Genomic DNA, 57,671 nt, shown 5'->3' with positions numbered 1-57,671 from the left:
GTCGAACGCGCGATCCCCGCCAACCAGTGGACGTACCTGGAATGGACGCTCGGCGACGATGCGCAATGGAACGCCTGGGCCGGCGCCAGCAACGGCCGCATCGACGCTGCCGGCGTGCGCCTGGACGCGGTCTGGCTGCTGCGCGAGCAGACCGGCTTCGACGTCAACCTCTACCTCGACGATGTGCAGATCGTGCACTGACCTTCGCCACCACCGCGCCGCCCCTTCGGCGGCCGCCCAACCAGGAGCCGCACCCGTGAACGTCCGACGCAATCGCTTCCGTACCCGCAGCGCGCTGGCGCTGCTGGCCTTCGCCTCGCTGTTCGGCAGCGCCGCGCAGGCCGCACCGACCTTCCAGATGCCGTTCCCCTGCGGCCAGGTCTGGGAGGGCCAGACCCGCACCAACCACAGCCCGCAGAACTCTGTGGACTTCAACCGCGCCAACGACGAAGGCGACACCGTCGTCGCCGCCGCGGCCGGCACCGTCAGCGTGGTGCGCAACCTCGGCAGCACCAGTTACGGCAAGTACGTGGTGATCGACCACGGCGGCGGCTGGAGCACGCTGTACGCGCACTTGAACTCGTACTCGGTCTCGGTCGGCCAGAACGTGGCGATCGGCAAGTCCATCGGCACCGTCGGCAGCACCGGCGGCTCGACCGGCCCGCACCTGCACTTCGAAGAGCGCCTCAACGGCGCGGCGCAGAAGATCAAGTTCAACGGCGCGCAGATCGCCTACTGGGGCAGCGGCAGCTACACCAGCCGCAATTCCTGCGGCGGCAGCGGCGGCGCGACCGGAACGGTCGGCACCAACGGCACGCCGCTCAACGTGCGCTCCGGCCCCGGCACCACGTATTCCGTCGTCGGCAGCCTGGCCAATGGCGCCAAGGTCACGATCCAGTGCCAGACCACGGGTACCTCGGTCAGCGGCACCTACGGCACCAGCAACATCTGGAACCGGATCGGCAGCGGCCGCTTCATCCCCGACGCCTATACCTACACCGGCTCGGACGGTCGGGTGGCGCCGAACTGTTGACGGCGCGCCGCGCTGCTTGACCAGGCGCAGCACCGCGCCGGCGCCCGCTTGGTTCGCGAAGCGGGCGCCGGTTGCGTTCGGCGAAAGCCGGAAATCCTCGGGCCGTCCCGGCGGCGAGCGTCGGAATCCGCGATCCGGCGCATTGCCGCAAACGCTCGGATCGACGACCCCGTTACTACGGCGAACGCTGGAACCCGCGCCCCGTCGCAACGAGAGACGCCGGAACCGATGAGCCCGTCATTGCGGCGAAAGCCGGAATCCATGTCGATCGGGCGCCTGCGGGATCCCGCGAAACCCGACGCTTCCGCCGCCAGCCGCTATCCTGCCCCCATGCGCCCGCGCCGCCACTTCGCATGAACCTCAAGCAGGCCCTGCCGATCGCCCTGGTCTCCGCCGCGATCGGCGCGCTCGCCGGCGGCGCCTACGTGCACCACCGCGATCGCGCCGGCCCCGCGCCGCTCGCCGTGCGCGCGGACGCCGCGCCCGCCGCCGCAGCACGCGACGACTCCGGCGACCACGGCCGCGCCGAAGCCGGCTCGCCGTACCCGCGCTACCTCGCCCTCGGCAACGGCGCCCCGGCCAGCTTCGAAGCGCTGCGCAAGCGCGCGGCCTCCGATCCGGCGTTCCTGCAGGACCTGCTGCAGCGCCTGCGCAACGATCCCCAGCCCGACGCGCGCGGCGAACTGCTGGCGCTGCTGCAGGCGGTGGGCGGCGAGGACGTACTGCGCTACGCGCTGTCGCTGGCCGCCAGCACCCGCGCCCAGGACGAGCGCGCCGGGCTCGACCTGCTCGGCAGCTACTCGCTGGAGCGCGCCGAGGTGCGCGAGGCGTTGCTGGCGAAACTGCGCGCCGGCGGCGATGCCCAGCGCGAGGTCGAACTGATCCGGCTGCTGACCCCGGCCGCGGTCGCCGACGAGGACGCCGCGCCGGTGGCCGCGCAACTGGCGCTGCTGGCGCGCGATCCCGATCCGGAAGTGCGCGCCGAGGCGGTGTTCCAACTGGCGCAATGGGCCGAACCCGGCCAGGCCGAAGACGCGCTGCACCGCGCCCTGCTCGATCCGGCCGCGGCGGTGCGCAGCAAGGCGATCAACGCCGTGGCCGGCTCGCACGCGCGCAGCGAGCGGCTCAAGGACGCGTTGCTGGCGATCGCCGCCGACCCGGCCAGCGCGCCCGGCGACCGCGGCGCGGCCGCGCTGGCGCTGCAGGACTTCCGCCTCAGCCGCGCCGAGTACGCGATCTGGAAGCGCGCCCAGGCCCGCGCCGACGCCGAGAACGGCGAGGGCGGCTGAACCGCCCGGCGGGCGCGGATCGATCGGATTCGCAGCCGCGGCGTGACCGCCGGCAAAGAAAGGCACACGCCCGCGACTTTTTGGCTGAACGGGGCTTTCGAACCGTATACGCAGAAAAATCCATCAAAATCAACCGGCTAGCCGGATGGTCGGGGTCGCGAAGGCGAATTCAGCCAGGCGCGACCGACGAAAACCTGCTTCGGACCGATTGATTTTCGTTGCGCAGGCCACTACGGTGTGCGTGCTGAGTTAGTCAAGGGTCACCGTAGGTCGTGACCCGATGCCGTAGATCGTCGATCCATAGATCCACTCCATCGTCCCACGCTTCCTCCTTGCGACCAGCTCCAACGCCGCGAAAGCGGTACTTCAACATTATGTTTCAAGGAGTTAGCAAACATGGCTGATCGCGAGACCGGCACTGTCAAGTGGTTCAACGATGCCAAGGGCTTCGGCTTCATCTCCCGCGAGAGCGGCGACGATGTGTTCGTGCACTTCCGCGCCATCCTCGGCAACGGCTTCAAGAGCCTGCAGGAAGGTCAGAAGGTGTCCTTCATCGTGACCCAGGGCCAGAAGGGCCTGCAGGCCGATCAGGTGCAGCCGCTGTAAGCGGCCCGCCTGCCAAGGCACTGCTCTAAGCAGTTCGAAAAGCCCGGCGCAAGCCGGGCTTTTCTTTTGCGCGTCCGCCGGGCCCGCCGCCATCGCGCAGCCGGCCGGCCGCGTACTTTCCTTTGTCCGCCGCCGGCGCGACCATGGTGCGCCCGATCCTGCGAGCGCCTGCGATGCTGCCCGACAACGAGTCCGACTACGAAGACGACGGCCACGACTTCGCCAGCGACGACGGCGAGGAGCTCGACGACGAGGCCCTGGTCTGGCAGCTGTTGCTGCTGATCAACCCCGGCGACGAGGACACCGCGCTGCAGCAGTTCGCCCGCTACCGCGAAGCGCGCGAGGAAGGCGGCGACGAGGACGAGCCGGTCGACACCGTGCGCGAGGCGATCGACTGGGTGTCCGGGTTCTACGTCGACTGGAAGGACACGCCGAGCTTCGTCGATGTGATCGACCAGCTCGCCGCGCGCTGGAGCCTGCGCATCGACTGGGGCGTGGAAGACCCGTCCGACGAGGACTTCCTCGACGGCGTGGACGTGCCCGAACTGATGTCCATCGCCTACGACCGCCTGCGCGAGCACGGCTATACGCTGTGGAACTACGACACCGGCGGCGACGCGTACGCGGGCTGGATCGCGCTGCGGCGCGACGACGAGAACATGAAGGCGGTGGCGAGAGGGCTGGGGATCGACGTGCAGCCGGCCAACGAGGCGTTCTGAGATTCGCCTGGGCTGAGACGACAGCGTCGGGCCTGAAGGCCCTCCCACAAGTGCTCGCCGGCCTGCGCCGACGGGGCAGAACCCGCGCCAGCGCGAGGGCCCGCTTTTGTGGGAGGGCCTTCAGGCCCGACGCTCTCCTTTCGGACGCGGCGAACCCTCAATGCTTGCAGAACGCCGCCACCCGTGGATGCCGCTGCTCGAACGTGCCGAGCTTGCCGAACAATCCATCGACGTAACCCACCGCGATCGCCACCACCTTGCGCAGCTTGTGCTCCTCGCACACCAGCACGCAGGCGACCTGGTGCAGGGTCAGCAGTTCGATCAGCCAGTGGATCGACCAGCGCGAGGCGTTGGAGCGCAGCGCGTGCACTGCGTTGCGCGAGGCGTAATAGCGGCGCCAGGCGACGTGGTTGCTGGTCGAGAAGATTCCGCGTTTGACGTACTGGCCGACCTGCTGGCGCATCTCCACCGCGGCGTTGACCAGCACCGGCACGCCGTTGCGGGTCGCGCGCAGGCCGTATTCGATGTCGACGTACTCGATGAAGTAGTCCTCGCGGAATTCGCCGATGCGCGCGAACGCCGCTGCCGACATCGCCGAGCCGGAGGAGATCACGAACAGCGTCGGCACCAAGCCGTCGCGGCGGTCGTCGATGCGCTCGGGCTTGGGCATGCGCGGCTGCGGCGCGAACACCGGCAGGTAGCGGCCCAGGTTCACCTCGAACACTTTGGGCCCGACGATGAAGGCCTCGCCGTCTATGCGCGCGCGCGCGCAGGCGCGCATCATGCCGTCGAAGAAGTCCGCGCCCAGCTGCGAGTCCTGGTCGAGCAGGAACACCACCTCGCGCCCGGCCGCGTACAGCGCGGCGGCACCGCGGTTGTAGGCGCCGGAGATGCCGCCGCGGTTGCCGTTGTGCAGGACCTCGATGCCGCGCGCGCGCAGCCGCGCGTGCAGCGCCGCGTCGGCCTGCGGCGAGTTGTCGACCGCGATCAGATGGCGGCAGGCGGCGCGCACGCGTTCGAGGTGGTCGACGTGCTCGGGCTGGGGTTGCCACAGCACCACCACCGCGCCGTACGCGTCGGGGTCGGCCGGCGCGGTCGCACCGGACGGGCCGTCGGCGCGGTCGGCGGGTTCGTCGTCCACGCGCGGGAAACCGGCGTCGTTCATGCCGCTTCCTGCAACGGCGGGGCGTCCGCGGCCGGCGCATGCGAGCGCTCGCGCAGCAGGCCCATGGCGATCGCGCGCACGCGCTCGACCTGTTCGCGCGACAGCGATGCGGTGTCGCAGGTGAACACGAAGTCCAACTCGCCCGCGTACCCCGAACTCAGCACCGCGGTGGTGCTGCGCCACGGCAGGCGCGCGGTCGGGCTGTAGACGGTCTCGACGCGGAAGCCTGGGTAGTCCTGCGGGATGTCGATGCGGCCGATGTTGGAGATGGTGGTGTCGAACTTGTCCAGGTCCGAGCGGCGCTCGGCGACGAACTGGGCGAAGATCGAATGCATCATCTCCAGGCCGATGAAGTATTCGTGCACGTTGCGGCTCATGCGCTCGACCTTCTGGTTGAGCCGGCCCTTGAACGCGCGCGCCTGCTCCCAGAACGCGGCATCGTCCACGCGCTCGGGCGGCAGTTCCTTGTCGAGCGGGACGATCGCGCCGGGCGAGGCCGCGAACAGCTGGTCGGGCAGGATCAGCGGCAGGAACTTGCGCACGTCCACTGGCGCGAAGATCTTGCCGGTCGCAGCCGCGCCCTTGACCGTGCGGAAGGCCAGCGAGAACGCCACCGACATCGCCGCGAACACGGTCACGCCCTCGGCCTTGGCGCGCGCGGCCAGCGCGGCGGTGTCCTCGCGCGGGAGCTTCCAGTGCAGCACGAAGAACTCGCCCTGCGGTACCGGCGGTCGCCTGCGCCGCAGCGAGAAGAACAGGCGGAACGCCAGCGCCTTCCACGCGGCGCTGCGGCGCACGCGGCGGTCGTTCAGCACCTGCGGCGGCAGGATGTCGGCGAGCGCGTTGAAGCCGGTGTGGGTGCCGATGTCCAGTTGCGGATCGGCGCACAGCGCCAGGATCTCGCGCAGCAGGGTCAGCATCGACATGCCGTCGCAGATCACGTGGTGGCAGGCCAGCAGCAGCTCGCCGACCTCGCCCTGGGCGTCGCTGCCGCGCACCCAGGTCAGCCGGATCAGCGGCGCGCGCGCGCTGTCGAAGCGGGTCTCGCGCTCGATGTGCGACTGGCGCTGCCATTCCTCGGCGTCGATGCGCTCGGCGATGCGCAGCGGGATCGGCGCGGGATCGTCCTCGCGCACGATGGTCGGCGGGTCGCCGTCCTCGATCGAGCAGCGCAGCATCGGGTGCTTGCGCTGGACCCGGTCGAGCGCGGCGCGCAGCCGCTGCGGTTCGATCGCGCCGCGCACGCGCGCGGCCTGGACGATGGTGAAGGTGGAGTCGCGATCCACGTACATGACGCGTTCGCACAGCATCATCTTGCGTTTCATCGGGAGGGCTCGTGTGGGGAGATGGAAGCGTCTTGGGGTGGGGCCCTCACCCCAACCCCTCTCCCGTCGCCGGGAGAGGGGCGTTGCCGCGGTCAGCAGTCGGGAATGACGGCGCCGGCGTTGTCGCGGGCCTCGTCGTTGCCCCAGCGGCTGAGGTAGTAGGCCGAGACCCAGGCGCCGGCCGGGCCGACGTCGAGGTCGGTCTTGAGCCAGTAGTGGTTGTAGGACGCGCCGTTGCGCACTTCCTCGCCCCAGGCCTTGCAGTAGACGTAGTTGGTGCCCTGGTTGAGCGTGCCGACCGGGGTCAGCGTCGACGGCCACTTGTAGCCGGTGGCGTTGGCGAAGGTGTCGACCCAATACTTGCCCGGCGGGTTCGGGTTGCCGCCGCCGCCGTTGATCAGGTTGTAGTAGTTCGCCCACGGGAAGTACTTGCCCGGGTCGTAGCGGTTCTCGTTGCCCGAGAGCATGCCGTGGCCCTTGACCCGCACGCTGTCGGGAACCAGGTGGAAGGTGTCGTAGCCCGGCCCTTTCCAGGCGCTGGCGCAGTTGACGCCGCGGCGCGCGCAGATGCTCTTGGTCAGCCGCGCGGACGCGTTGACCATCGCCGCCGACCAGTTGCCGGCATCGGCGGCGCGGCCGTCGTGCTCGATGCCGACGGTGTAGTAGTTATGGTTCTTGGCGTGCCAGGCCTGGTGGTACTCGCGCACCATCTGGGTGATCTGGCCGTCCGACTTGCGGATCAGGTAATGCGCGGAGACCTGCGCGCTGGGGTTCTGGAACCACGAGATCGAGCCCGCGTACGAGCCCTCCATGGTGTGCATGATCACCGCGCTGGCCTGGTTGGAGGCGGTGCTGTAGTTGCTGGCGCTGGCCGGGTTCCAGATCGCCTCGCCGAAGTCGACCGCCTTGGCGCCGACGTCGGTGGCCGGCATCGCCGCGCGCGCGATGTCCTGGCTCAACGCGGGGTTCAGTCGCACGCTGTCGTCGGCGGCGTCGAGCAGCAGCGCCGGCGCGCGCAGCTTGCGCAGCTGCGCCGGGTCGAAGGCGCGCTCCAGCCGCAGCGGTTGCGGCGCGATCTTCACCCCTTGCGCATCCACGCCGTGTTGCAGCGTCTGCAGCACGCCGTAGGCGAAGCTCTGCCGTGCGTAGTCGGCGATGCCGCCGTTGCTGGCGCCGTAGCCGGCGTAGCGCGCGAGCGCGGCGGCCATGTCTTCGGGCTGGGCCAGCGCGCGGCTGCGCTTGTCGGCTTGGTTCGCGCCGAGCGCGCGGTCGAGCAGGGCGGCGGCGGCGAGGATGTTGCTTTCCGGATCGTCGATCACCTGTTGCGCGGTGCGGCCGGTGAGGCGCGCGCCTTCGCCGACCTGGTCGGCGAAACCGCCGCCGTGGTACAGGCCCATGACGCCGTAGGAGCGCGGCATGTGCAGGTCCTTGGGGTCCTGCGCCTGCGGGCGCGCGTGCACCCAGTTGGTCTCGCTGTAGGCGATGGCCTCCAGCGCGCCGGCGGGCAGGTTGGGGTAGCGCGCGTAGGCGCGGCGGAAGTATTCGGGATAGGCCGCGCGCGCGACCTGCGCGGCGACGGTGGCGTTGGCGCGATCCAGTTCCAGGCGCAGCGCGGCCGCATCGGGCGTGGCGGCGGCGTTCAGCGAACCCAGCAACAAGACGCCGCCGAGGGCTGCGGCGAGGGTGTGCGAATGCATCGGACGATCTCCTTCGGACGCGGCCGCAGGCGGACGCGTGTTGGCATGGCAAGCATGGATCCCGTGCGTTCATTGTCTTGAGCGGGCAGGCGCGTTACGTGATCGCCTGCCGGAAACCGTCGCGAGATGACACGGCGATCTGTGCCCGCGTTTCCATATCCGGCGTTTGATCGCGCGCACGCTTGTCGGTTCACGCTGGTGAACGCGCATGCGAGGGTGGAACGATGCGGTCGCGCCGCGCGCGACGCTGCGCACGCCTGCGGTGGCGCGCGCAATGCGATGTGTGTTGGATCGCGACGAAGACGCGTTCGCGCGAACGCGATGCCGCTCAGGACGATGCTGCGCAGGCGCCGCGCGCCAACGCGCGCGGCATCGGGCTTACCAGCTGTCTTCGAGGTAACGCGGCCGGCAGGCCAGGCGCCCGCCGACGATCAGCACCAGCAGGCAGCCGCCGAGCATCGCGAACGGCCACACCCAGCCGTGGCTGATCTCGTGCAGCCAGCCGAACATCAGCGGGCCCAGGCAGCTGAGCGTGTAGCCCAGGCCCTGCATGAAGCCCGACAGCGCGGCCGAGCCGGCCGGCGTGCGCGTGCGCAGGTTGATCAGGGTCAGCGCCAGCGGAAAGGTGCTCGGGCCCAGGCCGATCAGGGCGACCCACAGGAAGGTGCCGTGCATCGGCGCCAGCAACAGGCCGGCGAAGCCGCCGAGGTAGCACAGCACGCAGGCCAGCACGATCGGGAACGGATTGGCGATGCGCACCGCCAGCGCCGGCATGGTCAGCGCGCTGATCATGCCCAGGGTCGAGAACAGCGCCACCATCGCCCCGCCCAGCGCGGGGCTGCCGCCGGCTTCGACCAGCAGCTTGGGCAGCCAGGTGAACATCGAATAGGTCACCAGCGAGGTCATGCCGAACATCAACGTCATGCCCCAGGCCACCGGCGAGCGCCAGACCTTGCCGCGCGCGGCGGCGGCCGGCAGTTCCGGCGCCGCGTCGCCGCCGGCGACCGCGCGGTCGTGGGCCTGGGCGAGCGCGCGCGCCTGCGCCGAACGGCCGCGCGCTTCCATCCACAGCACGCTGATCCACGGCAGCGCCGCGGCTACGGCGACCAGCGACCACGAGGCCAGCGAGATCCGCCAGCCGGCCGCCTGCGCCAGCGGCACCGCGGCCAAGGCGGGCAGGATCGTGCCGAGTTGCAGCACGGTGATGTAGGCGGTGCTGACGGCGCCGACGCGGTCGCCGAAGTAGCGCTTCACCAGCGGCGGCAGCACCACGTTGCCGATGCCCATGCCGGCCAGCGCCACCGCGTTGGCGGCGAGCAGTTGCCAGGTGTCGCCGACGAAGCCGCGCGCGAGCAGGCCCAGCGCCGCCACCGCCATCGCCAGCAGCGCCGCGCGCTCCAGGCCGATGCGATGGGCCAGCGCGGGGGTGGCCACGCCGAACAGCGCGAACGCGGCGGTGGGGGCCATGCCGAACACGCCGGTCATGGTCGCGCCGAAGCCGAATTCGCGACCGAGCGCGTCCAGCAGCGGGGTCAGCGAGGTCACTGCGGTGCGCAGGGTGAACGCCGACAACACGATGCCGGCCAGGACCCAGGCGCGTCCCTGCCAGAGCGGGCGGACGGCGGAAGCGGAGACGGCGGTAGCGCTCATGGCGGGATCGAGGTCGGCGGATGGACGTGCGGATACGGCCGACGGCGCGGCCGCGAGGCTGCGCAGGGCGCGGGAAGCGTCGTTGGTTCGGCGCGCCGCTGGGCGCGCGCTCGGGGGAATGCGGGGCGATGCGGGAAAAACTCGGCTGACAGTGTGGCCACTGGGCGCGATGCGCGCCAGCACCGGTGCGGCAACGGTCAGTTGCGGCAAAGTCGCCAGCCCTGCGCTGGCGGCGCGGGCCACGGGCGTTGCGCTGTCGTTCGCGGCCGGTGGCCGCCATGGGTAGCCGGGTCGTCGTGCGCGGCGTGCGGCGGCGACGCGCGCGCTCGCACGCCGCGTCGGGGAGCGCGGGGCGCGGCCGCGACGGCCGCGCCCCGCGCGGTTCAGCCGAAGTACGGCCGCTCGGCCGAGAACAGCAGGCGCTTGGCGGCTTCGCGCCAGGCCTGCGGACACTCGCGGCCGAGCATCACCACCGCGGTGCTGTAGGCGATGCCGCGCGAGCGCGGATTGATCTTGCCCAGCGCGCGCTCGGCCTCGGCCGTGGCGCCGGCGCCGCCGCGGCGCACCGCGTCGAAGAACGCGGCGATCTTGGCCGAGTCCTCGGGATCGGCGCGCATCGCCTCCGCGCGCCGCTGCGAGGCGCCGGCATCGTGCTCGCGTTCGGCCAGCGCCGCCAGCGCCCAGGCGCTGGCCAGCTCCGGCTCGGCGGCGCCCGGTTGCTGCAGCGCCTGCGCCACCATCTGCGCCGGCGCGCCGTCGGAGGCGGCGGCCATGCGCAGCATGTGCGCGCGCTGCTCCGGCGAGGCCTTGGACGCGTCCAGCGCCGCGGCCAGGTCGCCGGACTTCAGCGCGACGTAGGCCCAGGTCGGCGATTGCCGCGGGATCGAGCCCTGCTCGATCGCCAGCAGCGTCTTGAGCTGGTTGGAGTCGTCGGCCGGCAACCGCGCCGACTCGCCTTCGATCGCGCGTTGCGCGCGCGCGGCCTCCAGGCCCATCCATTCCGCCATCTGCGGCAGCTTCGCCGCCTGCCGCAGCAACGGCAGCGCCTGCCGCCACTGCGCGCGTTCGTTGGCGTCGAAGCCGGCGGCCATCGAGAACCAGGCATGCTCGGGCCAGCGCGCATGGCCGTCGGCGAAGGCGCGGTCGCGGGCGTCGTCGTCGGGCGCGCAGCGCACCGCGATGTAGCGCAGGTCCGCCGACGCGGGCGTGCGTTCGGACAGCGCGCGATGGCGCGCGCAGACCTCGGCGTAGCCCGGCTGGCCCTTGGCCGCTTCCTGCTCGGCGCGCAGCGCCATCACCTCGGTCGGCGCACGGCGCAGGCGTTCGCCGATCAGCCGGGCGAAGTCCGGCGATTGCGCGGCACGCGCCAGCCACTCGCCCAGGTAGCGCGAATCGCTGGCGTCCCAGTGCGCGTGGGCGGCGATCAGCGCGCGCTTCTCGTCGTCGTCGCGGGCCAGTTCCAGTTGGTCCGACGGCGACAGATCGGCGAAGCCCTGCAGCACCCGGCGGGTGCCGCCGTTGCCCTTGCCGCTGATCCGCTCCGGCGGCGTCTCGAACACGTAGTCGGCGGTGGAGGCGGTCCAGCGCGGCGTGCCGAGCTTGTTCTCGGGCCGCTCGCCGGCGGAGCCGTAGACCGCGGTCCACTCCACCAGCGGCGTGGCCGAGGCGATGTTGTAGACGAAGTGCGAGGCGTGGCTGGGGCCGTCGCTGTCGAATTCCTCGATGGTCGCGCCGTCGGCGGTGCGCGCGACCACGTGGTGGCGGCCGCCGTCTTCCAGTTCGATGGTGGCGTGCTGCAGCGGCGCCAGTTCGAGGGTCTTGCCGTCGATCTCCACGCGCATGGCCTGGGCCAGGCCGTTGATCACGGTCAGCTTGGCCATGCCGACCGAGGCGCCGACGAACAGCACCGCGCCGACGATGCCGCCGGCCGCGGCCACGCGCGACAGCGACGGCACCAGGCCGTCGGCGGTCTGGAAGCGGTCCCACCAGCCGAGCTTGGTCTGGTGCTTGCGGCCGTTGCCGGGCTTGAGGCGGGTGTAGTCGCGCGGCGCCGCGGCGGCCGCGTCGTCGGCCGGCGGCGCGGGGTGCGCAGAGTCCGCGGCGCTGTCGGCGGCGACCCGCTCGGCGAGCGCGGCGTCGAACACCGCTTGCTCGGCGGCGTCGCGCGCGACCGCGGCGATCGTCGCCGGCGCGGCCGGGCGCGATGCGGTCGCGTCGTCGTCGGCGGCGGCGGTGGCCGCCGCGGGCGCGGCGGCGATCGCGGCCGGCGCCGGGGTGCCGTCGCGCGCGCCGGTGCGCAGGCTGTGCGCGACCTCGTCCTCGGTCGCCAGCAACGACTCCAGCGCCGCGCTGCGCAACGCGGCCAGCGGGCCCACGGTGCCGCGCACCCAGGTGTCGATCGCGCCGAGCCATTGCTGGATGTTGTCGCGGTCGGCCGCCGGCAGCTTGAATTCGCCCAGCGCCGTGGCCCAGTCGCTCGCGCCCAGGCGTTCGCCGATGCGGCGGTCCAGGCGCACCTGCGCGGCGTGCGCGTAGAGCGTGTCCAGGGTGCGGTGCAACTGGTTGGCCGAGGCCACCAGGCGGTTGAGTTCGTCGGAGGACACCCGGCGGTCGGCGGTCACCACCTCGTAGGTGTTGACCAGCAGGCTGTTGGCGTCCTGCAGGTCGGCGTGGCTGTGGTCGGCGTAGTGCAGCACCGCCAGTTGCCCGCGCAGCAGCGCCTCCCACGGCCCGCCGAGCGCGCGCGCGGCGGCCAGGTGCAGGCTGCGGCAGCGGCGATCGTGCTCGCGCACCTGCGTGCGCAGCGGCGCCAGTTCGGCGTCGAGTTCGGCCAGCACCTTGGGCAGTTGCTTGGCCGGCAGTTCCTCGCCGCGCCAGCGCACCACCCCGCCGGGCGCGCGCAGATGGCCGGCCTGCAGCGCTTCCAGGGTGGCGCGCTCGGCCTCGAGTTCGCGCAGGCGCTCCAGCGCCTGGCCGTGCTCGTGCGGGTACAGGCCGTCGAGCTTGGCGGCGAGCGCGGCGTCGCCGGCGATCGCGTCGTACAGCTCGTCGGGGCGGTCGTAGTCGCGCACGATCGAACGGCCCAGGTAGGTGCCGCGGAAGCGGCGGTCCAGGGTCAGGTCGTCGAACTCGCGGTCCAGCCGCTGCAGGCTGTCGGCGACCGGCACCGCCGGCAGCGGTTCGGCGGTGTCGATCATCTCGCGCGACATCCGCTCCTTCAGCGCCTGCGCGTCGCGCAGCAGGCCCATCGCCGGGCGCGGGTCGATCGGGCAGGCGACGTAGCTGCGCTTGATGTTGCGCTCGCGGTCGCTGTTGGCCGGATGGGTGGACCACATCTGCGGCGGCTGCGCCAGCTCGCTCTTGAACACGCGGTGCTGCTCGCGGCCGGCGCCCGGCAACTGCGGCGGCTCGCCGTATTCGGCGTCGGCGAACACCCGGCGCAGGAGTTCGATCGTGCGCGTCTGCACCGCGAACAGGTCGGCGACCGGGCGCTGGGCGGCGTATTCGCGGTTGGCGAAGTCCAGGGTGCGGGTCCAGGCGTCGTCGGCGGCGCCGAGGCGGTGCAGGGCGTGGACCAGCGCGTCGCTGCCGGTCAGCGAGCAGGCGACCAGGTCGGCCTGGTATTCCATCTCGCGCGACAGCGCGCGCTGCGCCAGCACCACCAGCCGGAACACCATCTCCACCAGCGAGCGGATCGACCACACCACCAGCGACAGCAGCCAGCCGACCCAGGCCACGCGCAGGTCGAAGCGCGACAGCCCGCGCAGGAAATCGTCGAAGGCATCGCGCTTGGCGATGATGTGCGCGGCGATCTGCTGGGCCACGTAGACCCAGCGGCCGACCGCCATGGTGCGTTGGGCGAAATGGCCGAACTCGTGCGCCAGCACCGCCTTGAGCTCGCCCAGGTTGAGCACGTTGACCAGGGCCAGGCCGATTTCCAGGTTCTTCTTCGACGGCACGATCAAGTTGAGCAGGGACAGGTCGTAGAACACCCCGGCGTTGACCCGCGGCGACACGAACACCCGGTGCGGGCGCGGCGCGCCGGCCTCGTCGGCGAGCCGGTGCAGGAACGCGAACAGCTCGGGCTGGTCGGCCGGCTTGAGCTCCATGTCCTCGCCGCCGGCGCCGCGGCGCTTGAACACCAGCGCCTTGGCCATGAACAGGCACAGGAACGCGGCGCAGGCGCCGGTGAGGCCGTTGCCGATCAGGTTGCCGCCGTCGCCCTGGACCAGCGCGGCGAACAGCCGCCAGGCGGTCCAGCCGAACCAGACCAGCAGGGCGAAGTAGATGGCGACGAAGCCGAGCAGGCCGAGCATGGCCAGCCAGGCGTGGCGGCGGTAGGCGGCGCTGGGCGCAGTCAGTTGCGCGGGCACGGACGCAGGTCCGGCCGGATACATCGAGTCCATGTGGTCCCCATCAGAACGTTGCGACGTTGAGCGTCGGCGCGGTGCGCGCCGCGATCGGCGTCCCGGCCCGCCCGTGCGGGCGCCCCGGCCGGTGCCGCGGCTATTTTGCGCAGATTTCTGTGACCGGGTCATCAGTGTGCGGCGGGCCGCGCGCGGCCGTCCGTCGCCGCCGGCCGGCGGCGCGGTGGAACGCACCGATCCGCCGATGGCCGCGCTGCGCGCTTGATGGCGGCGGGCCGCGGCCGCATGGTCTGGGGATTCCCGAATTGCGCGCAGCGCGGAGCCAGGCCATGAGTTCGTCCCCCTCGATCCCGAAGGTCAAGATCGATTTCGTTTCCGACGTGGTCTGCCCGTGGTGCGCGGTCGGCCTGAACGCGCTGGAGCAGGCCATCGCCCGGCTCGACGGCGAGGTCGAGGTCGAGCTGCGCTTCCAGCCGTTCGAGCTCAACCCGCAGATGGCCCCGGAGGGCGAGAGCATCGACGAGCACCTGGCGCACAAGTACGGCCTGGGCGCCGAGCAACTGGCGAGCAACCGCGAAGCGCTGCGCCAGCGCGGCGCGGCGCTCGGCTTCGCGTTCGGCGATCGCGACCGCATCTACAACACCTTCGACGCCCACCGCCTGCTGCACTGGGCCGGCACCCAGGGCGCGGACGCCGAGCGCGCGCTCAAGCATGCGTTGCTGAAGGCCTACTTCACCGACGGCCGCGACGTGTCCTCGCGCGAGGTGCTGGCGGCGGTCGCCGGCGAGACCGGCCTGGATGCGCAGCGCGCCCGCTCCGTGCTGGATTCGGACGAGTACGCGCAGGACGTGCGCCAGCAGGAGCGGTTCTACCAGGAAGCCGGGATCAGCGCGGTGCCGTCGGTGATCATCAACGACCGCCACCTGATCCAGGGCGGCCAGCCGGTGGAGCAGTTCGAAGCGGCGCTGCGGCAGATCGCGGCGCAGGGCGGCGCGCGGGGGTGATGCTTCGCGGCGGCGTCGCGTCGCGCTGATTCGCAACGGATACAGCGCGATAACGACGGCATCGCGGCGAGCGGTGCCGTCGTTTTTCTTTGTACGCGCCGTGCGTGGCAACGGGGCGTATCTCTTCGTCGCCCGTGCGGAGTGCGTGCACCGCCAGCCGTTGTCTTCGTGTCTCCTGCATCGCAGCACGCGTAACCCGCGCGCGGTGACCGCCGCCCGTTTATACCGAGACGTCCCGAGCGGATCGCGCACGCGACCGCCGTCGCGGCCGCCATTGCAACAACGCTGCCATCGCGCCCCAGGCAAGCTCCGGCGTTCGCCCAGACGCCAGGATCGCCGCCATGCTCCGACCCGCTTCCTCCCCGTTGCGCCGTGCCGTGCGCGCGGCCGTCGCCGGCCTCGGCCTGCTCGCCGCCTTCGGCGCCGATGCCGCCGCGCTGTCCGCGGCCAACGCCGCCGACCGCGCCGCGTTGGCCCTGCGCTGGGCGCCGGTGCACTACCAGGACGTCGACCAGACCGGCAGCCACGCCCTCGGCGGCGCCGCCGACTACCTCGCCCGCTACGATTTCGACGGCGACCTCGACGCGCGCAACAACTGGGACCGCGCCGGCCAGGCCGCCTATCCGCTGGCCGCGCACGCCTACTACTCGGTGGTCGAGACCGCGACCCACTGGTACATCACCTACCTGTTCTTCCACCCGCGCGACTGGACCGACTCGTTCTTCGACACCGAACACGAGAACGACGCCGAAGGCGTGATGTTCGCCATCGCCCGCGACGGCAGCGCCTACGGCACGCTCAAGGCCGCCGTCACCGTCGCCCACACCGACTTCTTCTCCTACGTGCCCGCCGGCAGCGACTGGACCGGCAACGCCGAGAACGTCGACGGCAGCCTGTCGTTCCTGACCTACCTCGGCGCCCCGCACCCGGTGACCGCGCAGGAAGCCAAGGGCCACGGCCTCAAGGCCTGGCCGGCGTACGACATCAAGGGCGACGGCGTCGTCTACTACCCGTCGCTGACCGTGGCCGAAGTCCCGTCCAACCCGGACGACCGCGACGTCAAATACAAACTCATCGACATCTTCGAAACCGGCGGCATGTGGGACCAGCGCAACAACCCGTCGCTGTTCGCAGGCTACGGCAGCTTCGCCGGCGACAAGAGCGGCGGCTGCGGCAGCGGCGCGATCGGCTGCAGCGTCAACGCGGCGAACGCGCCGTGGGGATGGGACGACAGCAACGACGGCCCGGGACGCGGGGCGCTGGCGACGGACCCGGTGGGGCTGACGATGAACTACTTCCGGATTCCGGAGGCGGTGAGCGGGGCGTATAGCTATAACCCGTATCGGTGAGTGCCTTTTGCGCAACGTTCGCGAACCGGATCGTCCTCTTCGCGCGGAGAAGCCGACTCATTGGCGGCCGGATGGTTGGACGAATGCCCAAGGGATCCGAGAATTCCCAAGCGTATAGTCGTCGGATTCGCCAGTAGCCGATCCGATAACATCGATGGATCTTGTGGCTGCTGTGGAGCAGGATCTGGAACGGCAGCCGCACCGCTGTGGAACTCGGTATCGGCGCGCCCTGCATCAATGTGAGGAATACCTACCCCGGTGAAGCAAGCAGACCGCTCATCAACGGGTAGGCCCACGCTCTCCAGGCATCGCCTGGGTCGTCTGGCCGTCGGCGCCTGCTTGGCTGTGGCTGCGATTTACGCGGTGAACGGCCTGATGGCGGGTAACGAACGTGCGAATGCTTCACCGGCGTGAGAGCTGGGACATCAGCTCTCGCAGTTTTCCGTGTTTGAGGAGGACCAGCAGGTGGGCCCGCTGGAACTGATCAACCACGGCGGGCCCGTTGGCGCCGCCAAGGATTTCAAGTCTCGCCGCCCTGCGGATGAGGTAGTGGCTGACCATACGAAGCGCCTGGAGCGAGAAGGCTGGAAGGTGGCTGAGTCGCATATGGACCCGCGGCATCCGCGGTTTGTTCGATTCTGCAAGGGCGTTACGGGTGCCGACCTGACCATATGGAAGGAAGCCGGCGGCGTTTCTTATCGGATTTCTTTTCTTATCGGATTGCTTTGCTTCGCAGCGGCAAGGGCTGCGATAGCGTTCAATGCCAGGTGGTGCGATGAATTCGCTCGGCGCTCTCTAAATTAGCTGTACTGCGCTCCTTCCTCTGTCCGCGAAGATCGATCCTTCAGCTGGATCGTGGCTACGGCTTTTCAGCGAGTTCGGGATTCCAATAGAAGTTTCGCTTTGTTGTTGCCTTCGGCTCGTTCGTGCTGAGTGTTAGTATTCTCATCGCCAATTTGTTGCCTCCGCGGCCACGTCGCCCGCGCGAATCGCATGATCTGCCCGGAAGTACACAAGGAAGTAGCGAGGCTCGACGGCTATCTCGACGGCATCGCCGCATCGGCGAATGGTTCCCGCCGCTACTCCGCCGGCGCTTTTCTGATCGAACTGGCCGAGCCGGACGCCTGCATCGAGCAAGCGATCAGGGATTGCAAAAGCTGGTACTCCCAACTCGCCTTTGCACAGACGGGGCGGCAGCGCCTGCCGCGCGGACTGGGCAGCCTGGAGTCCGAGATGCAACCGTTTCTGGTGCGCGAGGTTGCCAATCGGAGCGCGGCCGATTTGGAGAACTTGCGCGAATACTTGTCTTTTAGAGTGATGGATGCGCTGTGGTTCGCGCTGGAAGCACAAGGACGACTGCGGGTCGGCCCATCGAGGGCGGTGGATGTGTGGCGATTGGACAACGAACCCGCGCCCGATTCCTCCGATTGCACCTGGTTCTGCGTCCGCGTGGAGTGGGGGTTGGTCGTACTGCAGTTCAACGACGACCTCAAATGGCAGCAGGCAGTTGAGAGCGGCAGAGTCGATCCCTTGTGTCCTTGAGGAGAGACATCTTGGCGCGCGGCAATATTTGCCGATTCTGCTTTTTAGGTGCTGCTGCGCACAAAAAAACACAGCCTTCGGCTCTGAAACTGCCTGAACAGGGCAATCGGCACGCCGTTGTTGATGGACTATTCACGCAGAAAAAAAGAGAATGATCGTTCATTCTACGATCCGCCTGCAGTCCGTCCTGGCCGCACCCACACCTGAGGCTCCCCCAATGCCGTCGCGCAAGTCCATGTCCTATAAGGCAATTTTCACCGTTTCCGTACTTGCGTTGGCCCTCGCGGCCTGTGGCAAGGGCGGCGATCAACAAGGCGGCCCCGGCGGGCCGGGCGGCCAGAAGGGCCAGGTCACCGTGGTGACCCTGAAGCCCGAGACCATCACCCTGACCCGCGAACTGCCGGGCCGGACCAGCGCCTCGCTGGTGGCGCAGGTGCGGCCGCAGGTGAACGGCATCGTCGAGAAGCGCCTGTTCGCCGAGGGCGGGCTGGTCAAGGCGGGGCAGCCGCTGTACCAGCTCGACGACAAGACCTACGCGGCCGACGCCGAGAACGCCAAGGCGACCTTGGCGCGCGCCGAGGCGTCGCTGAATTCGGCGCAGCTCAATGCCCGCCGCTCGACCGAGCTGGTCAAGATCGACGCGGTCAGCAAGCAGGACGACGAGAACGCCACCGCGACGCTCAAGCAGGCCCGCGCCGACGTCGCCGCCGGCCGCGCCCAGGTCGCCAGCACCGGGGTGGTCCTCGGCCGCGCGCGCATCGTCTCGCCGATCAGCGGCCGCATCGGCAAGTCGGCGGTCACCGCCGGCGCGCTGGTCACCGCCAACCAGGCCGATGCGCTGGCGGTGGTGCAGCAGCTCGATCCGGTGTTCGTCGACATCAGCCAGTCCAGCGCCGAACTGCTGGCCCTGCGCAAGCAGATCGCCGCCGGCACGCTGAGCGAGGCGAGCACGCCGGTGCAGATCCTGCTCGAGGACGGCAGCCGCTACGAGCACGACGGCAAGCTGGCGTTCTCCGAGGTCACCGTCGACGAAGGCACCGGCAGCTTCCTGCTGCGCGTGGTGGTGCCCAACCCCGACAACATCCTGATGCCGGGCATGTACGTGCGCGCCCAGGTCGGTACCGGCGTGCGCCAGAACGCGCTGCTGGTGCCGCAACAGGGCGTGACCCGCGATCCCAAGGGCAACGCCACCGCGCTGGTGGTCAACGCCAAGAGCGAGGTCGAGCCGCGCGAGATCAAGGTCGGTCAGGCCATCGGCGACAAGTGGCTGGTCGAGGGCGGGCTGAAGGCCGGCGACAAGGTCATCGTCGAAGGCCTGCAGAAGATCGGCCCCGGCATGCCGGTGGACGCGACCGAGAAGGGCGCCGCGCCGGCCAAGCCGGCGGCCCCCGCCGCCGCGCCGAAGCAGTAATCGGAGACATTCATGGCACGGTTCTTCATCGATCGCCCCATCTTCGCGTGGGTCTTGGCGATCATCATCATGCTCGGTGGCGCGATCGCGATCACCCGGCTGCCCATTTCGCAATATCCCACCATCGCGCCGCCCACGGTCGCGGTGAACGCGTCGTATCCCGGCGCATCGGCTAAAGCCGTCGAGAACTCGGTGACCCAGATCATCGAGCAGAACATGAAGGGCATCGACGGCCTGATGTACATGTCGGCGACCAGCTCCTCCGACGGCCAGGCTTCGGTGACGCTGACCTTCGAGAGCGGCACCGACCCCGACATCGCCCAGGTGCAGGTGCAGAACAAGCTGCAGCTGGCCACCCCGTTGCTGCCGCAGATCGTGCAGCAGCAGGGCGTGAGCGTGTCCAAGGCGAACTCGTCGTTCCTGCAGGTCATCGGCTTCGTGTCCGAGGACGGCAGCATGAACGGCGCCGACATCGCCGACTACGTGGCCGCCAACCTGGTCGACCCGCTCGCCCGCGTCAACGGCGTCGGCAGCACCCAGCTGTTCGGCACCAAGTACGCGATGCGGATCTGGCTCGATCCCGACAAGCTCAACACCTACAAGCTGACCCCGACCGACGTCATCAACGCCCTGCGCGCGCAGAACGCCCAGGTCGCGGTCGGCCAGCTCGGCGGCACCCCGTCGGTGAAGGGCCAGCAGCTCAACGCCACCATCACCGCGCAGGACCGCCTGCAGACCGCCGAGCAGTTCAAGCAGATCGTGGTGCGCGCCAACAGCACCGGCGCGGTGCTGAAGCTGGCCGACGTCGCCCGCGTCGAGCTGGGCCAGGAGGACTACAGCACCATCGCCCGCTTCAACGGCAAGCCGGCCACCGGCATCGCCATCTCGCTGGCCACCGGCGCCAACGCGCTGGCCACCGCGCAGGCGGTGCAGGCCGAGCTGGAGCAGCTCAAGCCCTCGTTCCCGAAGGGCCTCAAGGCGGTGACGCCGTTCGACACCACGCCGTTCGTGCGCGTGGCGATCGAGGAAGTGGTCAAGACCCTGCTCGAAGCGATCGTGCTGGTGTTCCTGGTCATGTACCTGTTCCTGCAGAACTTCCGCGCCACCCTGATCCCGACGATCGCGGTGCCGGTGGTGTTGCTGGGCACGTTCGGCCTGCTCGCGCTGTTCGGCTACTCGGTCAACATGCTGACCATGTTCGCGGTAGTGCTCGCCATCGGCCTGCTGGTCGACGACGCCATCGTCGTGGTCGAGAACGTCGAGCGCGTGATGAGCGAGGAAGGCCTCTCGCCCAAGGAAGCCACGCGCAAGTCGATGGACCAGATCACCGGCGCGCTGGTCGGCATCGGCCTGGTGCTGTCGGCGGTGTTCGTGCCGATGGCCTTCCTCGGCGGCGCCACCGGCGTGATCTACCGCCAGTTCTCGGTGACCATCGTCTCGGCGATGTTCCTGTCGGTGCTGGTCGCGATCGTGCTGACCCCGGCGCTGTGCGCGACCATGCTCAAGCCGATCCAGAAGGGCCACCACGCGTCCGACAAGGGCTTCTTCGGCTGGTTCAACAACAAGTTCGACGCCGGCAACAAGAAGTACCAGGGCGTGGTCCACGGCATCGTCACCCGCGCCGGCCGCTTCATGATCGTGTTCGCGGCGATGGCGGCGCTGATGGGCGTGCTGTTCTTCCGCCTGCCGTCCTCGTTCCTGCCGCAGGAAGACCAGGGCTTCTTGTTCACCATCGTGCAGGCCCCGGTCGGCGCGACCCAGGAACGCACCGGCGAGGTGCTGAAGAAGGTCGAGGACCAGTTCCTCAACGACAAGGCCGTGGATTCGCTGTTCACCGTGCAGGGCTTCAGCTTCGCCGGCAACGGCCAGAACGCGGGCATGGCCTTCGCCCAGCTCAAGCCTTGGGAAGAGCGCGCGACCAGCTTCGGCGAGCGCATGAAGGCGTTCTTCAGCTTCGGCAAGAGCCCGGCGCCGGACAACAGCGTCAACGGCGTGGTCGGCCGCGCGATGGGCAGCTTCATGCAGATCAAGGACGCGTTCGTGTTCGCGCTGGCGCCGCCGGCGGTGTTCGAACTGGGCAACTCCAACGGCTTCGTGTTCTACATGAAGGACAACGGCGCGCTCGGCCACGATGCGCTGGTGGCCGCGCGCAACCAGTTCCTCGGCATGGCCGCGCAGAGCCAGTTCCTGCAGAACGTGCGTCCCAACGGCATGGAGGACACCCCGCAGTTCCGCGTCGACGTCGACAACCAGAAGGCCGCCGCGCTGGGCCTGAACATCGCCGACATCAACTCGACCCTGCAGGCGGCCTGGGGCGGCCAGTACATCGACGACTTCGTCGACCGCGGCCGGGTCAAGCGCGTCTACGTGCAGGCCGATGCGCCGTTCCGCATGGTGCCCAGCGACTTCAACCGCTGGTACGTGCGCAACGACAAGGGCGAGATGGTGCCGTTCTCGGCGTTCGCCTCGACCCGCTGGGAATACGGTTCGCCGCGGCTTGAGCGCTACAATGGCGTGTCCGCGCTGGAAATCAACGGCGAAGCCAAGCCGGGCGTCAGCTCGGGCCAGGCCATGGCCGAGGTCGAGAAGCTGGTGGCGCAGTTGCCGCAGGGCATCGGCCTGGAGTGGACCGGCCTGTCGTTCCAGGAACGTCAGGCGGGCGCGCAGACGCCGCTGCTGTACACGCTGTCGCTGCTGATCGTGTTCCTGTGTCTGGCCGCGATGTACGAAAGCTGGGCGATCCCGACCTCGGTGCTGCTGATCGCGCCGATGGGCATCCTCGGCACGGTGCTGGCGACCTGGGCGCGCGGCATGGAGCGCGACGTGTACTTCCAGGTGGCGATGCTCACCACAGTCGGTCTATCGAGCAAGAACGCGATCCTGATCGTGGAGTTCGCCAAGGAGAACCTGGAGAAGGGCATGGACCTGATCGAGGCCACCTTGGCGGCGGTGCGCGACCGCTTGCGCCCGATCATCATGACCTCGCTGGCGTTCGGCCTGGGCGTGCTGCCGCTGGCCCTGGCCTCGGGCGCGGGTTCCGGCGCGCAGCGCGCGATCGGCACCGGCGTGCTCGGCGGCATGATCGTGGGTACGTTCCTGGGCATCTTCTTCGTCCCGCTGTTCTTCGTCGTGGTCGAGAAGATCTTCGTCAGAAACAAACACGCGCCCGCTGAGCACAGCGCCCAAGGAGCGCAGAGCCATGAGTAAGTTTTCGACCCACGCCCTGGCCCTGGCGATCGCGCTGGCGGCGACCGGCTGCGTGAGCCTGGCGCCCAAGCTGCCGGCGCAGGACGCCGGCATCCCGGCGCAGTGGCCGCTGCCGCCGACCACCCAGTCCTTCGTCGGCGCGCAGCCGCTGACCTCCGACCCGGCGGCCTCGCAAGCCGCCGGCGCGGGCGAAGGCGCGGCGGTGGCCGACATCGGCTGGCGCGATTTCTTCGAAGATCCGAACCTGGAGCAGCTGATCGGCCGCGCGCTGGACAACAACCGCGACCTGCGCGTGGCCGTGCTCAACGTCGAGAAGGCGCGCGCGCAGTACCGCATCCAGCGCGCCGACCGGTTGCCCGCGCTGAACGCCACGGCGCAGCTGCGACGCACCGGCGGCGACAACCAGCAGGTCGTCGACGAGTACCAGGCCGGCGCGTCCATCGCCAACTTCGAGCTCGACCTGTTCGGCCGCGTGCGCAGCCTGAGCCAGTCCGCGCTGCAGCGTTACTTCGCCGAAGAAGAAGCGCGCCGCGCGGCCCAGCTGAGCCTGATCGCCGAGGTCGCCAACGCCTACCTGACCCTGGCCGCGGACCGCGAGCTGCTGTCGGTGTCGGAGGCGACGCTGAAGAACCAGCAGTCGGCCTACGACCTGACCCAGAAGCGCCGCGAACTCGGCGCGGTGTCGGGCCTGGAACTGAGCCAGGCGCGCACCCAGGTCGAACAGGCGCGCGCCGATGCGGCGCGTTACGCCGGGCAGGTGGCGCAGGACACCAACGCGCTGAACCTGCTGGTCGGCGAACCGGTCGATCCGGCGCTGCTGCCGAGCAAGCTCACCGCCGGCGTCGCCGGCCTGGCGGCGCTGCCGCAGGGCCTGCCGTCGGAGGTGCTGCTGCGCCGTCCGGACGTGCTCCAGGCCGAGCACCTGCTGCGCGCGCAGAACGCCAACATCGGCGCCGCGCGCGCCGCGTTCTTCCCGTCGATCAGCCTGACCGGCTTCCTGGGCAGCGCCAGCAACGAGCTGTCGGGGCTGTTCGATTCGAACACCCGCAGCTGGCTGGTCAATCCGGTGGTCAACATCCCGATCTTCCAGGGCGGCAAGCTGCGCGCCAACCTGGCCTCGGCCAAGGCCGACCAGAAGATCGCGCTGGCGCAGTACGAGAAGGCGATCCAGGCCGGCTTCCGCGACGTCTCCGACGCGCTGGCGCTGACCAAGACCCTGGCCGAGCAGCGCCAGGCGCAGGAAGCGCTGGTCGAGGCGGCCGCGCGCGCCGACCAGTTGTCGACCGCGCGTTACAAGGCCGGCCGCGACAGCTACCTCAACCAGCTCGACGCCCAGCGCACGCTGTACGGCGCGCAGCAGGGCCTGGTGACCACGCGCCTGGCCGAGCAGAGCAATCGGGTCGCGCTGTACAAAGTGCTCGGAGGTGGCTGGAACGAGCGCAGCCAATGAGCACCCCGGGCAACCCGACCGCCGCCAAGCCCAGCGCCAAGGCCGCCGCGCGCGCGCAGGCCCAGCGCGAGCGCATCCTGGTCGCGGCCCAGCAGTGTTTCGTCGTGCACGGCTTCCACGCCGCCAGCATGGCCAACATCGCCGAGACCGCGGGCATGAGCGCCGGGCTGATCTATCGCTACTTCAAGGGCAAGAACGACATCATCCTGGCCATCATCGAGCGCCAGCTCGAAGAGGCCCGGGCCGATGTGGCCAAGCTCAACACCAGCAGCGACCTGGTCGGCGGGATCGCCGAGGTCTTCCAGCAATGGCAGGCCAACGATCCCGGCATCACCAGCGCGGCCTTGTTCCTGGAGCTGACCGCCGAGGCCACGCGCGATCCGGAGATCGCCGCGGCCACGCACGCCTCCGACAAGGTGTTCCGCGCGGACCTGGCCTCGTGGTTCGCGCGCAGCGCCGCCGAGGGCGGCCTGGGCGTGCCGCAGGACCAGGTCGGCACGCGGGTGTTGATCCTGCAGTCGCTGATCGAAGGCCTGGCGATGCGCGCGATCAGCCAGCCCGACCTCACCGTCGACCAGGTCAAGACCGCGTTGAGCCAGTTCCTGCCGAGCCTGTTGACGGCCCAGGCCTGACGCGGGCCGGTCCGGCCCGAAGCGGTAACGAAACGAGCCGCGGTCGCAAGACTGCGGCTCGTTTCGTTTCGACTGCTGCCAATGCACGGTAGCCCCCTGTAGGAGCGGCGCGAGCCGCGACCGCGCCAACGCAACTACGCCGCAGTTTCGTCATGGTTGCGTTGTCGCGGTCGCGGCTTGCGCCGCTCCTACAGGAATGCTGCGCGGCTATCGCGCGAGCTGCTTGGCCAGCTGCCCCAGCGTCTTTAGCGCCGTCTCCATTTTGCGGTCCCACGGCTGCCCGCAGCTCAGCCGCACGTGGTGGGTGTAGTCGCCGCGGTTGGAGAACAGGTGCCCCGGCAGGATGCCGATGCCGCGCGCCAGCGCCGCTTCGAACAGCGCCTGGCCGTCGACGCTTTCCGGCAACTCCGCCCACAGCGTCATTCCGCCGGCCGGCTCGGCCACGCAGGTGCCGTCGGGCCAGTAGTCCAGCAGCGCCTGCCGGTACGCCTGGGCGTTGCCGGCCAGGGCGCGGCGCAGGCGGCGCAGGCCGCGTTCGATGTCGTGGCGGGCGAGGAAGTCGATCAGCGCCAGTTGCGGCAGGGTCGCGGTGGCGACCGTGGAAAAGCTCTTGGTGCGCAGCAGCTCCGAGCGCCGCCGCCCGCCGAGCATCCAACCCACGCGCAGGCCCGGCGCGAGGATCTTCGAATACGAGCCGCAGGTGACGACGTGTTCGCCGTCGTCGAAGCGGCGCAGCGGCGCCGGGCGTTCGCCCGAATAGGCCAGCTCGCCGTAGAGGTCGTCCTCGATCAGCACCGTGCCGTGCGCGGCGCAGGCGGCGACGATCTCGCGCTTGGCCGCCTCGCCGGTGAGGCTGCCGAGCGGGTTGTTGAAGTTCGGCACCAGCAGCGCCGCGCGCACGGCGTGGCGTTCGAGCAGTTCGCGCAGGTGCGCCGGGTCCAGGCCGCGGCCGGGATGGTTGGGGATCTCCAGCACGCGCAGCCCGTGCGCGGCCACCGCCTGCAGCAGGCCGTGGTAGGTGGGAGTTTCCAGGATCACGATGTCGCCGGGACGGGTCAGCGTGCGCAGGGTGAGGCTGATCGCCTCCATCGCACCGGCGGTGACGATGACCTCGTCGGGATCGATCTCCACGCCGCATTGCGCGTAGCGCTGGGCGATGCGCTCGCGCAAGGCCGGCAAGCCCTGCGGCACGGTGTAGCCGAGCGCGACGGCGGGATCGCGGCGCATCGCCCGCGTCACCGAGGCGGCCAGCGCGGCGCTGGGCAGCAGCGCCGCGGCCGGGGTGGCAGCGTGCAGCGGCACCAGGTCGCGGCGCGATTGCACGTCGAGCACGCCGAGCAGGGCGGGATTGCGCATCGGCGTCGGCGCGCGCGCGAGGTGGCGCGCGCGGTGGCTGCGCGGCGCCGCCGCCGGCGCCGCGCGCACGTAGTAGCCCGAGCGCGGCCGCGCTTCGATCAGGCCCTCGCGTTCGAGCTGCTGGTAGGCCTCCACCGCGGTGGCCAGGCTGATGCGCTGGTCGCGGCCGAGCCGGCGCAGCGACGGCAGGCGTTCGCCGGCGCGCAGCACGCCGCGCTGGATCTGCCGGCGCATGCGCTCGGCGAGGCGTTCGTAGAGCAGTTCCTGGGACATGACGAACCTCGCAACACGAAAGCTCTTGTTCCACTCGCGGGAGAGGGGTTGGGGCGAGGGCGCGCGTACCGCCGCGAACCGCCGGACCCTCGTCTCGATCCCGCCCAGTCCGCTAGACGGCAAGCACGACAGCAGGACGAAACTGTACCGGTCGAAATTCATCCTAACTGAATCTGTATCGGTCCACCGCCGGGACCTACCCTGAGCCTCCCGCTCCCCGCACGCCCCTCCCCATGAGCACCGTCTCCGCCGCCGCCCCGAGCGCCGATTCGCGCAACGCGCTGGTCCAGTTGCTGATCGCCGAGTTGCTGATCGGCTCGGTCGGCGTGTTCGTGCACGAAAGCGGCCAGGACGCGATCACCGCGGTGTTGTTCCGCTGCGTGTTCGGGGTCGCCTTCCTGCTCGCCTGGGGCTGGGCGCGCGGGCTGTTCCGCGGCCTGCTCGGCGAGCGCGCGCTGATCCGTTCGGCGGTCTTCAGCGGCGTGCTGCTGGTGCTGAACTGGGTCGCCCTGTTCGCCGGCATGGCGCGCTCTTCGATCGGCGTGGCGACGATGGTCTACCACTTCTTCCCGTTCGTGGTGCTGGGCCTGGCCGCAGCGTTCTACGGCGAGCGCAGCCGCGCCGCCGACCTCGGCTGGACCGCGATCGCCTTCGTCGGCGTGCTGTGCTCGGCCGATCCGTTCAAGCTCTGGCGCAGCGCCGACAGCGGCTACCTGATCGGCGTCGGCCTGACCTTCGTCGCGGCGGTGCTGTGCGGCGCGTCGTTGCTGCTGTCGCGGCGGATCAGCCGCGAGCGGCCGTTCGCGGTGGTGTTGATCCAGTGCCTGGTCGGCGTGGTCATGCTGGCGCCGTTCGCCGACTACGCCAAGGTCATGGCGCCGGGCCCGCACTGGTTCTGGCTGGCCGGCCTCGGCCTGATCCACAGCGGCGTGTGCTACGTGCTGTTCTATTCGTCCTACCCGCGCCTGCAGGTGGCGACGATCGCGGTGCTGGCCTTCATCTATCCGGTGGTCGCGCTGCTGCTGGACTACGCGGTCTACGGCCACACCCTGGCGCCGGTGCAGAGCGTGGGCGTGGCGTTGATCGTGCTCGGCACCCTCGGCGTCAACCTCAAGTGGCGGTGGCGCCTGCGCCCGCAGCCCGCGCGCGCCTGAGCGCGCGGCGCAACGGTATACGGTTGCGCACGCGAGTTTCTCGACCCCGCCCGCCCGATGGCGGATGCGCCCGACGCTCTCGTCCGGCGGCCGGCGCAGGGATGCGCCGGTGGGCCTTTCTCGCGCCGCGCCGCCGCTGTGAATGCGGTCACGTGCGTTCAGTCGCGAGCCGACTTCGTATACGGTCCGTCACGCCCGCTTGCATCTTCGACGAACGGACGAAGGCTATCCCCGATGCGCGTTTGCGACTTCGCTCGCGTTTTGCACGTGCGAAGTCGACTTTTGCCGGACTCCCGCGCGCGAAAAAACGTTATCTTCGAAATGCAAAAGGGATGCCAACGGATTCGTCCATGCCGCCTCGCAACGTCGATTGGTTCAGTTCCAGCAGCGCCGACGAGGCCGGCGGGGCCGACGCTTCGTCGGCCGCCGCGACCGCCACCGCCGCCGCCCTGATTCCCCACCGGACCCGCGAACTGGCCATCACCTACGGCCTGGGCGCGCGCCTGCACCACGGCGAGCGCCATTGGGACGACATCCGCGACGAACTCGCGCGCGGCTGGGAGCGGTTGCGCGGCGCCGAGCGCGCGTCGTGGTCGCAGGTCGAGGCCCACGTCGAAGGCGCCTGGCGGCTGGTGCTGGCCGACTGAGCGAAAAAACGCCGCCCTCGCGGGCGGCGCCAAGTACCGCAAACAAGCGACGCAGCGTCGGGGTCAGCCCTTGATGCAGACCACCTGGCGCAGCGTGTGCACCACCTCGACCAGGTCGGCCTGCGCCGCCATCACCGCCTCGATCGGCTTGTACGCCGCCGGCGATTCGTCGATGACCGCCGCGTCCTTGCGGCATTCCACGTGGGCGGTGGCTTCGCGGTGCTGCTTGAGGGTGATGCTGCGGCGCGCCTCGGTCCGGCTCATCACCCGGCCGGCGCCGTGGCTGCAGCTGTGGAAGCTGTCGGCGTTGCCCTTGCCGCGCACGATGTAGCTGCGCGCGCCCATGCTGCCGGGAATGATCCCGAGCTCGCCCTCGCGCGCGCTGACCGCGCCCTTGCGCGTCACCCACAACGGCTCGCCGAAGTGTTCCTCGCGCTGGACGTAGTTGTGGTGGCAGTTGACCGCGGTCTTGTCGAGCTGGAACTTCGGCAGCTGGATGCGCATGGCGTGCAGCACCCGGTCCATCATCGCCTCGCGGTTGTGGCGGGCGTAGTCCTGGGCCCAGCCGACGGCTTCGACGTAGTCGTCGAACAAGGGCTCGCCTTCGAGCAGGAAGGCCAGGTCCTTGTCCGGCAGATGGAAGCCGAGCGTGCGCTTCTCCAGCTTCATCCGTGCCAGCTCGATGAAGTAGCTGCCGATCAGGTTGCCGGTGCCGCGCGAGCCGGAATGCAGCATCACCCACACCGCGCCGGCCTCGTCCAGGCACAGCTCGATGAAGTGGTTGCCGCCGCCGAGCGTGCCGATCTGCTTGTCGAGCTTGTCGGTGCGCAGCTTGCGGTGCTTTGCGTGGATCGCGTCCAGCCGCGCCGCCAGCCCCGATTTCGCCAGCCGGGTGGCGTGGCTGTCGGGCAGGCGCCGGTGTTCGCCGCCGCGGCCGTTGCCGACCGGCACGCAATGCTCGATCGCCGCTCGCACGCGGGCCAGGCTGTCGGGCAGGTCCTTGGCCTGCAGGGTGGTGCGCACCGCGGCCATGCCGCAGCCGATGTCGACGCCGACCGCAGCGGGGATGATCGCGCCGCGCGTGGGCACCACCGAGCCGACCGTGGCGCCCTTGCCGAGGTGCACGTCGGGCATGGCCGCGACCCAGGGGCCGACATGGGGCAGGGCGGCGATGTTGCGCAGCTGTCGCTTGGCGCCCTCGTCGACCGGCACCCCGCGGATCCAGGCCTTGACTGGGGCCACGCCTTCGTCGGCGTGGAGCAGTTCGTAGTGGGAGGTACTCATGATTCAGTGTTCCTTGTGTTGGGCGCCGAAGTACAGCCGGCCGCGGAATTTGCGCGAGCGCTCGCCTCGCGCGACGGCCACGTGCGGTTCGAACGGGTCGGGCCCGTCGCCGTTGCGCAGCCGATGCGCGATCAGTTCGGCCTGGTTCAACTGCCGCTTGCTGCGCGCGTAGACATCGCAGCGGCCGAACAGGCCGCAGCGCTTGCCGGCGCACGAACCGACAGGGGTGTGCAGCAGCGCGTCGAACGCAGGCGCCGGCACGCAGGCGCCAGGCTTGCGCTTGCCGGGGCGCGGCGGCGGCACGGGCGCGAGTTCCACCCGGTACCAGATGCCGTCCACCCGGTGCAGCTGGGTGGTCTCGTCGATCCGGCGCACGCCTTCGCGCCACCCCGCTTCGCGCGCCCGCACCTTGAGCAGGCGCTCGCGGCGACGCAGGGCGCGGTCGGCGGCGGCGTCCTGGTTGCGCATCAGGCAGCCGTTGCGCGGATCCACATACAGATCGCAGCGGCTGTCGGCCAGGGCGACGACGCCGCCCCAGCCGCGCGCGACGCACAGCCGGCCGCCGATCTCGAGCACGTCGATGGCGACGAAATCGCGCAGGTGCACGTGGATGTGCTGCTGCACGCTGTTGCGCCGGTCCACGCTTTTGCACAGTTCCGAATAGACCGCGTCCCAGCGGCGTCCGGCCTGTCGTTCCAGCCAGCGCTGCAACGGGCGCAGGTTTTCGTTGAGCCATTTTCGGCTCCCGCCGCGCGGGCGCATGCCCTCGAAGGCGCGACGATCGTCCGGTTCGCGCGGTTCGCGCCCCGGCTTGGCCCAGCCGGCGCCGGTGCGCGGCCGTTCCACGATCACTTTGTACATATCGCTTCGCATATGGATTTCGCATCCGATAGTCGGCCGCGCGCGCGGCTTGCGCACCGCGCACGCGACCCTGCGCCGCCCCGCACGGGGCGGCGTTCGCGTTGGCGTGGGCTGTCGCGCTATCGGAACCCGGGCGGCGCGATGCCGCCCGGTCCTGCGTTTCAGCCGTGGCCCTTGAGGCTGACGAGCTGCTTCATGACTCCCTCCAGACCGCCGAAGACGGTCAGCTTGTCGATCTTCTCGGTGATCTTTTCCAGTGCTTCGAGTTCCTTCAGGCGCATCAGCACCGGAGAGTCCTCGATCAGCTTGGCGGTGTTGAGCAGGCTGCGGGTCGCGTTGGCCTCCTCGCGGCGGCGGATCGTGTTGGCCTGGGCGGTCTTCTCCGCCTGCACCACCGCATTGAGGATGTCCTTCATCTCGCCCGGCAGGATCACGTCCTTGACGCCGACGCCGAGCACGTCCACGCCGATCTCGGCGCAGGCGCCGCGCGCGCTGGCGAGGATGTCCGCGTCGAGCGAGGCCTTGTCGCCGAGCAGTTCGTCCAGGGTCTTGGACGAGACCGCCTTGCGCAGGCCGTACTGCAGCTCGCGATAGACGTGTTCGGCGTATTTGGCGACCTTGGTGCGCGCGGCCACCGGCGAGGCCACGCGCACGCTGGCGGCGAGGTTCACGCGCAGGGTGACCTTGTCGCGGGTCAGCAGTTCCTGGCCGGAGACTTCCATCGCCTGCACGCGCAACTCCACGGTCTCCACCGCGACGTTCTTGCGCAGGTTCCAGAACGCGTACGCGCCCGGCGCCAGCACGCGCACGAACTTGCCGTCGACGAACAGCAGGCCGGCCGACTCGGTCGGCACGGCGCCGTGCGCCGCGACGCGGTCGAGCTGGGCGATCTGGCGCAGGCCATCGGCGACCTCGCGCTCGATCTCCAGGCCCTCGGCCAGCGCCAGCGCGCGCACGTCGATCGTCGCCAGGCCCTTCCAGTACAGGCGGCGCATGCCGGGCGCCAGCACTTCGGCGTAGCGGCCGTTGCGCAGCACCAGGCCGACTTCGTCGTTGCCGATGTCGGCGAGGACGAAGTGCTCGGACAGGCGCTCGCCGAGGCCGGCGATCAGCGCTTCGCCGTCGTTGCCGGCGTAGGCGCTGTTGCCGATGTTGTGCTGGTCGAGGGTGAGCTCGTCGCGCAGGTCGCGCAGCATGTGCACGCCCGGGCCGAGCACGCGCTCGATGCGGCGGTTGCGATAGACCAGGACGCGCTCGGCATCGCCGACCACGACCTTCTTCGTCCAGAACATGATCGTCTCCTTGGGTTCCGGTGTGGTCCGATCCGTGTTGTGGGCCGCTGCGACCGAATCGGAATGTCGCAACGGCGCGGCGGATCGCGTCGGCGACGCGAATTCCGGGATTCCGCCGCACGAGCGCGGCGGAAGGCAATAGGGTGGGAACGCCCCTGGCGTCGTCGTCGCGGACCGCATGCGCGGCGGGCGTGGCGCGGTCGCCGCCGGCATCGCCACGTCCGTTGTGGTCGATGCCGTGCGTCGTGCGCCATCGCTCGCCGGGCATGAAGCCGGCGGCATCGCCGCTGCGACGTTCCTTCGCGCGTCCCGTGCCGGCGATGCGAAGAGGAACGCCGCGCGGGGCGTTTCCCGGATCGGAACTTTCGTTCCGCGTTCAACGACTGTCGTTTCAGGACAGTGGATAGCGGGAGTCGAACCCGCGACAACAGCATCATTTGCTGCGCTCTAACCGTCTGAGCTATATCCGGCAGAGAAGGTCGGAATCGAACCGACGGCCTGCGCACGAGGCGCCGCTCTAACCGCTGAGCTACTTCCCTAGGTTGGAGCCCCTCCACGCACCGCGGCATACGCCACGGCAGGGCCGCGCGCACCGGGCCGGTCGGAAACCGGCGCCGCTGCGGTGCGTTTCATCGGGTGCTGCCTATTGCCGCCCGTCTCCGGACGGCAATCCATTCGGGCGCAAGCGCCCTTGTGGGTTTCTTTCGCGCACGCGCCGCCCGTGCCGAAGCATCCAGGCACAGCGTCTTTCGACGCCTCTACGGTCGATCCCCTTCGTCTCGGATGCTCCGGGGGTATGCGGAAAGAGCGATTTTTAAGGTGATTCCTGCAGCAAATCCTTTGCCGACGCCCGAAACGAAAACGCCCCCGGAGTGTGGTCCGAGGGCGTGGCCTTCCTCGGAAGATCGGAGCGACCGATCTTCCTGGAATGGAAGATCAGTGCGGGGTGCGCGTATCCCGGCCGCGACCGCGCGGGATCGACGCGCACGCAAACACCGCGGGGCTATGCCCTTGCGCGTTGTGTTTGGCGATGGTCGATTCGATGCGCATGAGAAGGCGGTCGGAAGGTGTGGGGAAGATGGGCGCGAACTTTACGCGGGGAAAATTACCCTTGCAAGACCGTTCGTCGTTTTATGAGCGGATGTTTTTCGCCGGTGCGCTCGTCGTCCGCATCGACGATGCGCTGCGCGGGCCCGCGCTCGTTGTCGCGGACGACTTGCCCCGGGCCTCTCGCGCAAACGCGAGAGGCCCGGGGCGAATCAGAATGCGTCGAGCTTCGCCAGAAAATCTGCGGTGTCGAGCACCTGCGCGAACTCCGCGCGCAAAGTCGCCAGGTGCGCGGCACCGATCGCTTCGGCCGCGATGGTCGCGCCCGCACCGTCGTCGAGATCGAAGCAGAAGCAGGCATCGCCGATCACCACGGTGCGATAGCCGAGGTTGCTCGCCATGCGGGCGGTGGTGGACACGCACATGTCGGTGCTGACGCCGAACAGCGCCACGGTGTCGACGCCGAGCCGGCGCAGGCGCAGGTCGAGGTCGGTGCCGATGAAGGCGGCGTTGACCGACTTGCCGACCATCGCCTCGCCGGGCAGCGGTTCGAAACCATCGCGAAAGGCGTGGCCGGGATGGTCGGGACGCAGGCTCGATCCGGGTTGCAGCGAATCGTGGCGCACGTGGATCAACGGCCAGCCGCGCTCGCGCCAGGCCGCGAGCAGGCGACGGCCGTTGGCTTCCATGTCCGGGTTGTTGCGGCGGCCCCACGGCGGGTAGTCGAAGCCGCGTTGTACGTCGATGGGGATCAGGGCGATGGGTCGCGTCGCGGCGGCGGTGTCGGCGGTATCGGTCATGAGGAACGCTCGGACGAAGACGGATGCGCCATCCTCGCCGCTCGCCGCGGCCGGTCTCAACCCGGCAGAATGACGGCTCCCGCCGGCGCTGCGCCGGCGGCGCCGCTACGGACCGCATCGCCATGAAGACCCTCGACGAGATCGACCGCAAGCTGATCGCGTTGCTGCAGGACAATGCGCGCCTGTCCACCGTCGCCCTGGCCAAGGCGGTGGCGTTGTCGCGCAGCACCGTGCAGGAACGCCTGCAGCGCCTGGAAGCGAGCGGAACCATCGCCCAGTACACCGTGCGCCTGGGCAGCGGCGACGATCCGTTGCGGGCGTGGTTGCTGTTGCGCTACGCCGAGGGCTTCAGCTGCGACGACGTGGTGCCGCTGCTGGCGCCGCTGCCGCAGGTGCGGCTGGCGCACAGCGTGGTCGGCGACACCGACCTGATGGTGCTGGTGCAGACGCGCTCGCCGGGCGAACTGGCCGACCTGCGCGAACAGGTGATGGGGCTCAAGGGCGTGGACGATGTCACCACGGTGCCGGTGTTGCGCACGGTGCTGGATCGGCTGTGAGGCGAGGGGCTTGCGTCGGCGGTTGCGGTGTCGCGGTCGCGGCTCGCGCCGCTCCTACAGGTAGCTCATGTAGGAGCGGCGCGAGCCGCGACCGCGAAGTTTCGACATCCGGCGTTACTCGGAGTCGATCTGCGCCAGATTCAACACCCAGTCCGGCACGCCGGGTTCGCCGGCGAAGAAGCTCGCCGGCCGCTTCTCGCCGATCGCCCAACGATGCAGCCAGCTCGGGCCGGCCGGGCCGGTGTAGGCGTCGGCGCGCCGGTAGGCCGGGTCGCGCATGGCTTCGTCCAGGCCGATGAAGCGGTAGCCGCGTTTGCGCGCCATCGCGATCAGGTCGCCGTAGCTGTCGGCGTTGAGCGCGTTGGCGTGGATCAGCCACACCTGCGGCAGGTTGTAGCCGAGCAGCGCCACCGACTGGCGCTCGTAGTAGTCGAGCTTGCGGCCCATGTACTTGACGTAGTCGCGGCGCAGGCGCGCCTTGAGCCGTTGCGGGTCGTTCTTGGCGCTGGGCTTGGTGCCGGCCGGCAGCGGTTCGTCGGCGCGCAGGTAGGCGGCGGCCCAGATCCAGTCGGAATTGTCGACCGTGACCGGGGCGATGCGGTAGCCGTGCTGGTCGAGGAAGCGCGCGAGCGCGGCCTTGTCGGCGGCGCTGCGGCCGGCGCGCAGGTAGGGATGGCGGAACCAGCGCGGAGCCTGGCCGCGCGCCTGCAGCAACGGGCGCAGTTGCCGCTCGCCGCGCAGGATGTCGTCCTGGTAGGCGGCTAGGCCGACCGCGTGCAGGTCGGAGTGGCCGTAGGTGTGGTTGCCCAGCTCGGCGCCGGCGTCGAGCCAGTCGCGCAGCATCGCCAGCCGCGCCGGTTGCAGCTGGCCGTCGGCGTCGAGCTTGCCTTCGTTGACGAAGCCGATCACCGGCACGTCGGCGCGGCGGATCGCGGGGATCAGGCGGCGGTGGCCGTCGAGGATCGATTCGGTGGAGACCGAGGGCAGTTGCACCCAGGGCAGGTCGTCCACGGTCAGGGCGATGCGGCGGTCCGGCGGCGGCGCCTGGGGCTTGGAGGCGGCCGTCGCGGTGGTGGCGGCGGCCATCAGCAGGCAGGCGAGCAGACAACGCAGACGGGCGGACGGGCGCATGCGGGGCTCCGGTCGGGATTGCGCCGATGATGGCCGCGCCCGCCGCGCATGACCAGCGACTTATGACCCATCCCGGGCCGCGGCGGGCGCTGGCGCGCCCGCCGTTTAGCTCGCGCTGTGGGTGGTTAACCGGCCTTTCGCGCCGGCCGCACGCTCGTGCGCGAAGCGCATCGTCAATCGAGCTTGCGCACGATCACGTAGTAAGCCAGGTTGCCCAGGCCGACCGCGCCGAGCAGCACGGCGAAGGTGCCGGCGGTGGCGTCGCGCCAGCCGGCCGCCTCGATGATCGCGAAGGCGATGGCGAGCAGCACCAGCACGATGCCCCAGCGCAGTGCGCCGTGGCGGCGGCGCTGGTCTTCGTCGCGGGCCAGCGAGCGCAGCAGTTCTTCGCTGCCGGCGCTTTGCGCCAGCTTGCCGCGTACGCGCGCCTCGACCACGACCTTGATGGCGAAGGCGATGCAGACGAACAGGGTGATGGGAACCAGGATATCGGGCATGGCGGCGGTCTCTTGGGGTCGTGTCCGGTTATGGAGCGAAGGGTGCGGGCCGTGAAGCGGGTGGCCACGGGCGGTGCCGGGCTTCGGGGCAAGAGATACGCCCGGCCGCGCGGCGGTTGCAGCGGCCGCGACCGGGCCTGGGGTGACAGTCGTCACATCCGGGCGGACGCGCCGGGCACTGCAACCGCGCGCGCCTTGCCCGCATCCTGGCTGCGATGACCGGTACCCCCGCCCCGACCGACGACCGCGCCCTGGTCGATGCCGTCCTGTCCCGCCAGCCGGGCGCGTTCGAGCGCCTGGTCCGCGAGTACCAGGGGCTGTGCTGGCACATCATCCAGCGCATGGTCCGGCATCCCGACGACACCCGCGAGCTGTGCCAGGAAGCGTTCTTGCGCGTCCACCAGTGTTTGCACCAGTATCGCTACGAGAGCGCGCTGAAGTCGTGGATCGGCCAGGTCGCCTACTCGGTGGCCAAGCGCCACCTGGAACGCAAGCGCATCCCGATCGCGGACACCGCCGCCGACGAGGACGCGTTGTCGCCGCTGGAGACGGTCAGCGACGGCTTCGACCTGGAGGCGGCCTGCGCCGACGAGGAGATCGCCGCCGGCCTGCACGCCGAGATCGAGGCGCTGCCGCCGTTGCAGCGGACCCTGTTGACCCTGTACCACCTGGAAGAAGTGCCCATCGCCGAGATCGCGCAGATGACCGGCCTGGCCGAGGGCACCATCAAGAGCCACCTGTTCCGGACCCGGGCGCGGCTGCGCCAGCGGCTGGAAGCGCGGCTGGGAGAAATCGCATGAACCGCAACGACGAATCCGACGCGCGCCCGGACGGCCCGCATCCGCACGCTGCGGCCGCCGCGCGCGAGTGGGCGCTGCAGGAGCGCGCGCGCGAGGACGAGCGGCGCGGCGCGCCGATGAGCGAGGACGAGCCGCGCCTGGCCCAGTACCGCTTGCTGAGCCGGGCGCTGCGCGCGCCGCCGATGGAGCCGATCCCCTACGGTTTCGCCGAACAGGTCGCGCGTCGCGCGCAGGCCGCGGCCGAGGCCGGCGACGGCATCGAGCGCTGGCTGCAACGCCTGTTGTTGCTGGGCCTGGTCGTGGCCAGCGCGAGCCTGATCGTGGGCGGCGCGACCGACTGGCTGGCGGGCGTGGACGCAGCGGTGCGGCGCTTGCCGGCCGGCGTCGTCTCGTGGGGCGCGCTGGCCGGCGCGTGCTGCCTGCTGAGTTGGGGCTGCAGCGCGGCCGCGCGAGCCGCGGGACTGGAGCCCGCCGCATCGGCGCGCGCGGCGTGATCGTTCCGCACGTATAGCGCTAACGCCGCAGCGCGGCGAATGTGAGCCCGCGCAGGGTTTGAACACCGCCGGATGCCGGTCCGCGTGCATCGCCGACGCGCGCGCGCGGCCCGGACGCGGTCGGAACCGCAGCGAAAAAAGCGCGAAAAACCTCGGTATTTCGCTGTATCGCGACCGGGTGCGCAGTTCCCCCGCTGCGCGCACGGCGTGCGTGTCACCCAAGTAACAGCCATCGCCCGACCCCCTGTCCAGACTCGCCTGCACCGCAGACGACAGGAGGGGGACCGTGATGGATGCGAACGGACGCGGACGCGTCGATTCCAAGCATTTTCGCGCAGCGCCGGCCGGCGCTGCGCAGGACCGCAGCACAGCCGGCGTGGCGTGCGCGGACTTCAAGCTCGCCGACCAAATGTTCACCGAGGCCTGGCGCAGCAACCTTCCGGAGCTGGAAGCGCGCGCGCGCCGCTTCGCCGAGGGCCAGCGCGACCGCGCCGAGGAACTGCTCGGCAACACCGCGATCAAGGCCTTGCTGTTCATGCGCCGGGCGCCGCAGACCATCACCGATCCGGGCGGGTTCCTGTTCGTGGTGCTGCGCCACGTCTTCCTCGACAGCGTGCGCCAGCGCAGCCGCGACCGCGAAGTGTTCGACCGCCACCGCGAGGTCGACGGCGAAGGCGGCGGCTTCGCCCACGAGGGCCTGTCGGCGCTGCAGCGGCTGGAACTGGAGGAGCAGCTGGAGCGGGTGGTGGCGGCGGTGGCGCGGATGAGCCGCAAGCAGCGCCGGTTGTTCGCTTACCGCTTTGTCGAGGAATTGCCGTATCCGGTAATTGCCGAGCGCCTGGAAATGAACCAGCCGCTGGCGCGCAAGCACGTCGAACTGCTGCGCAACCGGCTCAGGGTGGCGGTGGGACGGGAGTGAGCGCGCACGCGGGGAGTTCACAAGGCCCCCGGGCCCGCGTTCCACCGAATCAGACGCAACCGACTCCGCAACGCACCTCTCACCAAGGACAGGCTCATGGCCGACCCCGTCAACTCGCAGATCACCGATGCCGTCACTCAGACCAACGTCAAGGTGGTCGCCGAGGCGCCCGCGCAAGCCATCGCCTCGCTGTACCAGGTATCCAGCCACTCCACCGGGCTCGCGCTGCAGAACGCGGTGCACAGCCAGCAGGTGCTCAACCAGATCTCCAGCGCGGTGGTGTCCAAGGCCGTGCAGATGATCATGGCCGTGGGCGACAAGTAAGTCGCGGCCGAGCGCACCGCGCCGACGGCGCAGGCGGATACGGGGCTGACGTGCGTCCGGGAGGACAGCGATGAAACTGCATTGGGACGAAAACCAGCATGCGGGCGCCGCGCCCGCCGCGCACACGGATGGCCCCGGCGCGGGGCCGGACGCGGAGGCGGGCGCGGCGCGGGGAGCGGCCGATGGCGCCGAGGCGGCCGCTGCGGCAGCGGCCGCGGCCAAGACCGCCGCCGGCGACGGCAGCGACGGCGCGCCGCCCGCGGCCGCGCAGATCCCGCCGGAGGGCGGCGCTGCGGGTTCCGGCGCCGATCCGGGCCAGGCCACGTCCGCCGCCGACGCGGCGGGCGACGGTGCGCCGGCCGGCGCAGCGCCGGCCGCGGGCACGCCCGGAAACGGCGATGCCGGCAGCGGCGCACCCGCGGACGGCGCCGGCCAGGGCGGCGCCGGCGCCGGCGGTGGCGGTGGCGGCGATGCCGGCAATGGCGCCGCCGGCAGCGGCGACGACAGCGGCAGCCGCCTTCCGCAATCGCCGCTGGCTGCCGCGCGCGGCCGCGCGCTCACCCGCAGCAAGGCGCTGATGAGCGGCAGCGCGGCGCCGCCCGACACCAGCGCGTTGAACACGCAGATCGTCCAGGCGGTGCAGTTCACCAACGCCGAGACCGCGTCCTACGCGCCGGCGCAGATCGCCACCAACGCCGACATGATGATCAGCCAGGCCGCCGGCCTGGTCGCGCAATCGGCGGCGGCCTATTTCGACGGCGTCACCAAGATCGCGCTGGCCAGCCAGGGCGTGCTGATGAAGCAGCTCACCCAGGACATCGTCGCCGGCAACGTCACCAACGCCGCCGAGGACGCGATCGGCATCCTCGCCACCGATGTGTTCATGGGCGTGGCCGCCGCGGTCGCGGCCGCGGCCGGGGCGATGGAGGCCGAATCGGCCAAGTTCGCCATCGACGCGATCGATTCGAGCATTTCCAAGTACACCTCGGTGCTGCAGAACAGCGGCGCCAAGTAGCCCGCGGCGGCGCCGGGCCGTTGCGGTCGAGGCCGCGCGGCGTCGGCACCGCCCGCCGCGGCGACCGGTCCGCCTTGCCGCCGGTCCGGGCGGCACGGCCGTGCCGGACCTGGGCGGACCCCAGTGCTGCGCCTGCCGCAGCGGCCGTTGCCGACGCCCGCGCGCGGCCGCCGCCGCCGCGCCGGGGTGTCGCCGGGGCCGCCCGCCACGCTCTTCCCGCCCGCCGAGTCGGCCTGATCGGCGCCCTCATTGCGTATCGCATGACGTGTAAGACGGAGTTCGCGATGGACGAGAATCTGCACTATCTGCTGCATCAGGAACTGGACGGGCTGTTCGATCCGCCGCCGGCCGCCGGCGCCGGGCCGGGCGATGGCGCGCTGTCGCCGCCCGCGTCGCAGGCCGAGCCGCCCGCGGCCTTCGCGGCGCGGCCCGAGCGCGACGACGACGACAGCGATGTCGCCGACGCCGACGCCGAGCCGGCGTCCGAGCCGACCCGGGCCGAGCGCCTGCGCGATCCGAAGCTGCTGCAAGCGCTGGTGCGCCTGCTGGGGCTGCGCGGATGAGCGCGCCGGCATCGGCGCCGCCGGCCGCAGCGGCCGGCGCGCGCGAGGAACTCGACCAGGTCGTGCGCGATTTCGCCCGCGCCCAGCTCGGCCGCGAACTGGGCCAGGACGAACAGCAAGTGCTGGCGGCCTACGTGGCGCTGGTCGACGCGCAGTCGCCGGCGCCCGCCACAATGGCGCGCGGCGAGGTCGGCAATCTGTTCGACAGCGAGCGCCGGCAGATCCAGGACGTGATCCAGCAAAGCCTGCAACGCGCCCAGTCGGCGGTGGCGAGCAACGCCCGCGCCGGCGAGGCGGCCGAGCGCGAAGTGCTCGGCGTGGTCGAACGCGCGCAATCGCTGCAGGACCTGATCCCGCCCAAGCCGGCGCCCGGCGCGCCGGCGCGGACCGCGCCGGCCACGCCGATGGAGCAGATCGCAGTGCGCCTGGGCGAGTTGGTCCGGCAGGAAGTGCAGGCGTGTTTCCAGCGCGAGATCGGCCCGCTCGCGCGGCAATTGCAGGACGTGATCGACGCCGCGCGCGCCAACGGGGTCTTGCCCCAGGCCGCGGCGCCGCCGCAAGACAACGACGGTTCCGCGTCCGCCGACGAGTCGCGCGCAACCGCCCAGGACAGCGCCGACGCTGTTCGCCCCGACCGCGACAACAACTCCGATTCCGCCGCGAAGGCGAACGGCGGGGCCGCTTCACAAGCCGATCCATGACTCGTTAATCAGCCATGTACGGCAGCGGCCGTACTTCACTTTCCAAGGAGCTCGATATGGCATTCCCGACCGCCGTCAACGACCAAATCACCGATGCCGTCACCCAGTCCAACGTCAAGGTCATCGGCGAAGCGCCGGCCTTCGCGATGGGTTCGATCTACCAGTCGATGGCCCACTCCACCGGCATCCTGTTCGAGAACGCCGTGGCGGCGCAGCAGCAGCAGAACTCGCTCTCGCAAGCGGCGGCCAACCAGGGCGTGATGCAGATCTACAGCGTCGACACCACCGCCGCCGCCGGCGCCACCGAGAAGGTCGCGCAGACCGGCGTGTCCGACAACCTCACCAGCCTGCTGACCGTGCTGCGGGCGTTCAAGTAAGGCCGGCTCGGCGCCCGATCCGCGCGATCGGGCCACGCGGCGGCCGGCCGGCATGAGGGCCGGCGCCGCGGCCTAGTCCCCACCCGATACCGAGGAGCGTTCCATGGCATATCCCACCGCAGTCAACAACCAGATCACCGACGCCGTCACTCAGTCCAACGTCAAGGTCATCGCCGAGGGCCCGGCCTTCGCGATGGGCTCGATGTACCAGGCGTCGGCCCACTCCACCGGCATCCTGTTCGAGAACGCGATCGCCTCGCAGCAGCAGCAGACCTCGTTGGCGCAGGCCGCGGCCAACCAGGGCGTGATGCAGATCTACACGGTCGACACCGCTGCGGCGGCCGGCGCGACCGAGAAGATCGCGCAGACCGGCGTGGCCGACAACCTGACCAGCCTGATGACCGTGCTGCAGTCGTTCAAGAGCAATCCGTACGGTCCGTAAGGCCCGCGCTGCGCGATGCCGGGCCGGATCACGGCTCCGGCATCGTCGCTGCCGCATCCCGGCCGCACCTGGCCGTGGCGCGCCGATCGGAAACGACTCGAGCCGCCGACGCTTGCGGCCGAGCCGCTTAGAATCGAGCCGCCTCGAACCGATCCGATCCGGACCGATTCGCCCCGAGTCGATCCGAATCGATCCGACCCGATCCGATCAGAACCCAGCCGAGCCGCATCGATCCGCTCGCCGCGTGCGCGGCGCGGATCGCCGGTCGCTTGCCGCGTCCGCGCCGTGCCGACGTCCACAGGGGGCGTTATGAATCCTGCCACCGGCCGCGCCCGCGGCCGTTCCGGAGCCGGCTGCCGCGGCGTCCGGGTCGTCTCCCGCTTTGCCCGCCGCAGCGCGCACCGATGCGCGGGCCGGCCGGCCGCCGCGCCGAGCGCGCGGCCGTGCGCATGGCCCTGAGCGCCGACGACGGCGCCGCGGTGCGCAGGCGCCGCTGGGGCCTGGACCGCTGCGCGCTGCTGCGCGGCCTGCCGGTCACGCTGCTGGAGCACATCGCCCGCCACAGCAGCGAGGCGCACCTGGAAGAAGGCGACGCGCTGTTCTTCAAGAACGATCCAAGCGACTGCCTCGCCTTCGTCGTGCACGGGCGCATCTACAAGCTGCTGTACGGCCCCGACGGACAGGAACTGATCGTGGACACGATCGAGAGCGGCGAGACCGTCGACGAGACGCCGCTGCTGGACACCCACGCGCATACCTTCACCGCGGTGGCCTACAGCCCGACCCGGGTGCTGCTGTTGCCGCGCCGGCACTTTCCCAGCCTGACCAACGACCCGGTGGTGATCGAGCGCGCCCACGCCTCGCTGTGCCTGCGCCTGCGCCAGGCGGTGGAGAGCCTGGAGACGATGTGCCTGCACCGGCTCGAGTCGCGCCTGGCGCGCTACCTGCTGTCGCTGATGCACAACCAGCCGCAGCCGCGCGGCGGCGATTTCGAAGTGGCCCTGCCGCCGACCCAGAGCATCCTGGCGGCGATGGTCAACGCCAGCCGGCCGAAGTTGAACGCGCAGCTGCAGACCTGGCACCGCAGCGGCCTGGTCAGCCGCAAGCGCAACATCCTGCGCATCAACGACATCGACCAGTTCCGCTGCAAGGCCTTCCTGGACCGCGATTTCGAGCGGCCGGCCGGGCGCGCGCGCGCCGCGTCCGCGTGGCGCAACGCCTGAGCGCGCGCCGGCGTCGCGCGCGACAACGCCGGCCGCGTGCGCAGCCGGCGTCGCGGGCCGGGCGCGCGAGGATCAGCCGTTGCGGCAGGCCTCGCGCGGCAGCGCGTGCAGCAGTTCGCTGGCGTCCTTGAGCAATCCGTCGAAGCCGTTGTTGTTGTCGGCCGGGCAGAAGTCCTGGACCCGGGTGCCGTTGGAACGGTACTCGACCTGGAACACGGCCTTGTTGCGCTTGACGAACTCCTTGTAGCCGGCGCATTCGCCGTGCTGGTTGCATTCTTCGTTGAGCGCCCAGTCGGCGAACACGGCCGCGTACGGCGCCATCTCCGGGCCGTTCTTGAGGCCCATCGACAAGCCGCGCGCGTGCGCGGCGTCGACCAGCAACTGCAGGTAGTACAGCGAGTCCTCCAGGGTCAGGTCGAAGCCGGTGTTCTCCTGGCCCTGGTTGAAGGAATCGTCCAGGTCCGGCTCGACCCCGTCGCAGCCTTTGGCCCGGGCCTTGTCCAGGCGTGCGGTCATGATCGGCATCAGCGCATCGGTCTTGCGCACGTCGATCCAGTATTCGTCCTCGAAGCCGTCCATCTGCTTGCCGATCAGGCCCGGCACCTTCCTGAATTCGGCGGCGTCGGCGCGCTGGGTGTTGTAGCTGCCGACTTCGGTGTAGCACACCACGTAGATGCCCTTGGCCTTGAGCCGGGCGACCTCGGCCGCGGAGGTCGCGTCCAGGTCGATGTCGAGCATCTTCTTCGGGTTGGCCAGGGCGTCGAGCATCGAGGCGTTGGCGGCGCGGCCGTCGAGCTGCCAGTTCCAGCTGGTGCCCGGGGTCAGCGGCTTCCAGGTCGGGGCGGCGGCCTCGGCGCGGGCGCCGCTGCCGTACAGCGCGGCGGCGAGGGCCAGGGCGATGAGCGCGAACTTGTTCATTGCATCTCCAGAATGAGGGGGAGGGGACTTGCGCGCGGACCGCGCCGCCCGCGGCCCCCTGCGCCGTCGCGCCGCGCGCCAGCGGCGGATCGCTCGCGGCCGGCCCGGGCGCGCGAGCGCCGGGCGGCGATGAGGAGGTGGAGCGGCGCCGAGGGCGCCGGCGGCGCGCAGCGGCTCCTGCCGTGCTTCCTGCGCCCGCGTGCGGTGGCGGCTGCACGGCCGGCGCGGCGGCCGCGAACGCCCGGGGCGTCGCGCGCCGTCGCGAACCCGGGCCGCCCGCGGCCGGCCCGCGACTGCGGCCCGACCGGGGACGCCAGCATCGCGGCGCGGGGCTGCAACGAAACCGGCCGGACTTCTCAGCTTGACCGACGCTTACAAATCCCGCGCGCCGCGGCGGCATCGGTGAACAGGCGGCCGCCGCGGCCGCGACCGGAATCCACGTCCCAATTCCGCGCTCGCCGCGCCGCCGTCGGTGCCGGCGCCGGCCGGCCGGCCGTATACCGTGGGCTATCCTCCACAGGCTGAAAACAACTTGCTGAGGAAATGGAACGATCCTGGCGCCTTCTCTGGCAGACCCTGCTGACCCTGCTGGGTCTGAGCGCAGCGGCGCTGGCCTGCGCGCAGCCGTTCGTGGTCGCGCGGCTCGGCCCGGGCGCCGACCCGCCGTTGGCGCAGGTGCTGGCCGGGCGCTACGACGCGCGCTTCGCGCCGGTGGCCGGCGAGCGCATCGCCTACCCCGACCGCCGCCCGCAGTGGCTGCGCCTGACCGCGACCGCCGACGTCGGCGAAGACCAGCTGCCGCAGCTGGTGATCGACCAGCCCTACCGCAAGTTCTTCGACATCTGGCGCCACCGCGACGCCGACCCGGTGCGGCGCGCGCTGCACGGCCGCGGCAGCGAGTTCCAGCATTCCTCGCGCTTCGTGGTCTATCCGCTGGAAGGCGGCCTGCGCAAGGGCGAGGTGATCTACCTGCGCACCTATGCGACCGAGTTCACGCCCTCGACCCTGCGCATCGAACCGCTGGCGCAGGTGCACCGCCAGGACATGGGCCACGTCGCCCTGCGCAGCGTGGTGCTGACCGCGCTGGGCGCGACCGCGATCCTCGCGTTCGGCTTCTGGGTCGGCCTGCGCGAACGCGGCTACGCGTATTTATGCCTGACCTTGCTGGTGCAGACCGTCAACCTGGCGGTGGAGGGCGGCGAGATCCGCATGATCCCGTGGCTGCAGGACGTGCTGCCCAACCGCCGCACCAACGTCGTGCTGAACACCGCCGCGACCATCGCCAGCGTGCGTTTCCTGATGTTCTACCTCGACCTGCGCACCACCCAGGCCGGGGTCGCCAAGGTGCTCAACGTCTGCAGCTGGGTGCTGGGCGCGCTGCTGGCGGTGTCGCTGGTGCAGACCTGGAAGCTCAGCGCCAGCTTCGGCAACCTGGTGCTGCTGGTGCTGATCGGCGCGGTGTTCTACGCCTGCGCGGTGGCGATCTCGCGGCGCCAGCACGAAGCCTATTTCCTCGCCGGCGCCTGGGTGCCGCTGCTGGCGGTGCTGGTGGTGCTGGTCGGCGGCTTCCAGAAATGGTGGCCGATGTTCGCCTGGCTGGAATACGCCTATCCGCTCGGCCTGGTGTTCGGCGGCCTGGGCCTGCTGCTGGGCCTGGCCGCCAAGCTGCAGAAGCTGCGCCACGACCACGACACCGCCAAGCACCGCGCGACCTACGACCGCCTGACCAGCGTGATGAACCGGCAGGCGATCGAACAGAGCCTGCGCGAGGCCATCCTCGACGCCCACCGCAACCGCCGGCCGCTGACCGTGGTGTTCTTCGACATCGACCACTTCAAGCGCATCAACGACGAACACGGCCACAGCGCCGGCGACGAGGCCCTGCGCACGGTCGCCGAGCGCACCCGCAACCGGCTGCGCGCGACCGACCTGTGCGGCCGCTACGGCGGCGACGAGATTCTGGTCGGCCTGCCCGGCACGCGCCTGGAACAGGGCCTGGTGGTGGCCGAACACCTGCGCCAGGCGGTCGGCGCCAACCCGCCGACCGTGCACGGCCGCGCGCTCAACCTGAGCCTGAGCATGGGCGTTGCCGAACTGCGCCCGGGCGAGAGCTTCGACCAACTGCTCGAACGCGCCGACGCGGCGCTGTACGCGAGCAAGGCCGGCGGCCGCGACCGGGTCACGGTGCAGCGTGCGGCGGTGGAGGAAGTGGCGATCTGAGCCATCGCCGCCGGCGCCGTAGCGCCAGGGCGGATGCTGGGCCGGCATCGTTCATGTCTTTCAGGGGCCGACTAAACTTTTTCCGCGATGTGCTGAGAAGTCCATTTGAGAGCCGCCCCTTGGCGGCACCAATGGAATGGGAAAGCACACATGGTCGCGATCGTCACAGGGAATGGGCTGGGTCTGCAGGCGTCCTCGGCGTTGGGCCTGGGCGGCCGCGGCCAGATCGGCACGGCCGGGTTCGGCAAGGCCGGCGAGCAGGTGTTCGTCAACGCCGCGACCGGCAACCTGATCCTGCGCGACCGCGACCAATGGCTGATGGGCCGCGGCGTGGATGCCGAGCTGTACCGGGCCTACAACAGCCAGGCGCAGCTGGTCGGCGAGACCTGGCGCGCCGGGGTCAGCAAGCAGGTCGGCGGCCTGACCGGCACGGCCAACGCCGCCAGCAGCGTGGTCTACCGCACCGACTGGGACGGCAGCCGCATCGCCTACGCCTGGGACGCGGCGCGCTCGTTGTACGTGGCCGGGGAAGGCGCGGGCACCCGCGACACCCTGGCCTGGGACGCCGGCAACCAGCGCTGGACCTGGACCCAGGGCGGCAGCCAGCTGATCGAGCGCTACGACGCCGGCAAGAACGGCCGCGTGTTCGAAAGCGTCGACCGCGACGGCAATGCGGTGAGTTATCGGTACGACCTGCTGGACCGGCTCAACGAAGTACATACCGCCAATGGCGAAGTCACGCACCTCGACTACGACCTGTTCGACCGCCTGACCGGAGTATGGACCCGCACCGGAAGCGGTGCGGATACCCGGATCTCGACCCAGGTTCGATACGTCTACGACGATGCCGGCCGCCTGAGCAAGGTATCGGTGGACCTGAGCCCTGAAGACAACGCCGTCGTCGACGGCAAGGTGTTCACCACCACCTACGGCTACGACGGCAGCAGCGGCCGGATCGCGTCGATCACCCAGTCCGACGGCGCCAAGGTCGCCTTCGGCTACCAGTTGATCGACGGCCAGTACCGCGTGGTCAGCATCGCCCAGACCAGCGAGGTCGGCGTGCTGCGCACGACCACGCTGGCCTACGACACCGCCAACCGCCGGACTACCATCACCGACCCGCTGGGCCAGGACACGATCCTGGCCTACGACGCCCAGGGCCGGCTGCTGCAGACCAGCAGCCCGGCGGTGAACGGCGCGCGCCAGACCCAGTTCTTCGGCTACGACGCGGCTGGCCAGGTGGCGACGATCCGCGACGGCCTGGGTAATGAGGTGAAATACACCTACGACGCGGCCGGCAACCTGATCAAGCAGGAAGACGCGGTCGGCACGCTCGTGGAGCGCACGTTCGGCAGCGACAACCAGCTGCTGAGCGATACGGTATCGGGGCCGAACACGGCCGCGGCGACGACGCGCTACGTGTACGACGCCGAGCAGCATCTGCGCTTCAGGATCAGCGCGGAAGGGCGGGTGAGCGAACTGCGCTACAACGCCGCCGGGCAGCAGGTCGCCAAGCTGAGTTATTCGGAAGGCCGCTACGCCGGCAGCGACTACAGCGAAACCGCGCTGGCCGCATGGGCCGGCGCCAACGCGCGCATCGGCGAGCGCACCGACAGCGAATACGACTTCCGCGGCAATCTCAGCAAGCTGACCCAGTACGGCACGCTGGCCGCCGACGGCAGCGGCGCGATCGACGCCAAGACGATCCAGACCCGCTACGTCTACGACGCCCAGGGCCGCCTGCTGCAGCGCTACGCCGGCACCATCGCCGCGCCGGAGGTCGAGCAGTTCGTCTACGACGGCCTGGGCCGCACGATCCGCACCACCGGCTTCAACGACGCGGTGACGATCACCCAGTACGACGACGCGCAGCGCCGCACCGTCGTCAGCTTCGCCAACGGCCTGGTGCGCACTTCCAGCTACAACCACGCCGGCGAACTGATCGCGCTGGCCGAATCCGGCAGCGGCGGCACCGTGCTGTCGCAAGTGCGCTACCACTACGACGCCGACGGCCGCCTGCGCATGAGCGAGGACGCGCTCGGCGCCAAGACGCACGTGCTGTACGACGAGGCCGGGCGTCGCGTGGCCGAGATCGACGCGGCCGGCGCGCTGACCGAGTACGTCTACGACGCCAACAACCAGGTCGTGAAGACGCTGGCCTACGCCACTGCGGTGAATGCGGCGGCGCTGGCGGCGCTGATCGACGCCAACGGCAAGCCGAAGCAGACGGCGAGCGTGAATGGACAGACGGTGGCGCTGACCTTGTCCAACTCGGGTTTGCGGCCCGCTGCGGACGCCGCAGCGGACCGGCCGCAGTGGCGGTTCTACGACGCAGCCGGTCGCCCGATCAAGACGGTCGCCGGCGACGGCGCGTTGACCGAATACGCGTACGACGCCGGCTCGCGCCTGATCCGCAAGCAGGTGCACGGCGCGGCGGTAAAGATGTCGGCGTTCCTGGCGGCGCCGACGCTCGCCAATGCCGTACCCGAACGCGTGATCGACTCCAGAAGCGTGACCACGCGTTACTTCTACAGCGCGGATGGTCTGCTGGTCGGCGTTCAGGAAGGCGCCAACGGCATGAACGGGGGCGGCGGCCTCACCGAGACGATTTACGACGGGGCCGGGCGCAAGATCAAGACGGTCGCCTACGCGACGCCGACCAACCAAAGCCTGCGCATGACCGGAACGCTGGAACAATTGCGTCCGGGACCGAACTTCAAGGACATCCACAACTACTACAACTACGACAGTCGCGGACTGTTGGTCTCGCAGATCGACGGCGAGGGGTATCTCACCCGTTACGAGTACGACGCGGCCGGCAATGTCTCGCGCCGCATCCGCGGCGAGAAGATCCCGCCGACGGCGTTGGGCCTGCCGCAGACGATCAGCGGCAGTTTCACGGCCCGTGCGGGCGCCAATGCGGGCGGACCGGCGCCGGTCGTCGAAGTCTGGGTCGATGGCATCAAGGTCAAGGACGTCCAGCTGTCGGCGACCGATACCGTCTATACCTTCAACGCCCAGGTCGTGGCCAACGCCAACCACCAGGTATCGCTGGTCTACCGAGGCTCCGGCGCCGACCTGTGGCTGAGCGCGGCCACGTTCGCCGGCGTTGCCTTCGACGCCAACGGTTTGTCGATGTGGGATGCCGGCGGCACCGGCGCGCAAGCGGGCACGGCGACCCGGCAGCCCGCCGGCGAAGCGCATGTGGCCGGCGACGGCGCGTTCCGCTGGGCGGTGTCCGCGACGCAGGCGCTGGCCGCGCTGGCGACCACGCCCGGCTTGATCGAGCGCACCGACTACAGTTACGACGTGGAAGGCCGGCTGTTGTACCAGACCGAGTACTCCAGCAGCGGCAACGTCGACTCGCAGCGCAGCTACGACAGCCTCGGCCGAGTGGCAGCGGAACGCCGCGGCGACCGCAAATCGAACTACCGCTACGACCTGCAAGGGCGCGTTGTCGCCGAGCTCAGCGGTGAGGGCGTCAAGGCCTTGGAAGCGCTCGGGGCCAACCCCTCGCAGGCCGCGATCGATGCGGTATGGGCGGATCGTGCGGTGCGCTACCAGTACGATGCCGGCGGCCGGCGCACTGCGATGATCGATGCTTTGGACCGTTCGACGCTCTACTACTACGACAGCCTCGGCCGCCTAACCCATACGGTCAATCCGTTCGGCGAAGTGACCGAGCAGCGCTACAACGCGTTCGGCGACGTCGCCCAGGCCATCGTCTACGCCAAGCGACTGACGTCGCTGTCGCTCGGGCAGATGCACGGCGGCGCGCTCACCCAAAGCGCGGGCGACGCCATCGCGGCCCTGGACGATGCGCAGGCCAGCCGCACGACCCTGAGCTACGCGATCACCGGCGCGCTGGCGCGGTCGGTGGATGCGCTGGGCGCTTATACGGAATGGACGTATACGACCTCCGGCACGGTCGAAAAAGTCAACCGCTGGAGCGACTACGCGCGGACGTACGCCAACTGGATTCAAACCGTCTACAGCTACGACGGCGCCGGCCGGCAGAATACCGAGACCGTCGATGCGCTCGGTGCCGCGCCCCTGGGACTGATCAACTGGCAGATTCGCGATGCGTTCGGACGGGTGACCAACACCCAGACCAGCGACATCAAGGGCGTAGTCCGCCGCGCCGTTTCGGTCGCCTACGACCGCAACGGCCGGGCGACCATGGGCTTCGATCGTTCCTATTCGTTGCCCAGCTATATGTTGAGCTACGACGCGTTCGGCAACGTACTGACCCGCACCGAGTACACGGCCACCGGCATCGCCGGCAACACGAGCTACGCCTATACCGCGTTCAACCGCGAAATCCAGGTGACCACGGCCGAGGGCGTGGTCACCAAGAGCCGCTACAACGAGCACGGCCAGATCGTCGAGTTGATCGACGGCCGCGGCAACGCCACCGTGTACGAATACGATCTCGACGGCCGCCTGATCCGCACGACGTCGCCGGCCGGCACGGTGTCCACGGTCTACGACCAGGCCGGACAGGCGATCGAGACCGTCGATGCGCGCGGCGTCAAGACCGTGTTCGAATACGACCCGGCCGGGCGCGTGCTGACCCGCACGCTCGACCCGAACGGTTTGGCGATCAAGACCGCGTACGCGTACGACGCCAAGGGCCAGTTGGTCCGCACGACCGATCCGAACGGCAGCGTGACCGAGACCCGCTACGACCTCAGGGGACAGAAGGTCGCGGTCGTGGTCGATGCCGGCGAGGGCCGGCTCAATCTGGCCACGACTTTCGAATACGATGCCTTGGGCCGAACCGTGCGCACGACCGCGGGCTCGGGCACCAGTGCGGCCCAAGTCGCCGAGCATCAGTACGACAAGGCCGGCCGTCTCATCGCGACCATCGCCGATCCGGGCGGCCTGGCCCTGACGACGCGCTATGCGTACGACGCGGGCGGCAATGTGGTCGCGCGCACCGACGCGAACGGCCATGTCACCCGTTACGTGTACGACCGCGCCGATCAATTGTTGCTCACGGTCGGTGCGGACGGTGCGGTGGAGCGGCGCGACTACGACACGTACTCGGGCGCTTTCGTCGGCATCACCCGCTTCGCAAGGGCGATCGACTTGGCCGGGCTCGACCCGGCCGTCACCGTCGAGCAGATCCAGGCGCGTCTGCAGCCCAATGCGAGCGAGGACCGAACGCTGCGCCAGGTGTTCGATCGCGATGGCCGCCTGCGCTACACGATCGACTCGCTGGGCTATGTGACCGAATCGGTCTACGACGCGAGCGGCAACGTGGTGCGCAGCGTGGCCTATGCCACGGCCGTGGTCCTGACCGCCCTGGCGACGCCGGCCAACGTCGCCGCCGCGCTGACTGCGCAGTCCGGCGCCGCGCATGCGGCGGACAGGGTCGAGCGCAACGTCTACGATGCCGCCGGGCGCCTGGCGTTCCGTATCGATGCCGGCGGGTATCTCACCCGCAATCGCTATGACGCCGGAGGCAATCTGGTCGCCAGCGCGAAGTTCGCCGCTCCCTATCCTTCTGCAGGGGGCATCGATACGGCCAGCCTGGAGGCTTGGGCGGCGGCGCAGCCCGGCGAGCAGACCGCAGAAAACCGCTGGGTGTTCGACGCGGCCGGGCGCGCGGTCTGGCAAATCGATGCCGGCGGCCGCGCCACCCGCAACACGTACGATGCGGCCGGGCTGTTGCGGGCCAGCGTCAGAATGCGGCCGTCGGTCGATGGGCCCTATCCGCGTCCCAGCGCTTACACGGTGGAGGCGATGGAGGCGTGGGTTGCGCTGATGGGCGGCGCCAACCGGCTGTCCAACCCGACCACGATGTGGTTTTACGACGGCGCCGGCCGAGCGATCTTCAGCTACGACGCCGAGGACTATTTCAACCGCACCGAGTACGACGCGGCGGGCAATCGGATCGCCGCCACGCGCTACGAGCGCAAGTGGGGCCGTCCCGGCGACCGCGCCATCGCGCTCGCCGACACGGTCGCCAGCCTGCGCACGCTGGTCGATGCGATGGGCGAAGGCGAGCGCACCACCCGGTTCGGCTACGACGCGGCCGGCCGCATGTCCGAGACCGTGGACGCCGCCGGCGCGGTGCGCCGTTACCAGCGCGACGGGCTGGGCCAGGTGCTGGTCGAATACGCGGCCTGGGGCACCGCCGCGCAGGTCGCGACCCGGCGCAGCTACGACGCGGCCGGGCGGATGATCGTAGAAATCCGCGCCGCCGACACCGCTGCCGCGGCGATATCGCGGACCGCCTACGACGCGTTCGGCCAGGCCGTGGCCGCCGTCGACCCGCGCGGGGTCGAACTGGCCGAATCCGATTCGGCCTGGGCGCTGGACATGCGCAAGAGCCTGGGCTACGTCAACGAGACCGGCGCGGCCCTGCGCGCCGCCGACCTCGGTCAGGCGCGGCAGGACGAGCTGCGTGCGCGCTACACCAGCCGCACCGTCTACGACCGCATGGGGCGCGCGGTCGAAAGCGTCGATGCGCTGGGCGCGAGCGTGACGCGGACCTACAACGCCTTCGGCAACGCCGTCGCCGTGACCGATGCGCTGGGGAACACGGGCTACTTCTACTTCGATGCGTTGGGCCGGACAACCCACCAGGTGGATCCCGAGGGCTACCTGACCCGCACCGAGTACGGATTCCTCGGCCAGCCGGTCAGCGTGACCCGCTTCTATGCGCGGGTTGGGGCGGTTGCCGCCGGTGCCGAACCGCCGCTGGATCCGTCCGGAGCGGCGGCGGTCACCCGGATGGCGTACGACCTGCTCGGACGCTTGGTCAGCGCCACCGATGCGGCCCAGGCGGTGGAAACGTATCGCTATGACGCATTCGGCAACCGCAGCGAGTACACCAACAAGCTCGGCGGCACGTCCTCGTATTCCTACGACAGGCTCGGCCGGATGGTGACCGAGCGCCTGCCGATCGACGCGCCGTCGCGGTGGGGCGGCAGCCCGACCGCGGTCGCCAACTACTTCAACTACGACGCCCACGGCAACGTCGTCTACAAGAAGGAATCGGGCGACAGCGCGGACCCGCGCATCACCACCTACAACTACGATGCGTTGAACCGGATCAAGGTGACCGGCGTCTACGCCATCAACGACGACGGCACCGCCGGCGGAAGTTACGACGAGTTCTTCTACGACGCGCGCGGCAACGTGGTGGAGAAGTACAGCGGCAACAACGCCCGCACCGTCTACTACTACGACGCCGCCGACCGCCTGGCCGGCCAGGTCGATGCCAACGGCAGGCTGACGCTCAACGAGTACGACAAGGCCGGCAACCTGATCCGCACGCGCGCGTTCGCGAGTCCGGTCAGCCTGCCGGCGGGCGCGACGTTGCCGGCCATTCCGGTCGATCCGGCCACCGGCCAGCCCAGCCCCGCGCGCGAGCAGCGCTTCGCGTACGACGCCAACGGCCGCCGCATCCAGGCCACCACCGTGGGCGTGGTGCATGGAACGCTGCGCGACGGCGTCGACGCGAACGGAAACCCGCAGCGCAGCTATGCGATCGACGGCAGCGACATCGTCGAGCGCTGGACGTACGACGGCAACGGCCGTGCGGTCTCGCATCGCGACGGCGCCGGCAACCAGACCCGCACCTACTACGACGCTCTCGGCCAGAAGCGCCTGGAAATCGACGGCGAAGGATTCGGCATTTCCTGGCAGCGCGACGCCGAAGGCAACGTGCTCGAGGAAATCCGCTACGCGGGCCGCCAACTGCCCCCTGCGCAGAGCTTGTCGGCCGCTGGGGCGTCGGCCAACGGCGAGGCGGAGCAGCTGATCCTCGACTGGCCGCGCAGCATCGACGACCGCATTACCGTCTACACCTACGACAAGATGGGGCGGCGGCTGAGCGATTCCCGGCTGGGCGTGGCTTATGGCAGCGTCGATCCGCTCACCGGCCGCCTGACCGAGGCGGTCGCCACCGCGACCGCCTCCTACGCCTACGACGCCGCCGGCAACCTGCTGCGCCGCACCGACGCCAACGGCAGCGTGTTCGGCTGGGAATACGACAAGGCCGGCCGCAACACCGCGGTGAGCCTGCCGGATTTCGTCGATTACGCCGGGCGCAGCGTGGTCGCGCGCACCGAATACAGCTACAACGGGCTCAACCAGGTGGTGAAGGAGCTGCGCCGCGGCACCGGCAGCGACCAGGACCAAACCACCACCTACGTCTACGGCAACGGCGGGCGCCTGCTGTCCAAGACCAATGCGCTGAACTTCACCACCCGCTTCGGCTACGACGCGATCGGCAACATGATCTCGATGAGCTACCAGCGGACCGATTCCGCCGGCGGCCAGCGCACCGAGACCATCCAGATCGCCTACGACCTGGACAACCGCGAGACCGGTCGCATCACCGTCGCCAGCGACGGCAGCCGCAGCGTCGAGCGGCGCACGCGCTACAACCTGTTCGGCGACGTCACCGGCCGCGGCACCGGGCCGAGCGGGTGGCAGGAGGTCGCCGAGTACGACTATGCCGGCCGCGTGCTCAAGAGCAACATGGACGGCGGCGTGACCCGCCTGAACATCTACGACGGCGCCGGCAACGCGGCGGTGCGGATCGAGTCGCAGACGATCAACCTCGCCTCCGCGGCGTGGACGCTGGAGCGCGTGCTCGGCGCTTCGGCCGAGGAATCGGCGCAGTTGGCGACGACGCTGACCCTGTACGACCGCCGCAACCAGGCCATCGACGTGATCCAGGCGGCGATGACCACCGCCGGCGAACGCCTCGGGCTGAAGACGGTGACGGTGCAGCCGGTGCGGCCGGGCCAGATCCAGGCTTCGGTGGGCGGGCGCCTGGGCGCGCAGGCGCGCAATCCCGCGTTGGGCGGCGTCGACGGTTCGATCGCGATCACGCCGTTCTCGGGTTCGCTGGGCCAGGTCTCCGGCGTCTACAGCGATCGCGGCTGGGCCCAGCAGAACGGCGGCAGCACGTCCGACAACTGGCCACCGGACCTGATGAAGTACGGCGTATTCGTTCCCGACATGACCGCGGCGTTCGGCGAATACGACGTGCGCGTGGTCATCGAGGGCACCCAGACCGCGTATTCGGTGGATCTGCAACGGATCGTCACCGAGCCGCTGTCGGGGCAGGGCTATCTGTACAGCCCCAACGGCGGCACCAACCTGACCATCGATGTGCCCGTCGGTCTGTTCAATCTGCGCAACGGCGACAATCGCGAAGTCCATGTGAACTTCGCGCTCAAGGTGTTCGTGACGCCGAAGGGCAGCGGCGGCGGCCGCGAACTGGAACTGGGCAGCAAGACGGTCGGCGCCAGGCTGACCTGGGATCGCGACTGGAACTGGAACACCGAGATCCGGATCGACTACACCCTCGGTCGCACCGACCTCAACGCCACCGTCGACCTCGGCACGCCGAGCGAATTCTCGCCGGACGTTCTGCAACTGCCGATCGACGGCTACCGCGCCGACGTCTCGCCGCAGGTGTACGTGCGCGCGAAGGGCTCGACCGGGCCGTACCAGGCCTTGGCGGTGCAGCGCGACTTCCAGCAAGGCAAGGCCACGGCCGATATCGCCGCGCTGGCCGACGGCCAGTATGAAGTCCTGTACCTCGCCACCCGCACCGACGGCGCGCTGATGCGTCGCGAGGAATACGACCTCACCGTCGGTCCGAGCCAGTCCGTCGTCCGGGTCGCCGAGACCGCCGACAACGCCTTCCAGAGCAACGGCCTGGGCACGTTCGTGTGGACCGCCGGCGGCCTGGACATGAGCAATCTGCTGACCCGCCGCAGCGAAGCGCCGGACAAGGTCGTGGTCGAGTACCGGCGCAAGGGCAGCCAGGACGCCTGGACCGGCACCGCCGCGCTCGGCGGCCTGCCGCCGATGGCGACGCCGGGCAGCGTGCGTTGGGACACCGCCGGCCTGAGCGGCGATTACGAAGTCGTGCTCAAGTTGCTCAACGGCCAGAACGCGGTGATCGAGAGCGTGGCCGGCGAAGTGAGCGTCGGCGCCGCGCCGCGGGTGGCGATCGACTTCGCCCACGACGCCGACGTCGTGCGCCTGGGCAACCTGCCGCCGAACGCGTCCTCGGTCGATCTGAAGCTGTTGAACGACGACGGCAGCGTGGCCTGGTCCGCGCCGGGACTGGCCGTCGCCAATGGCCAGCTCATCTGGCCGATTCCGGCCGAGATCCTCGCCGCGGCCGGCGGCGGCGTGCGCCGCTATCGCCTGGCGCTGACCTTCACCGACAACCTGGTGGTGCCGCCGAGCAGCTACACCGCTGCGGGCGTCATCGAAGTCGGCCCGCAGCGCCAGCCCGGCGCGACGATCCAGGTCGACGGGCATCTGTACACGCTCAACCTCGATCCGCAGCAGCCCGAAGGGCAGGTGCTGGTGCTGCACTACCGCCCCGAGGGCGACGTCAACGCGGCGTTCCAGCAGGTGACGATCCTGCGCGGCGGCGACGGCAAGTTCCGCTGGGACAGCCTGGGCCTCAACAAGGAAGCGACCTACGAGTACTTCTACGACGTCTTCCGCACCCTGGCCGACGCGCAGAATCCGGCCGGCGGCCAGAGCCTGGTGCGCAACAGCGGCTATTTCTGGGCCGACAACGACCGCCCGGCCACCGAGGCCAGCTGGGAGCTGCGCAACTTCGAGCCGTCGTCGCTGACCATCCACCGCCGCCAGGACTACAACGCCTTCGGCGAGATCGCGCGCGAGATCGACGGCCGCGGCAACGCGACGGCGCTGGTCTACAACACCCTGGGCAAGCTGGTGCGCAAGACCGATCCGACGGTCTGGATCACCCACGCCAACGGTTTCCGCGAACAGCTCAATCCCAGCGTCGACTACGTCTACGACCTCGCCGGCAGCGTGGTCGCCTATCGCGACGCCAACGGCAACCTGACCACCCAGGCCTGGAACTACGGTAGCGCCCAGCCGACCCTGGTCGGCGAGTGGCATGCCGACGGCGGGTTCAAGCGGTTCCAGTACGACGTGTTCGGCAACCAGCGCGTGGTGGTCGATGAGATCGGCCGCCGCACCCGCTACGGCTACGACCTCGGCAACCGCCTGATCTGGATCGAGCGGCCCAAGGACGCGGCCGAGAGCGGCAGCATCGTCGACAGCTACGCCTACGACGAACTCGACCGCCGCACCCGCCACACCAGCAGCCTGCTCGGCGCGACCACGACCGACTTCACCATCGACGGCGACGTCGGCCGCGTGGTCAGCGCCGCGGGGCGCACCACCACCTACACCGCGACCTGGGACGCGCAAGCCGACAACGGCAACGGCGCCTGGCGCCGGGTCATGACCGACGCCAACGGCCGCAGCACGACCGACCTGGTCGATGCGCTGGGCCGCAAGCTCAGCCACATCGACCTGGGCGGCCACGCGTTCGGCTACGAGTACAACTACGCCGGCCTGCTCCGGAAATCCGGCAGCACCGTGTACGAGTACTACGCCAACGCCCTGATCAAGCGCATGAGCGACAGCGCCAGCGGGATCAAGGGCTATTACGAGTACGACGAGAACGGCAACCGCACCTTCGAGGGCTTCACCGGCAAGGACGGCAACTGGGCGTTCCAGCAGTCCAAGGGCACCTACGACGCGCTCAACCGCCTGATCAAGGTCGAGGACCCGCGCTACGAGATCACCTACGAGTTCGACGCGCAGGGCAACCGCATCCGCATGCACTCGCTGTATCGCGACGGACTCAACGGCGCGACCCGCGAGCAGGAGTACTGGTACCGCTACGACAACATGAACCGGTTCGTGGTGACCATGGGCCAGCTCGGGACCGACAACAAGACCCGCGGCAGCAGCGCCGCCGACACCGGCGTCGGCGTGTGGGAGGGCAGCGGCGGCGACGGCGTGACGATCTCGTACGATGCCGCCAACCAGCGCCGCTCGGCCCATTACGGACGCGACGGGCATCTGGAGCGCTACGACTACGACGCCCGCGGCTACCTCACCGACACCACCATCGACGGCGTGCTGCGCGCGCGCCGGGTCAACGACCAGGCCGGCCGGGTCGGCGACTACTACGAGTACGACGCCGGCGGCGCGCTCAAGAGCAGCAGCACGCGCTACTGGGACAACGACAGCCTGCTGATGCAGGAGCACGACAACCAGGCCAACACCGGCACCATCACCTATCGTCTGAACGACGGCACGGTCGACTTCACCGAGACCTACGGCGAGGCGACCACGGTCAAGACCAGCTACGACTACGTCTGGTTCGACGGCGCCAAGCAGACCCAGATCATGGTCCAGGCCAGCAACCAGAGCGTGAAGAACTGGGCGCCCGGATTCTCGCGCTACGTCTACGACGAACAGGGCCGGATCAAGCTCGCCTACGACCAGGCCGGC

At 70.0% G+C, this 57,671-nt stretch carries 40 protein-coding genes and 2 tRNA genes (1 of these 42 running past the window's edge); 27 read left to right on the top strand and 15 right to left on the bottom strand.

What is annotated here, in order from left to right:
• From BLV01_RS22020 to BLV01_RS22000, 5 genes are all read left to right on the top strand, one after another.
• Positions 1-201, top strand: the 3' end of a protein-coding gene (locus BLV01_RS22020) for a SpoIID/LytB domain-containing protein (protein ID WP_091805196.1). The gene continues 1,920 nt to the left of window position 1, outside the view; 201 of the gene's 2,121 nt are visible here — the last part of the coding sequence; its start codon lies beyond the left edge, outside the window; it ends in the stop codon at positions 199-201.
• Between the two features lie 55 nt (positions 202-256).
• Entirely contained in the window at positions 257-1,033 is a 777-nt protein-coding gene (locus BLV01_RS22015; RefSeq protein ID WP_217633568.1) for a M23 family metallopeptidase, read from the top strand.
• A gap of 353 nt (positions 1,034-1,386) precedes the next feature.
• Positions 1,387-2,322 (top strand): HEAT repeat domain-containing protein, encoded by a 936-nt coding sequence (locus BLV01_RS22010; RefSeq protein WP_091805190.1) that lies wholly within the window; start codon positions 1,387-1,389, stop codon positions 2,320-2,322.
• 396 nt (positions 2,323-2,718) lie between these two features.
• Positions 2,719-2,928, top strand: coding sequence for a cold-shock protein (locus BLV01_RS22005; protein ID WP_057949247.1), 210 nt, complete (start codon positions 2,719-2,721; stop codon positions 2,926-2,928).
• A 176-nt stretch (positions 2,929-3,104) separates the two neighbouring features.
• Positions 3,105-3,647: a DUF6630 family protein gene (locus BLV01_RS22000; RefSeq protein ID WP_091805221.1), complete on the top strand. Its 543-nt coding sequence runs from the start codon at positions 3,105-3,107 to the stop codon at positions 3,645-3,647.
• 157 nt (positions 3,648-3,804) lie between these two features.
• Here BLV01_RS22000 and BLV01_RS21995 read toward each other — a convergent pair whose 3' ends face one another.
• From BLV01_RS21995 to BLV01_RS21975, 5 genes are all read right to left on the bottom strand, one after another.
• The gene (locus BLV01_RS21995; protein ID WP_091805187.1) at positions 3,805-4,812 is read right to left on the bottom strand and encodes a glycosyltransferase; all 1,008 of its coding nucleotides are present in this window, start codon (positions 4,810-4,812) and stop codon (positions 3,805-3,807) included.
• A complete protein-coding gene (locus BLV01_RS21990) occupies positions 4,809-6,137 on the bottom strand; it encodes a condensation domain-containing protein (RefSeq protein WP_091805184.1) in 1,329 nt (442 codons plus the stop codon). Before BLV01_RS21990 ends, BLV01_RS21995 begins: the two co-directional genes overlap by 4 nt.
• 92 nt (positions 6,138-6,229) lie before the next feature.
• Positions 6,230-7,834, bottom strand: coding sequence for an N-acetylmuramoyl-L-alanine amidase (locus BLV01_RS21985; protein WP_091805181.1), 1,605 nt, complete (start codon positions 7,832-7,834; stop codon positions 6,230-6,232).
• Between the two features lie 378 nt (positions 7,835-8,212).
• Positions 8,213-9,484: an MFS transporter gene (locus BLV01_RS21980; protein WP_091805178.1), complete on the bottom strand. Its 1,272-nt coding sequence runs from the start codon at positions 9,482-9,484 to the stop codon at positions 8,213-8,215.
• Positions 9,485-9,867: 383 nt separating this feature from the next.
• Positions 9,868-13,800, bottom strand: a complete 3,933-nt coding sequence (locus BLV01_RS21975) for a M48 family metallopeptidase (RefSeq protein ID WP_091805218.1) — start codon at positions 13,798-13,800, stop codon at positions 9,868-9,870.
• Positions 13,801-14,180: 380 nt separating this feature from the next.
• On the opposite strand from BLV01_RS21975, the gene BLV01_RS21970 reads away from it, so the two are divergent.
• The 7 genes from BLV01_RS21970 to BLV01_RS21935 all read left to right on the top strand — a co-directional run bounded on the left by BLV01_RS21970 (position 14,181) and on the right by BLV01_RS21935 (position 24,446).
• On the top strand, positions 14,181-14,855 hold the full coding sequence (locus tag BLV01_RS21970; RefSeq protein ID WP_091805175.1) for a DsbA family oxidoreductase: 675 nt from the start codon (positions 14,181-14,183) through the stop codon (positions 14,853-14,855).
• 341 nt (positions 14,856-15,196) lie between these two features.
• Positions 15,197-16,204, top strand: coding sequence for a hypothetical protein (locus BLV01_RS21965; protein ID WP_091805171.1), 1,008 nt, complete (start codon positions 15,197-15,199; stop codon positions 16,202-16,204).
• 993 nt (positions 16,205-17,197) lie between these two features.
• Entirely contained in the window at positions 17,198-17,746 is a 549-nt protein-coding gene (locus tag BLV01_RS21955; protein WP_091805165.1) for a hypothetical protein, read from the top strand.
• Between the two features lie 235 nt (positions 17,747-17,981).
• The gene (locus tag BLV01_RS21950; RefSeq protein WP_139179065.1) at positions 17,982-19,157 is read left to right on the top strand and encodes an efflux RND transporter periplasmic adaptor subunit; all 1,176 of its coding nucleotides are present in this window, start codon (positions 17,982-17,984) and stop codon (positions 19,155-19,157) included.
• Between the two features lie 12 nt (positions 19,158-19,169).
• Positions 19,170-22,364 carry an efflux RND transporter permease subunit gene (locus tag BLV01_RS21945; protein ID WP_091805160.1) on the top strand — a complete coding sequence of 1,065 codons (3,195 nt, stop codon included), beginning with the start codon at positions 19,170-19,172 and terminating at the stop codon, positions 22,362-22,364.
• Positions 22,357-23,814 (top strand): efflux transporter outer membrane subunit, encoded by a 1,458-nt coding sequence (locus BLV01_RS21940; protein WP_091805157.1) that lies wholly within the window; start codon positions 22,357-22,359, stop codon positions 23,812-23,814. Before BLV01_RS21945 ends, BLV01_RS21940 begins: the two co-directional genes overlap by 8 nt.
• The gene (locus BLV01_RS21935) at positions 23,811-24,446 is read left to right on the top strand and encodes a TetR/AcrR family transcriptional regulator (protein ID WP_091805154.1); all 636 of its coding nucleotides are present in this window, start codon (positions 23,811-23,813) and stop codon (positions 24,444-24,446) included. The genes BLV01_RS21940 and BLV01_RS21935 overlap by 4 nt, the downstream gene beginning before the upstream one ends.
• A gap of 207 nt (positions 24,447-24,653) precedes the next feature.
• On the opposite strand, the gene BLV01_RS21930 is transcribed toward BLV01_RS21935, so the two are convergent.
• Complete coding sequence (locus BLV01_RS21930) at positions 24,654-26,075, bottom strand: aminotransferase-like domain-containing protein (RefSeq protein WP_091805151.1); 1,422 nt, start codon at positions 26,073-26,075, stop codon at positions 24,654-24,656.
• A gap of 233 nt (positions 26,076-26,308) precedes the next feature.
• On the opposite strand from BLV01_RS21930, the gene BLV01_RS21925 reads away from it, so the two are divergent.
• The gene (locus BLV01_RS21925) at positions 26,309-27,229 is read left to right on the top strand and encodes a DMT family transporter (RefSeq protein WP_091805148.1); all 921 of its coding nucleotides are present in this window, start codon (positions 26,309-26,311) and stop codon (positions 27,227-27,229) included.
• 350 nt (positions 27,230-27,579) lie between these two features.
• Positions 27,580-27,876: a hypothetical protein gene (locus BLV01_RS21920; protein ID WP_091805145.1), complete on the top strand. Its 297-nt coding sequence runs from the start codon at positions 27,580-27,582 to the stop codon at positions 27,874-27,876.
• 63 nt (positions 27,877-27,939) lie between these two features.
• Here the strand turns inward: BLV01_RS21920 and BLV01_RS21915 are convergent, their stop codons facing one another.
• From BLV01_RS21915 to BLV01_RS21890, 6 genes are all read right to left on the bottom strand, one after another.
• Positions 27,940-29,160: an RtcB family protein gene (locus BLV01_RS21915; protein WP_091805143.1), complete on the bottom strand. Its 1,221-nt coding sequence runs from the start codon at positions 29,158-29,160 to the stop codon at positions 27,940-27,942.
• A 3-nt stretch (positions 29,161-29,163) separates the two neighbouring features.
• A complete protein-coding gene (locus tag BLV01_RS21910) occupies positions 29,164-30,021 on the bottom strand; it encodes a hypothetical protein (protein ID WP_091805139.1) in 858 nt (285 codons plus the stop codon).
• Between the two features lie 161 nt (positions 30,022-30,182).
• Positions 30,183-31,313, bottom strand: coding sequence for a slipin family protein (locus BLV01_RS21905; protein WP_091805137.1), 1,131 nt, complete (start codon positions 31,311-31,313; stop codon positions 30,183-30,185).
• Between the two features lie 400 nt (positions 31,314-31,713).
• Positions 31,714-31,781, bottom strand: a tRNA-His gene (locus tag BLV01_RS21900).
• A 2-nt stretch (positions 31,782-31,783) separates the two neighbouring features.
• Positions 31,784-31,852 (bottom strand) — tRNA-Thr (locus tag BLV01_RS21895).
• A 720-nt stretch (positions 31,853-32,572) separates the two neighbouring features.
• Entirely contained in the window at positions 32,573-33,160 is a 588-nt protein-coding gene (locus tag BLV01_RS21890) for a cysteine hydrolase family protein (RefSeq protein ID WP_091805134.1), read from the bottom strand.
• A 122-nt stretch (positions 33,161-33,282) separates the two neighbouring features.
• On the opposite strand from BLV01_RS21890, the gene BLV01_RS21885 reads away from it, so the two are divergent.
• The gene (locus BLV01_RS21885) at positions 33,283-33,717 is read left to right on the top strand and encodes an Lrp/AsnC family transcriptional regulator (protein ID WP_175486195.1); all 435 of its coding nucleotides are present in this window, start codon (positions 33,283-33,285) and stop codon (positions 33,715-33,717) included.
• A 114-nt stretch (positions 33,718-33,831) separates the two neighbouring features.
• On the opposite strand, the gene BLV01_RS21880 is transcribed toward BLV01_RS21885, so the two are convergent.
• Positions 33,832-34,803, bottom strand: coding sequence for a polysaccharide deacetylase family protein (locus tag BLV01_RS21880; RefSeq protein ID WP_254782730.1), 972 nt, complete (start codon positions 34,801-34,803; stop codon positions 33,832-33,834).
• 218 nt (positions 34,804-35,021) lie between these two features.
• The gene (locus tag BLV01_RS21875; RefSeq protein ID WP_091805125.1) at positions 35,022-35,345 is read right to left on the bottom strand and encodes a DUF6249 domain-containing protein; all 324 of its coding nucleotides are present in this window, start codon (positions 35,343-35,345) and stop codon (positions 35,022-35,024) included.
• Positions 35,346-35,560: 215 nt separating this feature from the next.
• On the opposite strand from BLV01_RS21875, the gene BLV01_RS21870 reads away from it, so the two are divergent.
• The 10 genes from BLV01_RS21870 to BLV01_RS21825 all read left to right on the top strand — a co-directional run bounded on the left by BLV01_RS21870 (position 35,561) and on the right by BLV01_RS21825 (position 42,203).
• Positions 35,561-36,145, top strand: coding sequence for an RNA polymerase sigma factor (locus tag BLV01_RS21870; protein WP_091805122.1), 585 nt, complete (start codon positions 35,561-35,563; stop codon positions 36,143-36,145).
• Positions 36,142-36,639, top strand: coding sequence for a hypothetical protein (locus tag BLV01_RS21865; protein WP_091805119.1), 498 nt, complete (start codon positions 36,142-36,144; stop codon positions 36,637-36,639). The genes BLV01_RS21870 and BLV01_RS21865 overlap by 4 nt, the downstream gene beginning before the upstream one ends.
• Positions 36,640-36,928: 289 nt before the next feature.
• Positions 36,929-37,558 carry an RNA polymerase sigma factor gene (locus tag BLV01_RS21860; protein WP_091805116.1) on the top strand — a complete coding sequence of 210 codons (630 nt, stop codon included), beginning with the start codon at positions 36,929-36,931 and terminating at the stop codon, positions 37,556-37,558.
• 96 nt (positions 37,559-37,654) lie between these two features.
• Positions 37,655-37,882 (top strand): RebB family R body protein, encoded by a 228-nt coding sequence (locus tag BLV01_RS21855; protein WP_057949224.1) that lies wholly within the window; start codon positions 37,655-37,657, stop codon positions 37,880-37,882.
• A 70-nt stretch (positions 37,883-37,952) separates the two neighbouring features.
• The gene (locus tag BLV01_RS26985; RefSeq protein WP_254782729.1) at positions 37,953-38,897 is read left to right on the top strand and encodes a hypothetical protein; all 945 of its coding nucleotides are present in this window, start codon (positions 37,953-37,955) and stop codon (positions 38,895-38,897) included.
• A 284-nt stretch (positions 38,898-39,181) separates the two neighbouring features.
• Positions 39,182-39,460 (top strand): hypothetical protein, encoded by a 279-nt coding sequence (locus BLV01_RS21845; protein WP_091805113.1) that lies wholly within the window; start codon positions 39,182-39,184, stop codon positions 39,458-39,460.
• Positions 39,457-40,161 (top strand): hypothetical protein, encoded by a 705-nt coding sequence (locus BLV01_RS21840; protein ID WP_091805110.1) that lies wholly within the window; start codon positions 39,457-39,459, stop codon positions 40,159-40,161. Before BLV01_RS21845 ends, BLV01_RS21840 begins: the two co-directional genes overlap by 4 nt.
• A 56-nt stretch (positions 40,162-40,217) precedes the next feature.
• The gene (locus BLV01_RS21835) at positions 40,218-40,538 is read left to right on the top strand and encodes a RebB family R body protein (protein WP_057949221.1); all 321 of its coding nucleotides are present in this window, start codon (positions 40,218-40,220) and stop codon (positions 40,536-40,538) included.
• 103 nt (positions 40,539-40,641) lie between these two features.
• A complete protein-coding gene (locus BLV01_RS21830) occupies positions 40,642-40,980 on the top strand; it encodes a RebB family R body protein (RefSeq protein WP_091805107.1) in 339 nt (112 codons plus the stop codon).
• A 404-nt stretch (positions 40,981-41,384) separates the two neighbouring features.
• The gene (locus BLV01_RS21825) at positions 41,385-42,203 is read left to right on the top strand and encodes a Crp/Fnr family transcriptional regulator (protein WP_217633564.1); all 819 of its coding nucleotides are present in this window, start codon (positions 41,385-41,387) and stop codon (positions 42,201-42,203) included.
• Between the two features lie 72 nt (positions 42,204-42,275).
• On the opposite strand, the gene BLV01_RS21820 is transcribed toward BLV01_RS21825, so the two are convergent.
• Positions 42,276-43,121, bottom strand: a complete 846-nt coding sequence (locus tag BLV01_RS21820; RefSeq protein ID WP_091805104.1) for an endo alpha-1,4 polygalactosaminidase — start codon at positions 43,119-43,121, stop codon at positions 42,276-42,278.
• 543 nt (positions 43,122-43,664) lie between these two features.
• Between BLV01_RS21820 and BLV01_RS21815 the strand changes: the two genes are divergently transcribed.
• Together BLV01_RS21815 and BLV01_RS21810 are read left to right on the top strand one after the other, a co-directional pair.
• Positions 43,665-45,341: a sensor domain-containing diguanylate cyclase gene (locus BLV01_RS21815; RefSeq protein ID WP_091805100.1), complete on the top strand. Its 1,677-nt coding sequence runs from the start codon at positions 43,665-43,667 to the stop codon at positions 45,339-45,341.
• A 150-nt stretch (positions 45,342-45,491) separates the two neighbouring features.
• Positions 45,492-57,671: hypothetical protein (locus BLV01_RS21810; protein ID WP_139179062.1), on the top strand; the 12,180-nt coding region annotated here is incomplete at its 3' end.

Source organism: Lysobacter sp. yr284 (genome assembly GCF_900107375.1).
In the GTDB taxonomy this organism is placed as follows: domain Bacteria; phylum Pseudomonadota; class Gammaproteobacteria; order Xanthomonadales; family Xanthomonadaceae; genus Lysobacter.
This window is presented reverse-complemented; position numbering and strand designations above follow the sequence as displayed.

Bases quoted from the DNA above. Each gene is read 5' to 3' on its own strand.
- BLV01_RS22010 (WP_091805190.1), top strand. From the start codon at position 1,387: ATGAACCTCAAGCAGGCCCTGCCGATCGCCCTGGTCTCCGCCGCGATC.
- BLV01_RS22005 (WP_057949247.1), top strand. From the start codon at position 2,719: ATGGCTGATCGCGAGACCGGCACTGTCAAGTGGTTCAACGATGCCAAG.
- BLV01_RS21995 (WP_091805187.1), bottom strand. From the start codon at position 4,812: ATGAACGACGCCGGTTTCCCGCGCGTGGACGACGAACCCGCCGACCGC.
- BLV01_RS21990 (WP_091805184.1), bottom strand. From the start codon at position 6,137: ATGAAACGCAAGATGATGCTGTGCGAACGCGTCATGTACGTGGATCGC.
- BLV01_RS21985 (WP_091805181.1), bottom strand. From the start codon at position 7,834: ATGCATTCGCACACCCTCGCCGCAGCCCTCGGCGGCGTCTTGTTGCTG.
- BLV01_RS21980 (WP_091805178.1), bottom strand. From the start codon at position 9,484: ATGAGCGCTACCGCCGTCTCCGCTTCCGCCGTCCGCCCGCTCTGGCAG.
- BLV01_RS21975 (WP_091805218.1), bottom strand. From the start codon at position 13,800: ATGCTCGGCCTGCTCGGCTTCGTCGCCATCTACTTCGCCCTGCTGGTC.
- BLV01_RS21970 (WP_091805175.1), top strand. From the start codon at position 14,181: ATGAGTTCGTCCCCCTCGATCCCGAAGGTCAAGATCGATTTCGTTTCC.
- BLV01_RS21965 (WP_091805171.1), top strand. From the start codon at position 15,197: ATGCTCCGACCCGCTTCCTCCCCGTTGCGCCGTGCCGTGCGCGCGGCC.
- BLV01_RS21955 (WP_091805165.1), top strand. From the start codon at position 17,198: ATGATCTGCCCGGAAGTACACAAGGAAGTAGCGAGGCTCGACGGCTAT.
- BLV01_RS21950 (WP_139179065.1), top strand. From the start codon at position 17,982: ATGTCCTATAAGGCAATTTTCACCGTTTCCGTACTTGCGTTGGCCCTC.
- BLV01_RS21945 (WP_091805160.1), top strand. From the start codon at position 19,170: ATGGCACGGTTCTTCATCGATCGCCCCATCTTCGCGTGGGTCTTGGCG.
- BLV01_RS21940 (WP_091805157.1), top strand. From the start codon at position 22,357: ATGAGTAAGTTTTCGACCCACGCCCTGGCCCTGGCGATCGCGCTGGCG.
- BLV01_RS21935 (WP_091805154.1), top strand. From the start codon at position 23,811: ATGAGCACCCCGGGCAACCCGACCGCCGCCAAGCCCAGCGCCAAGGCC.
- BLV01_RS21930 (WP_091805151.1), bottom strand. From the start codon at position 26,075: ATGTCCCAGGAACTGCTCTACGAACGCCTCGCCGAGCGCATGCGCCGG.
- BLV01_RS21925 (WP_091805148.1), top strand. From the start codon at position 26,309: ATGAGCACCGTCTCCGCCGCCGCCCCGAGCGCCGATTCGCGCAACGCG.
- BLV01_RS21920 (WP_091805145.1), top strand. From the start codon at position 27,580: ATGCCGCCTCGCAACGTCGATTGGTTCAGTTCCAGCAGCGCCGACGAG.
- BLV01_RS21915 (WP_091805143.1), bottom strand. From the start codon at position 29,160: ATGAGTACCTCCCACTACGAACTGCTCCACGCCGACGAAGGCGTGGCC.
- BLV01_RS21910 (WP_091805139.1), bottom strand. From the start codon at position 30,021: ATGTACAAAGTGATCGTGGAACGGCCGCGCACCGGCGCCGGCTGGGCC.
- BLV01_RS21905 (WP_091805137.1), bottom strand. From the start codon at position 31,313: ATGTTCTGGACGAAGAAGGTCGTGGTCGGCGATGCCGAGCGCGTCCTG.
- BLV01_RS21890 (WP_091805134.1), bottom strand. From the start codon at position 33,160: ATGACCGATACCGCCGACACCGCCGCCGCGACGCGACCCATCGCCCTG.
- BLV01_RS21885 (WP_175486195.1), top strand. From the start codon at position 33,283: ATGAAGACCCTCGACGAGATCGACCGCAAGCTGATCGCGTTGCTGCAG.
- BLV01_RS21880 (WP_254782730.1), bottom strand. From the start codon at position 34,803: ATGGCCGCCGCCACCACCGCGACGGCCGCCTCCAAGCCCCAGGCGCCG.
- BLV01_RS21875 (WP_091805125.1), bottom strand. From the start codon at position 35,345: ATGCCCGATATCCTGGTTCCCATCACCCTGTTCGTCTGCATCGCCTTC.
- BLV01_RS21870 (WP_091805122.1), top strand. From the start codon at position 35,561: ATGACCGGTACCCCCGCCCCGACCGACGACCGCGCCCTGGTCGATGCC.
- BLV01_RS21865 (WP_091805119.1), top strand. From the start codon at position 36,142: ATGAACCGCAACGACGAATCCGACGCGCGCCCGGACGGCCCGCATCCG.
- BLV01_RS21860 (WP_091805116.1), top strand. From the start codon at position 36,929: ATGGATGCGAACGGACGCGGACGCGTCGATTCCAAGCATTTTCGCGCA.
- BLV01_RS21855 (WP_057949224.1), top strand. From the start codon at position 37,655: ATGGCCGACCCCGTCAACTCGCAGATCACCGATGCCGTCACTCAGACC.
- BLV01_RS26985 (WP_254782729.1), top strand. From the start codon at position 37,953: ATGAAACTGCATTGGGACGAAAACCAGCATGCGGGCGCCGCGCCCGCC.
- BLV01_RS21845 (WP_091805113.1), top strand. From the start codon at position 39,182: ATGGACGAGAATCTGCACTATCTGCTGCATCAGGAACTGGACGGGCTG.
- BLV01_RS21840 (WP_091805110.1), top strand. From the start codon at position 39,457: ATGAGCGCGCCGGCATCGGCGCCGCCGGCCGCAGCGGCCGGCGCGCGC.
- BLV01_RS21835 (WP_057949221.1), top strand. From the start codon at position 40,218: ATGGCATTCCCGACCGCCGTCAACGACCAAATCACCGATGCCGTCACC.
- BLV01_RS21830 (WP_091805107.1), top strand. From the start codon at position 40,642: ATGGCATATCCCACCGCAGTCAACAACCAGATCACCGACGCCGTCACT.
- BLV01_RS21825 (WP_217633564.1), top strand. From the start codon at position 41,385: ATGCGCGGGCCGGCCGGCCGCCGCGCCGAGCGCGCGGCCGTGCGCATG.
- BLV01_RS21820 (WP_091805104.1), bottom strand. From the start codon at position 43,121: ATGAACAAGTTCGCGCTCATCGCCCTGGCCCTCGCCGCCGCGCTGTAC.
- BLV01_RS21815 (WP_091805100.1), top strand. From the start codon at position 43,665: ATGGAACGATCCTGGCGCCTTCTCTGGCAGACCCTGCTGACCCTGCTG.